Origin of the sequence: Microcystis sp. M144S2, assembly GCF_020246065.1 — a bacterium.
Classification (GTDB): Bacteria; Cyanobacteriota; Cyanobacteriia; order Cyanobacteriales; family Microcystaceae; genus Microcystis; species Microcystis ichthyoblabe_A.
In genome coordinates this window covers 1-44,069 of the sequence record NZ_JADBTR010000126.1, presented here as the reverse complement: position 1 = coordinate 44,069, position 44,069 = coordinate 1, and the positions used below count along the sequence as shown (strand labels likewise).

Sequence of the window (44,069 nt, the reverse complement as noted above, 5' to 3'; positions counted from 1 at the left end):
TAGGAAAGCATGGGGATGAAGGTATGATAGCGAGATATGTAAAAGAACAAGATAAAGAATACCTGCAGCTACACCAAAATCTACAATTGAGTCTATTTTGATTCTGATACCCCGTCCGCTTGCGGCGGGGTAGTTCATTTACCGCTTTTTTTTTCAAAAATTTGGATAGTATCTCAGCATATTTTAGTGAGTTAGCCATAGCAAAGTAACCTACTTTTCAGAATTTAAAAGTTAGTAGCTGATGATATCACCTGACATTAACTCCTGCCATTCAGAATCCTTGCTGATAGTGGTCAAGCATAGACTCAGCCTGCCCTTCAAGGATACGCCTGCACTCAATCAATGGTAACTTGAGAAAAGCCAGACGTTGCTCTAGGGATAAAGCTTGTTCTTCAGGGGTTAAATAAGACGGATTAACCTCTTTCACCAGTGGGAAAACCTTCAGTTTGTCAGAAAAATCCCATTCCTATCATATCTAGATTTTATAGGACATCCTCTCAAGCTAGGCGGACTGATTAAAGAAACAAAGGAAAATGGAAATTTTGCCGATCTAGGGCTGGCCTTTGCTATAAGTGAGCTATATAGCGCCTCCTTGGCTAGTGAGGAAATTCTCAAACGCTAAAGCTGAGAGCTTACCGCTATAACTAAGCACACGAATCACCCAGACTGAGAAAATATCATGCGTATCGCTCACGATGTCACCGAATTGGTTGGCCGCACTCCTTTAGTACAATTGAATCGGATTCCCCAAGCGGAGGGCTGTCTTGGCCGAATTGTGATGAAATTAGAAGGGATGAATCCCGCTGCTTCCGTCAAAGACCGCATTGGCACCCACATGATTAATAGCGCCGAAAAAGCGGGTTTAATCAATCCAGAAACCACGGTTTTAGTGGAACCCACCTCTGGCAATACGGGAATTGCCCTCGCGATGACTGCGGCAGCTAAGGGTTATCGCTTGATTTTAACTATGCCAGAAACGATGAGTTTAGAGCGCCGGGCGATGTTAAAAGCCTACGGTGCTACCCTAGAACTTACCCCCGGTTCCCAAGGCATGAAAGGGGCAATTTTACGCGCGCAGCAAATTGTCGATAGTATCCCCGGGGCTTATATGTTGCAACAATTTCGCAACCCTTCTAACCCAGAAATTCACCGTCTCACCACTGCTGAGGAAATTTGGCAAGATACGGAGGGACAGGTAGATTTTATTGTTGCGGGTGTGGGTACTGGAGGCACGATTACGGGAGTCGCTGAAGTGATTAAATCTCGTAAACCTAGTTTTCAAGTAGTCGCGGTGGAACCTTTCAATAGTCCGGTGATTTCTGGTGGTAATCCCGGTCCCCATAAAATTCAAGGTATCGGTGCGGGTTTTATTCCGGAAGTTTTACGCACAGATCTGATTGATGAGGTAATTACTGTCAGTGATGAGGAAGCTTTTCAATTTGGTCGTCGTCTGGCAAAAGAGGAAGGGTTGCTTTCGGGGATTTCTTCCGGTGCCAATCTTTGCGCTGCGATTCAACTGGCCCAACGACCGGAAAATGAGGGTAAATTAATTGTGGTGATTCAGCCTAGTTTCGGGGAACGTTATCTGAGTACGCTGATGTTCCAAAATATCGAGGAGCGCGAGTTAACTTTGGTGTAAAAAAATATCCTCCTCAGCCTCTAGCAGTCAGCTTTAGTTGAGGGCTGATTGCTAATAGCAGAGAGCTTTTTAATCATATTTCAAGAGGGATTTTTTCACCTGTAGGGGTATTTGTAAAGGTTGCGGTTTGATTGCTTCTTTGCTGGAAAAATTATCAAGTAAAGCCGATCGCACTTGCGTGTCGGTTTCTCGCGAGAGAAGATAGCGGAAGTATTCTTGGCATTGTTCTCGACGACTGGGGGAAAGTTCCATCTCACTTAAACGTCGGACGGCCATTAAGCGCATTAAGGGATCATTGACTGTTAATTTTTCTAACCAGCGATCGAAGTTTTTTGACTCATTTTGACCGCGATGGTCGAGAAAATGCCATCCTAGCAGGATTAAAGTCAAAACCGTGCCAAATCCTTGCAAAATTGAGGCCAGAGCCAACCAGCGATTTTCGGCATAGGTCCAAATTGCCACAGCGAGATAGGTGGCTAAACTGCCTAAACCGCCACAGACTACCGCTAAAGTTAACTTACCGCTATCGGCGCTGAAAAAAGCACGCCACCACAGCCACAGCGATGGCCAGTTTTGCCCCTGGAGATGGTAAACTCCGATCATCGCCCCCACCCCGGTTAAAGTGGCCAAAACTAGCTGCCAATTCCACGCCCAGAGGATCAAAAAACTAGCACAAGCTGCCGCCCATGTCAAGAATTGACGGGTTTTTTTTGACGCAAGAGTTCTCATGACTCGACGCTGCAGAGCGGGAGAAAAATAGGGAGGAAGGCGGAATACTGAAGACACGGGAAGTTTTTCACTGAGGGTTTGATGATCACTATAGCCTGTTCTTAGGCAGACAGATCATTTTTCTTGATAAAAATCCTCGTGGCAAAAGAGGGAAGTGTTAGGGTGAGCTAAAATTGCGATCGAGAATCGGCTAAAGTTCAGGTTGGCGGGCTTAGGTGTTAAGATGGTTTGCAATCAAACTCAACTTTTTTTATTAATAAATAGCTCAACAATATTCTGTAAACTTATATACATAAATCTAAAGAAATATGTTAATTTGCCGTCTTTGGGGCAGTAAATTCTGATAGACGATCTAGAGTAGTAAGTATAAGTACCGCACCTAATTTTACCTAGTCACGCCAGCTGTCTAACTCATCTATTTCACTTCCGAACAGAGTTAGAACTTCCTTTGTCTCGGTTGAGTCTTGCGGAAATTTTACCTTAAGGAAAATCTCGATAATTTTGAGTCATGATTCACTAGAATCCTCAAATATTTCATAAACTGGCGAGTTTTAAGAAACCTGGGAGGTTCATCGCTATGAAAAGCCGTCTTATTGTTTGTTGTGATGGAACTTGGCAAGATTTAGGACAAGGTTATCCTACCAATGTTGTCAAAATGGCACAAGCTATCACGCCACTTGATGATAGTAAGGGCAACCCCATCCGTCAAATCATCTACTATGACGAAGGGATTGGGACAAAACAATCTAATACCGAGGTGACTGATACTTTAATTAAAATTGCTGGAGGTGCTTTAGGCATTGGCATGGATCATAAGATTGAGGATGCCTATCGTTTTCTGTGCTTAAACTATCAACCTGAAGATGAAATTTATCTCTTTGGGTTTAGTCGGGGAGCTTACACTGTACGCTGTTTAGCTGGGTTAATTTATAATTGTGGTTTGTTGTATCGAGAATTTATCCGACAAATCCCCAAAGCCTACGAAATTTACCGAGACAAACAAGACCCAAATAACGCACCTAACGGTAAAAATGCCATTGATTTCCGTAATCAGTATGGACGACGAGTTCCTATTAAAGCCTTATGCTGTTGGGATACAGTTGCTTCTTTAGGTATCCCTGATATCGTTCATTCTCTGCACTTGGATCAAAAGTTCAACGAACGTTATCGCTTTTATGATTCGACCATCAATCCTACAATTGAAAAGGCGTTTCATGCAGTTGCCATTGATGAAATTCGTAAGGTCTTTGATGTAACGCTAATGCGTCCCCATTCTACCCACATCAGACAACAAAAAGAACAAGTGGTTCAAGTTTGGTTTCCGGGGGGTCATGGTTGTGTTGGTGGAGGTTCTCAGGAAGAATCTGGCCTATCCGATGGAGCTTTATTGTGGATGATGGAACAAGTCGAAGCCTTGGGTTTGGTCTTAGATCAAAGTTATATTCAACATGAAGTTCATCCCAATTCTAGTGCGCGTTTTGATAATACGTCAAAATGTCCATTTAATGTAGCGGGAACAGCACCTCGCCAATTTGAAGGGGATGTTAGCAATTTGCATGAAAGTGTTAAAAATCGCTGGACAGACCTGAATCTTAATCCTCCTTATAAACCCGCTATTCCCGAAATTCAAATGATCCTTGAGAAAGAGCTTGGTGCTTTGAGAAAGAAAGAAATAGTCTCTGTTTAGCACTTCTCTACCTCAAAAATGTTGCTTTCACTTTACTTACATAAACACTCATAATCTGACCTAATTAGGAGGATTTACCATGAAAGTATCACAGAACTGTATTGATCTGATCAAAAAGTGGGAAGGTTGCAAGCTTACCGCTTATAAATGTCCTGCTGGCGTTTGGACAATTGGGATTGGAACAACTTGTTATCCTGATGGACGACGTGTTCGGGAAGGGGATACTATTACCGATCAACAAGCAGAAGGTTTCCTTGTCCATGAATGTGAGGAAAAAGCAAAAGCTGTGGATAAATTGGTGAATGTTGATCTTCATCAAAATCAGTTTGATGCTTTAGTTTCCTTTGCTTATAACGTAGGCATCGGAGCTTTTAAAGAAAGTACCTTACTACGTCTGTTAAATCAGCCAAATTATAACGAAGCGGCTAATCAGTTTAAAGAATGGAATAAAGCAACCGTAAACGGACAAAGAGTGGTTCTTGAAGGGTTAGTTAATCGCCGTAAAGATGAAGAAGAACTATTTCGTAAAACAGATGGGTTTGGTGAACCTATTGATCTAGAACCCTCTCCCCAAAGTTCCGCTACTTGGCTTAAAGGATTCTTAGAAAATCAAAATACCGTTGTTGTGGCGTATAAGGCTGACCAAGTTGTCGAAATTATTACCCTAAAAAGTCCTCTTAAAGAAGATTTAATTGATGTATTGCGACAATATCCTAATGCTCAGAATTTCCATATCGCCGCACCAAATGAGCAAATTCCAGCAGGTAATCGAGTTGAATTTGAGGGGCGTACTCAAGCTATATCGAGGGTTGCCAATCCGCCTACTTTAGAGCGAGGATTACTGTTAAAAGGAATGACTGACAATGATGCAGGAATCTCTAGCAAAGATATTGCAGAAATGCAACAACGTTTGAAAGATTTAGGCTACTATAACGGAGAAATTGATGGGGATTTTGGCAGTGGTACTGATAATGCTGTCAGACGATTCCAAGCAGATGTTTTTGGTCAAAGTCAAGCGGATGGTAAAGTCGGAACGAAAACATGGGCTAAATTGTGGGGAGAAGATGGTGTAGTTTCTACAGGTCAAGGAGAAGCTCGAAAAACCTACCTGCGATTAACAAAAACTAACCGTAAAGATCGCTTTGGTTGTTATGTTTTGCTCCTAGAATATATCAAGAATGGTCAAGTCAAAGATAGTCTTGAGGTGTGTTCAGGACAACCTAATCGGCAATTTTTCCGCGCTGGTTCTCAGAGCGTTTCTGGCTCAATGGAACCGCTACCTGAAGGTCAATGGTATATCAATAATATTAATTGGGCAGATGGCAAAGATAAATATGGCCCTGTCGTTTTTAATAATGGCTTAGGACCTGTTAGCACACCGATTGGTTATAAAGGTCCTAATTCTACACGGCGCAGTGCGATCGAAATTCATATTGATTGGAATCGAGTAACATCTGCTGGAAATCCTAATTCTCCTGGTACGGCTGGTTGTATTGGAATATACAATATTGCAGATTACAAAAAATTTGTCAGTTGGTTACGGGAAAATGAGAATCCAGAACTGCGCGACTTGTATGTCAATTGGGGATTAGGAACTTGTCCTCAACCTCAATAATAGCTTACTCAAGGGTGATCATAATGATCTTTCATAGTGATCACCCCACTCTTTTCTGATTGGGTCATTAACTCATAAACCATGTACAAACTTTTACTGGCATCAGTCTTATTCTTGAGTGTAGTCATTAGCCCTCTTAAAGCCGAACAATGTGAACAGTTCGCTGTTACCGCTTCAGATGGTTATGTCAATGTGCGTTCTGTTCCTAGGGTTCAAAAAAATAATATTGTTGGTACATTACCAACTGGATTTTCTCTTTCTTTGACAATACAACGTCAAGGTTGGTGGCAAATTAATAGTCCTTTTCAGGGTTGGGTTGCGGGCAACCAAATCAGCAAAGTTTCTTGTGATACAGCCCATAATCTTTTATATAAAGTGGGATATCCTACCATGAATCATTTAAGTAAAAAGGCGATACAAGGTAATCGCATAGCCGCAGAAACCCTCATTAAAATGTCTGGCGCAATGGATGGGGCAAATGCAGAAATTTATGCCGAATCCATTACCAATTTTGCCAACCAAAACCCGAATTTTTTGCTCTCAATTTTAAAACAGCAATCTTCATTAAATCGTCAAATGTCATTACGATTAATTGATTTTGGACTCGGCATTAGTAACTCATCCGAGCGTCAAAAATTTGAAGCAATTATTATTCAATTGCCTTCTGACAACATGGTCAAACAGGATTGGCAGAATAGAAATAGATAATGATTTGCGTTTAATTGTATTTTCATGTTAAGTAGAGGTTGACACCATGAACAATAATCTTTCTTCTCAAGATAAAGAGATTTCTGAAATCAACAAAAATCGTTCAGAAACTACTTGGAATTGGGTTAATAGTCTTAACACAATAATACTTGTGATTATTGCAGTTTTTGGTGGGATTACAAATCATAAATTGGACATTCTGAAACAGGAACTTGAATTTGCAAAGTTCATGGAAAGTACGATTGACAATCTATCAAAAGATGAGAAACAAAGGGAAATTGCTTTGAGTGTTCTGTATTCATTATTTATTGTAGAAAAGCAAGACGAATTAAGCTCAAAAAAAGGATTTACAATACCATTTGTTTTAGAAAAAAAAGAAATTGAAATACCGCACAGAAAGTTTTGGATAGATATTTCTGACACAATTCTTCGGGTTAATTACAATAACTTATCATCCGCAAGTCCAGAATCTCTAGCCCCAAGTAAAGCCATTGATATTCTTTGTTTTCTCAAAGATGATCAATGCAAGGGTTGGCGAGATAAAACTTTTAAGTTGGCTGAACCGAATCCTGCTGAAATTCCTAAAAAAGGAGAAAAAATAGAATTGTCTCCAGAACAAGAAAATAAAAGGACATTTGTCAATGCTATCTTTAATGAATCAAAAGAAGGTCAAGGTAAAAAAGGGTTAGTTTTTATTCAATACAACAATCAAAGCAAGGAGAAAGATATTGATAAATTCAGAAAAACATTATCAAAAAAATGGAATGCTCCAGGGATAGAATTTATTGAGGAATATAAGTCTCCTTCTGGCAAATATGGAGATATTCGATATTTTCATACGGAAGAAAAAGCGTTAGCTAATGAGTTACAAGTAACTCTTAACCAAAAGTATTGTCCTGAAAAACCAGAGGGATGTTTTGTTAGCCATGATCTATCAGGAAATTATCCTAATCTCCCTAAAAAACAATTTGAAATTTGGATTGATGTCAACAAAATACCAGAGCCATTTCATTAAGCTAATTATTTAGTGTGATTTCAAATCTCACAGCCTTCATAAAAAAGGAGGAAAGGTAATGCAAAACACAAATCTCCCTGTAACCATAGACTCAAAACTAATCTGGAACGATACGGGAATTAATCTTGTCGCTGGACAAGAATATCATTTTCAAGCAACAGGTCAATGGACAGACTGGACAATTACCTCTAATGCTGATGGTTATGAAAGTCCTAATTTCTTGCTGAAACTATGTGAAGGACTACGACGAATGCCTAATTCACCTTGGTTTTCACTGATTGGTTCAATTGATAAAGATCAAGATAGTTTCTTCCTCATCGGCACAAATAAACAGTTTATAGCCCCAAAAACAGGACGGCTTTACTGCTTTGCTAACGATGTGATCATCGCCTATGGCAATAATCGAGATAGCATCCAACTCACTGTAACTTCCTTAACTTGACAAAGGGAAAATATCCTATTTGTTAACTGTCTGCTGTTGTTAAAGTAACCTGTCCAGAATCAGGCAAAAAAGGAGCAAAAATGATGACTACCCAAAAACTGAAAGCTCTAGTCAATACTGTTATCAAACAATCGCAGTGGCAATTGTGGCACCTGTATTGCCTGTCCTGTGGCTCAAGTGACTATGCTAAAATCGGTCAACTAGAAATGACGAGAAACGATTTTTTCAATAGTCGCCTGGGTATCCTGCAGCAGTTTCTCGCGACTATCTCTAGTATTAGTCAGACTAGGCACGAGATTACGAGCTTGTAAAGCCATGTGAAGTTGTAGTTGAGCCACATACTCACGGATATCTTCGCGGGTTTCCGATTGGTTAGGATGAAACATAGAGAAACTGGAAGGGTCTGTCTAGCTGATGGGGTCTTGTCGATAACTCCTATACAAGTTATCACAAGACCTTAGGTTCCCGTCAAGGATTTGCTCCAACTCTACACATTTCTCAACATAACTTATAACAGTCATCTCAAGGGCGAGGTATAAAGTTTTCGTTTTGGGGAGGCAGTCGCCAGTCGTCGATACCAAATTCTAGACAGTAATTCCCAATTCAAACGGTAGCACAGAATACAGAATCAGTCTTACTCTTGATGGCTGGTGATTCGGTAGTAGTGATGGAGGCTTAATCCTTTGCTTTGCTCTGCATTGTAGTCATGGATAAAATACCAAAGGACTCGCCAACGTGATTCTCCATTTTTTTAGAGGAAATGATCTGGTAGTAGTGCCGTAGCCCTCTTGCTTACCCGGTATCAAGTGTGTAAAATATTGATTAATAAAAATAATTGGAACCCGATCAGTCTTTAGACCTCTAGCTTGATCATCACTTTTCTGACAAATATCTTTTTCTGGCTCCTGTCCTGCTTACTCAAATAAGCTAAGACGCATTTAAACCGCTTATTATTACATTAGCCGAAGCTCCCCCAATCCCTTTACTGTTGCCTTTTGCCGTTCCACAGGCTCAACATTCGCTCGACTGAGTTCGCCGAACGTCCGAATTCTCACGGCCGAAGCCTGACTCGTCACCTAACGGAAGATTTTTGATTTTTGCAAGAGGTCTTATATACAGGCCTACTAAGCTGTTGACTATCTAAATTACTCGTTAAGATTGCAGGGAAGCGGCGAGCAGGGAGCAGGGAGAAGCAGTTCGAGCATTTGTACTAAAGTTTCCAATACGCAGTTTAAATTCAGTACAGCCGATTCCAGCAAATATGCTCCATTCATGTCTATTCAAAAATATTACAATAAACATGGATACATTAAGAAAAGTTAACGGGTGAATCCATTGATGGATAAGGGTTTTAGACTATTGTAGTATTTATGTATGGGTGAAGTCCAGTAATATAGCGTTTCTCATCAAGATGAAGTACGACGGGATTTGGCATCATCCCCAGACGACCAGCTAAGCCGCCACTTAACCTGACAGTATATATTAAGAAAAGCAACAAATACTTTATAGATAAACAAAAGTATGCAGCAAATTCTGGGATTAGAGACACAACCAAAAATTTGGCATTGGCGGGGATTCAAAATCACCTATCAAAGTGCGGGGGAGACAGGACCTGCGATCGTGCTTGTGCATGGATTTGGGGCATCTTGGGGACATTGGCGGAAAAATATCCCCGTTTTAGGCGAAAAATGTCGCTGTTTTGCCCTAGATTTAATTGGTTTTGGCGGTTCCGACAAACCCGAACCAAAAAACGAGATCGATTACACTTTCGAGACTTGGGGGGCGCAAATTGCCGATTTTTGTCGGGAAGTGGTGGGGGGTCCTGCTTTTTTGGCGGGTAATTCCATCGGTTGCGTCGCCATTATGCAGGCTGCCGTCGATTATCCCGATTTTGTCCTTGGGGTAGCGGCGATTAATTGTTCCCTCCGACTACTGCACGAAAGAAAACGGGGAAAATTACCCTGGTATCGTCGTTTAGGTGCGGATATTGCCCAAATAATTCTCAAAAATAAGGCAATTGGGGCTTTTTTCTTCCAACAGATCGCCAAACCCCAGACAGTGCGTAAAATTCTCCTCCAAGCTTATCGGCGCTCGGAAGCAGTAACGGAGGAATTAGTAGAAATAATCTTAAAACCCGCCCGAGATCCAGGAGCGATCGAGGTTTTCCTCGCTTTTACCGGTTATTCTGGCGGCCCACTCCCCGAAGACCTGCTGCCGATTCTCCCCTGTCGGGCGATTCTGCTTTGGGGTAGCGAAGATCCCTGGGAACCCTTGCCCTTGGGTCGGGAATTAGCAAGATTCCCGACCGTAAAACAGTTTATCCCCTTAGCTGGTTTAGGCCACTGTCCCCAGGATGAAGCCCCAGAAATAGTTAATCCGATTTTATTAGACTTCCTGCAAGCTCCTATCTAAGTCCCTCTAGTAACCAGGAGACCGAGCATCAATCGGTTGTTGGATGGTGAAGCCTCGGTTAGTAGTTTGAGGGGGAACTTGATTGGGGATGCCATTATTGTTGGGCGGCATTCCCTGATTGGGATAACCAGTGACGTTAGGTTGACTGCTGTAGACGGGGGCCTGATATACAGGAGGTTGATAATAGTTGGATTGGTTGCTAGAGCCAGGGATGGGGTTAGGGTTGGTATTATTCTGGGAGGGTAGGGGCTGAACATTTTGTTGATAAGGGGAATAATTCCCCTGGGGGGTGACTTGATTCGGGTTGCCCCCAGGGTTGAGATTAGGATAATTATTCAAGTTAGCAGTCCGCGAGCGATTTTCGATTTCCCTTTGTAAAGGATAATTGCTAGTGTTGCCAGTAATCGGTTGCACTTGAATCGGTTGCAGACCTTTACTAGCATTCGGTACTGGATTTGGCTTGACTGGCGGCATTAACGGGGCGAATAAGGGGGGTTTCTGGTTTTCATTGGGATTAGTATTTAAGGGATCAAAAGGCTGCGTCGAGGCCGCTCTCCTCGGGCGAGCGGTATTATTATTGGCAGGAATGGCCGGCAGTGGTACGGCAGTGGGGAGAGGAGCATCGGTAATCTGGTTGCTCCGGATTTCGCGTTCCTCCAAGGACATTCCAGGGGTATCGAATACCGAACCCAACCATGCAGGATTCTGTTGATATATCGAGAAAGCAATTAGAGCTAAGGAAAATATTCCTAGGGGCAGCCAAAATAAAGGTTGGGCAAAGGGTTTTAATCCTGCCAAGAAATAGCGCATGGAAGAAGAATCTTTATAGTCACTCATACCGCTTCACCCTCTATAGGTTTTCCTCCATGCTATCAAATCATTAAGCAGTGATCAGTGATCAGTGATCAGTTATCAGTTCACTGAGAAAACTCCCCACACCCTACACCCCACACCCCATCACCCCACACCCCACACCCCACACCAGACACTGTTCACCGAATAGGTACTAATGCTATTTGGGAACGATTGTCAAACAATTGTAAAACTTCGTTATATTTAAGGAACATTTGAGAGACTAAGGAGCAGCGGAGTTGTGGCTTTATACGCGGATTTGCATCGGCATTTAGGGGGATCGGTAGTACCGAGAATTCTCTGGCGCTACTTTCACAGACATGAGCGGGATTTAGCGGATAAATTTCCAGAATATCCCGCTTTTGAGGAATTTTACACCCGTGAACGCAATAGTTTAGATGAGTATTTGGAATTACACACCCTCGTCGAAAGTGTTCAAACCGCGCAAACTTTGCCCTATTTTATCTATCGTCTGATTCGCGGTGCTTACATCTTCGAGAATCTGGCCTATTTAGAATTGCGCTATACTCCCTACTATCGCACCGACGAATATTTGAACCAGACAGAGCGAATCGAGCAAATGCGATCAATTGTCGAGATCGTTGGTCAAGCCTCGAAAATGAGCGAATATCCGATTATTACCAGTCAAATTCTCTGTATGCACTCGCGACTTCCCTACGAAGTCAACAAAGCGATCGTCGATCTTGCCCTAGAGATGAGAGAATACGTCTGTGCGATCGATATTGCTGGGGGTGATTCCTACTACCAAACTCGACTAGAGGAATTTGCTGGTTTATACAGTTATGCCAGGGAAAACGGTTTAAATACCACCGGCCATCTTTACGAAACAAAGGACGGTTGTTATCCCCAATTACTGCCCTATCTGCAAAGAATTGGTCACGGTATTCAAATTCCCCTACAATATCCGGAACTGCTGCCAGAAGTTGCCCGTCGTCATCAATGTTTAGAAGTCTGTCCCACCACCTATTTAAAAACCGGCACCCTTGAAAGTTTATCGCAATTAAAGATAGTCTTCGATCGCTGTTTTGAAGCGGGGGTTGATATTGCTATCTGTACCGATAATGCCGGTTTACACAATGTCCGGCTGCCCTTCGAGTACGAAAATTTACTCACCCTAGACGTGATCGATTTTCGACAATTACAAGCTTGTCAAGATGCGGCTTTTCGTCATGCTTTTGCTTGGCCCTATAGTCAAAAACCCGCCTCACTTTTAACCGGTTTGTTATCAGTGGATAATCCCAAATTACCGGTTTATCAGTAACACAATTAACTATAGTTTGGGTTAAGCAACTTCTTTACCGCTCCCGAACTATAGCGTTTTTCCACTCTCCTGCATCGGGTTTCGGGAATTCTACTGAATCTTGATTAAACTTAACCCAAAGAGAGTATAAGTACAGAGAGAACCAAGACCGAACATCAGGGAACGAGCGATCGGGATATTAGTGATATAAAAAAGGGAAAATAAAAGCCGGAGGATCACAAAAGCGATCGCACAGTTAGCGGCCAGGGAGGAGGAGACTCCTGTAACGTAGGCCATGAGAGCGGCGGCACTATAGATCATAAAGGTTTCAAAACCATTTTGATGGGCCCAAGTTGCTCGTTTAGCGTAGTCTGGGAGTTGGTCGAACATGGCCCGGGGAGCGGAGGTATCGTAACCCACCTTAGCTCTAGCGTAGGCGACCAGCAGAAAAGGTAGATAGACAGAGATAGCGGCGGCCACTATCGAATAGAGAAGAATGGCACTGACGGAGAGATTCATCGCTGAATTTAGTCAAAATAAAATAGGGTAACTAGCTTGCGTTGATCTTCCGCTTCCGCGCAGGTTTGCAAAAGGGTCTGACTGTCGTGGAAAGCAAAACAGATTAACTGTTGACAACGATTGATAATCTCCCGATTACAGAGGCTGCTGGCTTCCCCTAGGGATAGATGGTCATTTTCGGGACATTCCACCAGATGGATAACCTGCTGGAGTTGCTCTTGGGATTCCAGGGGCTGGCGATCGAGACTTTGGGGTAAGATCACGGTTAACAGATTAGGATCTGCCCGCATTGCCCCCTTAATGACGGCGGAATTGGTTCCCGTCGCCCCGGAGGTCATAATCCGATTGCCCGCCAGCACGAGGGCATAGGCCATCATTTCGATCAATTGCTGGTGGGTGATGGGAACGTGACGGGAACCCAATAAAGCGACGCGCTTAGAACCGGTCTGCTGAATGGCGGCCAGTTCTTGAGCTAGAGTGTCTAGGGTGTTAGTGGTATCTACAGATTGACTCAAAGACTTTTACTGCAAATTCGGACTGATTAACCGTCCGTTATTGTAGCATCGAATTCTCATGATTGGAAATTTGGCCCAAAAAACCCCAGATGCTCATCGAGGTGTCCTTTCTGTGGCAGTCTCCTTGAGCCGTCAGAAATTGTTATTGGTGGGGAAGTGCCTCTAGATTCTGCGGTAAGATAGGTGCATAGACGATATTTACCCCAGAGCCATGACCACTTCTCCTGTTCCCCAAGGGGACGATTTTAGCGATCGCCCAATCCGTCCCGTACAGTATCGGGATTTGGAAGACATTGAAGCTTTAACCCTGGATGACTTCGATGAGGATATTGATCGTCGCGCCCAAAATTTCCGCACGCAGGTGCAACGGGTGCGGCCTTGGTTTGGGTTGTTTAAAATTCTCAGTTTTTTTCCCAATCCTCTGCAACACCGTTTTCATGTCTATGTGGCCGAGTCCATGGCGGATCGGGGAGAAGAAAGGAAAATTCGCGGGGCAATCCAAGTCACCCCTTTTAATAGTAGTCGCAGCACTTGGCGGGTGGAACAGGTGCGGGTGCATCCGGGGGAGTCTTTAGGCGAACCCAAGGGCATCGGGGCGCAATTACTGCGTTATTGTCTAGAAACGGTTTGGGAAGCCCGCACCTGGGTGTTAGAGGTTAATATCAATCAAAAGGACAGTTTGGCGCTTTTCCGGCAACACGGTTTTCAGCCTTTAGCAGAATTAACCTATTGGTCTTTACCGCCGCAATTATTACAGGAATTGAGCAAACAAGAGGCAGATTTACCGAATTTACTGCCTGTGAGCAATGCTGACGCTCAATTGCTCTATCAGTTAGATTGTGTGTCTATGCCGCCGCTACTGCGTCAGGTATTTGATCGCCATATCCAGGATTTTAAAATCAGTTTAGTTGATAGTTTGTTCGGTCGCTGTCAGAGTTGGTGCGGCGGTCCGCAAATTAGTCGCGGTTACGTTTTTGAACCGCAACGAAAAGCGGCGATCGGTTATTTTGAATTAATTCTATCTAATCGGGATGAGCGACCCCATCAAGCGAAATTAATTGTCCATCCCGCCTACACTTGGCTCTATCCTAAGTTATTAATCCAGATGGCCCAGATCACTCGCAAGTATCCCCCTCGCTCGCTAGAGTTGATATCTGCCGATTATCAGCACGAAAGACGGGAATATCTGGAACAATTGGGAGCGATCCGCAGTTCCCACACCCTGATGATGTCGCGCTCGGTATGGCACAAAATTCGCGAAACTAAGCCGGAAAATTCCGCCTTAGCAGAAATGCTCCAGGGTTTACAATCGGTGCCACGAACTCCCATCCCTAGTCGGATGTCTTGGTTAAAATGGCCCAATAATCCCCCCCTAGACTCCCTCGACAGTCCGGGAGAACTTCCCCCCGCTAAACCCCCCTCAGAACCCCCGGATCAGGGGCATCCAGTGTAATGGAAAGGGTCGCCGCCCTGGGCTTAGATATCGGCAAAAAACGGGTAGGAGTGGCAGGATGTGACGGTACAGGTTTAATCGCCACTGGTTTGACTACGATTATCCGTTCTTCCTTTGTTGCCGATGTAGCACAGTTTGAGGCAATTGTCAAGGAAAGAAATATTAAGATTTTGGTGGCGGGACTGCCCTATACCATGGCCGGAGAGTTAGGATTTCAGGCCAAACAGGTACAAAAATACGCCCAAAAACTAGAGATCGCCTTGGATTTACCCCTCGAATACATTGATGAGCGTTGCACGTCTCTAGAGGCGGAAGAATTCTTAAAAGCCAAAAAACAGTTTTCCTCTTGGGATAAGGGAGCGATCGATCGGGAAGCGGCGGCGATTATTTTGCAACAGTGGCTCGATCGCCGACGGCGAGTTAATAGTGTTGTTTTGGGGGATAGGGAAATCGTCGAACCAAAAAACGGCAAGGGAACTGGTAGCCAAAGCCTCGAATAACTTCCGATCCAAGGTCAACAAGGGTGCGTCTAGCCGCTTGGCAAGGGCGACATAAGAGCCATCGTAGGCGGTCAGATTATAGGCGATGCCGAGATTCACAGCTTCTCTCATGAGAGGGACAGTAGAAAAAACCCACAGGGGATAACCTTCTAGAAAGGTCAAGGCCTCTTGAACTTGGCTTGCAGTCAATTGTCCTGCCCGCAAATATTTCCAGAGAATGTTTGCCATTTCAATGTAAAACAGATCAGGAACCAAAAATTCCGTTTCTGGTTCGACGAGAAGGGCAAATAATTCGATCGTTTTTTCAGAAAGGGGATCGCGAATAAACTGTTTAATGGCAACGCTGGCATCGACAACGCATCTAAAAGCATTTGTCATCGCCCGTCTCGCTCTTGGCGAATCAATACCGTACTGTCTAGCCATTTCACATCATCGGGTAATTCCCGATAGCGTTGTTTGACTGCCTCGATCAAAGCGGGAATCGACTGGCAGCGGCGATCGGGAGTTTGAGAGTTTTCTGGCGATGCGGACAAGTTCGGACTAGCTTCTGATTCTGGCGACGACAAGAGACGTGTGGCTAGAAATTCGGTAAAATCTAAGACCTCTCTCTGTTTGTCTGGCGGCAAATCACGCCATCTCGATAGCAATAACTGTTCGCTGTTCATGAAAAGAATCCACTAAGAAACTCGGTCATCTGACCGTAGCAACGGAAGACTTTACTCAATTCTAGCAAGCAAAAAATCAACTCATTGATTGAACGAACAAAACTGATAAGCGATAACTGATAACTGAATTTAGATAGACACTTCGCTTAATTCACGAGTGAGATGATCAAAGGGTTCAGCGATCAAAGAGGTGTCGGCAATACCCGCATCACCAGCCATGGCTTGAATCATTTCGCTCATGATTTGGATACCGCGCACCGTCGGACCGATGGGAACACCGAGGGAATTATAGGTTTCCCGCAGTCCTTGCAGTACCCGCTCATCTAGAACATTAGTATCGGCAGCTACTAGGGCATAACTGGCATAGCGGAGATAGTAATCCATATCCCGCAGACAGGCAGAATAACGACGGGTGGTGTAGGCATTACCCCCGGCGCGGATCAATTCGGGAACTTCTTCAAATAGACGAATCGCCGCCCCACGCACGAGCGCCGCCGAATTAGCGTTAATGAGGGCGGCGGCAGCTAGACGGGCAGTTCCCGAGGCAAAATATTGTTTAAGATTATCGATCGCATCTCGATCGAGATAACGTCCGGTGACATCGTATTTTCTAATCAGGCTAGTTACCGCGTCTCGCATTATTAAGTTTCTCCCAACAGCAATAAAGACATTTTTGAGTTTCGCTTTATTTATAATCTCACAGGGTTGAACTTCGGGGGACATCCCTAGTCTAACTCTCTTGCTTGTCTAACAATTTGTTGTTTTTTTGAGACATTTCTTTACATTTAAGGCATTGGCTGGACCGCCTCTGGGTGGCGGAATTATCCCTGATTAGTCGAGGTGGTGGACGAGGCAATCAAAATGACGAGATTATCCCGATGAATGATGGTTTCTGCGGCCATATAACCTAATAAACTGGCAATACGCTCGGAATGTTGACCTTTAACTCGATCGATCTCCTCACTACTATAATTAACAATTCCCCGGGCCACTTCCCGGCCTTCTTGATCGCACAATTGCACCGATTCCGAGGCGCTAAATTCCCCCTCCACTTTGGTGATCCCGGCCGCGAGGAGAGATTTTCCCCCCTGACAAATGGCTTGAACCGCCCCAGTATCGAGATAGATTTTACCCATGGGCATTAGTCCGTAGGCGATCCAGCGTTTGCGGGCGTTATCACTGCGTTTTTGTGCCTCAAAACGGGTTCCGATCGCCTCTCCTGCCATAATTTTTAAGATATTGCCGGGCTGCCGTCCCCTAGTAATCGCCATTTCTACCCCGGCACTGGTGGCAATCCGGGCCGCTGCCAATTTAGTCGCCATACCCCCGGTCCCCCACTGACTGCCACTACTACCGGCATCGATCGATAGTTGCGCTAATTCCGCGGGACTAACTCGGGCAATGGCCGCCGCTTCGGGAAATAGCCGCGGATCGGCACTGTAGAGGCGATCCACATCGGTGAGGATAAATAACCAGTCAGCCTCGATTAAACTGGCGACAAGGGCTGATAAAGTGTCATTATCGCCGAATTTTAACTCATCGATCGCCACCGTATCATTTTCGTTGACAATGGCAATTACCCCTAATTCAAACAAAGCCTGAAAGGTATTATAGGCGTTGACATAACAGGTGCGTTCCATCAATTCGGGACGGGTCAGCAAAATTTGGGCGATCGGTTGACCAAGACTGGTAAAGAGGTCATCATAGATCCGCATCAGACGACCTTGACCGACGGCGGCGATCGCTTGTTTGAGGGCGATTTTTTTCGGTCTTTCCTGTATTCCCAGACGACGGCAGCCCACCCCCACGGCCCCGGAAGATACTAATACCACCCGATGACCGGCGGCACGCAACCGGGTGAGGACTTCCACTAAAGCGGCGATCGTGGATAGGGATAATTGGCCGGTTTCATTATCGGTCAAACTAGAAGTACCGATTTTGATCACTATGGTTTGGTTCATCGTCAAAAGGTGTGGGGTGTGGGGTGTGGGGAGAAACAATTCATAACTTGAGAGTTAATCACACTATTAAAAACGGATTTGGTATTAGATTTATTCAGCCAGCCCTAGATAGCCAAAGCTTTGATGGCAACTTTAATTAAAGTATAAAAACGGGGTTCAGTCACGTTGACTTCTCTCGCTTGTTGCCGATTTTTGCCTAATAAACCAATGCGCTGGCCTTTCTGCACGACTAAAATATCGCCCTGTTCATTTTTGATGCGAATCTCGTTTACATCACCCCAAAAACTACATTGATAGATTTTATCGGCGTGCATAAAAATTGCTTTTTTAACATTATCATTTTCTTGGGGTAATCGCACTCCCACTAATTCAATTTCTATGGTTGTATTACCATTCCAAGTATTTTCTTTGAGTTTATAGGCAATATCTAAACGCGTTGGTAAAGGACAATATTCGCCCCAACGCCATGCTAGGGCTTTAATTCTGGTATCATCCCTTTGAGCCAGCAATAATTTTAAATGATTTTTTCCGATAGTTTTCTGTTCCACTACTCGCACGTTAGGAGTCCAAAAAACGGGTAATTCATTCCCAATTCCCCAGGGTTGCAAACTATCAATTTGTTGAAAAAGTTGCAGGTTTATTTGTTTAAAGTCTAGGATAGTGTCAACTTTGATTAAAGGTTTTAATTGTTCTATTTGTAAAATTTTGTGAGAAAATTGACTTAATCTTTGTTTAAATGCTAGTAAATTAGCTGTGGGTAAACTAAAACCCCCCGCCATTTTATGACCGCCAAATTTTCCTAGTAAATCTTGGCAAAATTGCAGGGCTTCAAAAACGTGAAATTCTTCAATTCCTCTGGCAGATCCGCGAATTTTCCCTAGCTCTTCTTCCTCGTAAGTACCGATAAAAACTGGCACTCCGTAGCGTTCCACTAAACGGGAGGCCACAATACCAATTACCCCATGATGCCAATCTTTTTCGACTAAGACTAAAACCCGATCTTTTTGCCAAAGAATCGGCGTTTCCTCTACTAATTTAATCGCTTCTTCTTCAATTTTTTCGCATAATTCTTGACGGGTACGATTAATTTGTTCGCACTGCATCGCTCTTTCTAAGGCAATTCCTGCGTCATCGGTGGTTAATAATTCAATAACTATCTGGGGATCGCCAATTCTGCCAATGGCATTAATTCTCGGTCCCAATTTAAAGCCAATATCATCCGGTTGTAATTGCTTTTGTTCCTCGCTAATTCCCGCTATTTGCATCAGGGATTGAATCCCGACTAATTGGGATTTGGGTAATTTTCTTAAACCCCGTTTTAACCAGCGACGATTTACCCCAATTAATGGAGCTAAATCTGCTATAGTGCCTAGGGTAAATAATGCTAATAATGACTCGGTTAATCCCTGTAATTTACCCATTTTTTGGGCAGTTGTCACCGCTAAAATATAGGCGACTCCCACCCCCGCTAATCCCTGATAGGGAGAGTTCGGGGTTAATAATTTTGGGTTGAGAATAGCGGAGGCATTTGGTAAAATTGGCGGCAGATCGTGATGATCGGTGATAATAACTTTTAATCCTAATTCTATCGCTAGGGCGATCGGTTCGTGAGCGGAAATACCATTATCAACGGTGAGAATCAATCCGACTCCCGACTCGGCAAATTCTTCGACAATGCGCTGATTAATTCCGTATCCCTCTTTCATGCGACTGGGTATGGCATGATTTACCCTAGCACCGAGATGTCTCAAGGCTCTTAACAGTAAAGATGTACTGGTCATGCCATCGGCATCGTAGTCCCCACAGATGGCAATTTTATCGCCCCTAGCGATCGCTTTTACTAATAAATTGACACTTTTTTCTAAGTCGGGAAATTCTCCCAGGGGAGAGGGTAAGGTATCCACTTCAGGATCTATATAAGTTTTAGCTAATTCGGGGGTATCAATACCGCGATTAATTAAGATAGTTGCTAATAAGGATGATAATCCCGTTTCCCGCACTAACCCCTCGATTTTTTCGGAATTAGTTGCGGCAATATACCAGCGTTGGATGGGATATTTGTAGGGCATTTTTTGTTAAGTAAAAAGGTAAGGTGCGTTACGCTGTGCTAACGCACCAAAAACAGGGTTAAAAGCGGATTTGGATGGCCCCAGCAGGAGGTTGAAAGGGGAGATTATTATTATTAATTCTCAGGGGAGAAGTAGGTATTACCTGCACATTTGGGGTGGTGGGTTGACTTTCGTTTGTACTCAGTAAAGTCAATTGATTAATACTAGGATTAATCGCAAATTGTTGGGTGATAACTCCCGACGGACAACAGGAAGGATCCCGGGGTAGAAATCTTCTCATATTGACGGTGATCATACCATCTTTAGTGCTAAGATTATCGACAATTACTCGATCGGCTAACAGGACAGTATCGGTGTTAGTGGCAGTACCGTTATTATCAATCACTAGGGCTAAATAATGTAATTGCTGTTGATTTCTAGTAATCACTCTTAATACGACAATACCATCAGTCCTTTGATCATTATTATAGTCCCCCATCAAAGCTTCTCGACTGACTTGCACTCCTAAAATCTGTCCCTCATTGGATTGAAAAATACCATCGCTGACAACTACGGAACCCCGATTGGGAATGTTATAGACGGTGTTTCTTAAATTATCGATGCTCAGGGGTGCAGATTGGGCAAGTAAGGGCAGAGAATTGTTTAATAATAAACTGATACCCAGGAGGATAGATTGAGGCAAAACTGCTAATTTAATCATGGTTGTAATGGATTGGGTATATTTTCTTGAGTATCGAATAACTGCACGTTATTAATGGTACAAACCATCCCCTGTTGTGCTGCTAATTTATCTCGCCATTGGCTTAATTGTTGTTGACCATTACTACCATTTAACCAGTAAACTGTCAAGAGGCCGAGGGTTTGTTCTGGTTCACAGGAAAAGCCGAGAGTTTTATCGGGTATGTCGGTATTTCCCTCACGACATTGCCAACCTTGTTTTTCAATTAATTCTTTCCAACTTTTCTCTTCTTTGGCAGCCACGGCAATGCGTTGATCTCCTTGGTTACAAACCCAATTTTTCTGCTGGGTGGGATCATTGGGTAGATCACCAAGATTGGGGGAATTTTGCTTAATTGGGAGAAGCGAGGGGACTTGAGCATGAACGGAAAAAATCGGTAGTATTAAGAAAGTACCGATGAGCATTTTTAACAGTTTCATCCTTTAAAATTGCCATATTTAGGGATTTATGCCTTTAGAATATCACGTTTTTGAGGTATGGATAAAATACTCTCTTAAGATATGTTTAAATCTTTAATTATGGTTTCGATCGCATCAAAGGAAAATTCTCTGGCTAACTGTTGTAAACCTTGGGCAAGGGTAGCATAATCGGGGGGAATTTCTGCGGTTAGGGCGATAATTTTTTCATCATCACATTCTCGCGCCGCTTGTTGCAATTGTCTAATCCAGTCGGGACTGATTAATTTTAATAGGGATTGCAGGGAATCGAGGAAAACTGGCGAATAATTGGGCTGATTTGGCTCATTATCGGCATAAATATATTTTAATCCTAAATATTCGCCCATTTTTTGCCAGATAACTTCCTCTCGGAAAGGTTTACGCACGAAATCATCACAACCGGCGGCAATAACCAGAGCGCGATCCTCTTCAAAAGCGCTGGCAGTTAGGGCAATTATCACCGTTTTTCCGCGATTATCAGCCTCTAACTGCCGAATTTCTCTAGTTGCTTCGTAACCGTCCTTCACTGGCATTCTCATGTCCATCCAGATAAGATGAGGTTGCCATGCTTGCCAAATTGCGATCGCTTCTTGACCATTAGCGGCCTCTTGCACGGACAATCCTAGGCTAGTCAGGAGTTTCAGCAACAGTAAACGGCTTTCCGGTCGATCATCGACGACTAATATGCGATATTTAGGCTGATTTTCCGCTAAAGCGATGACTTTTGCCCTATTGGGTTCGGTTTTAATCTCATTTTCCCCCACTAAACCCACCTGAATATCAAAACTAAAAATACTTCCTTGACCCAGAATACTACTAACTCCGATCGCACCCCCCATCAACTCAACAAATTTTTTACTGATGGGTAAACCCAATCCCGTCCCCTGTTGGGATTTTCGTCCCGTTTCCGTTTGGTTAAAGGGTTGAAATAGCTTATAAATCTCCTCTGGGGCGATTCCTGCGCCTGTATCTTCAATTTCCCAGAGCAATCGCTGATAATCTCCTCTTTTCTCCCCTACTTTTCCCCGGAGAGTTACCCCTCCCGACTCGGTAAACTTCAATCCGTTACCCAAGAGATTGATTAACACCTGTCGCAATTTACTTTCATCAGTACATATATATTGAGGAAGAGCGGAGCTGCGCTCAAAAATTAAGCTCAAAGCTTTTGCCTGCGCTTGTGGACGTAGCATTTCGGCAATATTATCTAAAAGAGCGTATAAATCGAAATTACTGGGATTAAAAACCGTTCTTCCCGCTTCTATCTTCGACATTTCTAGAATATCGTTGATTAACTCTAGTAAATGTTCCCCGCTACGATTGACAATTTCCAAATATTGGCGATATTCACTGCTGATGCTGCTATCCCGGGATATTAAGCGAGTAAAACCCAAGATAGCATTAAGAGGAGTGCGTAATTCGTGGCTCATGTTAGCTAGAAACTCACTTTTAGCTTTATTTGCTTTAACTGCCGCTTCTTTAGCCTCTTTTAACTCTTTTTCCGCTTCATATCTACTTTGTGCGATCGCAATTAATTCTCCCAGCAACCGCACAAAGGTGACATCTTCCCCTGTCCATTGCTTTTCTGCACTTGCATCCAATCCCAGATAACCCACCGTTACCCCATAACTATCCCACATGGGAACGATTAAGAGACAGGGAGTAGGACTATGAGCGAGAATAGTTCTTTCAGGGATAGCAGTAGCGGGTAAATCGTCTAAAGAGTTCAGTTTAACTGGAATACCGTTTAATAATTGTTCAGAAAACCAGGGAAAGGTTTCCGTCGAGAGATTTTGTGATTCTTCCCGAATCGGGATAACCTGCGGATAGTCGGGGTGACAGTATTCATAAACCATACTCCACTGCTGACGACAGGTGGAATATTGAATAATGTAACAGCGCGCACTCTGGGTAAATTGACAGAGCAGTTCTAGGGTATGATCGATCGCCAAGTGGATATCTTGAGAAATTAGTAATCTTGTCACCCTCGAGAGCAAATTATCGCGATAGGCCTGCATTTCTAGGGCTTTTTCCCGTTTTTTAGACTCTAGTTCCTCAAAATCACTCATAATCAGTTATCAGTTATCAGTTATCAGTTAAAAGGGTTTGGGTGTTGGGGTTGTAGGTTTGTAGGGTTTTAGGGTATTAGTTGAATTTCCCCATCACCCCACTTCCCCATCACCCCGTCTCCCGTCTCCCGTCTCCCTAATCAAAAAACAGTAAACTTTTCCCCTATTATGTTCTATAGGAATTTTACCAAATCGATATGCTCAAATTATTAGCTTCTCTCCTTCTCTCCTGCTGTATAGCCTTGGGTGTTTCCCTGTCACCAGCTGCTGCCATGGGAGTCTATGACCTCCCCATTTTAAGCCCCGGAGCGCCCGCTTATGTGGTCGATCCTGTTTCGGCCATTAGTGCCGCTAACGAGGGAAAATTAAATAAAGACCTGAAAAATCTCGCCGAAAAAACCGGCCAAGAAGTGAGAATGGTGGTAGTCCGGCGCTTGGATTACGGTCAAAAAATTGACAATTTAGCCGATGATATCCTGAGAGAATGGTATCCTAATCCCGAAGATCGTGGCAATCAAACTATCGTCGTTCTTGATACTTTAACCAATAAAACTGCTATGCGGGTTGGGGAGGAAGCAAAACCCCTATTAACCGATGCTATTGCCGATAGTATCCTCTCGGAAACTATGGCAGTTCCCCTCAAAGATGGGGGAAAATATAATCAAGCTTTACTCGATGCTAGTCGTCGTCTAACGGCGGTACTTTCTGGAGAAGCGGATCCCGGACCGCCGGAAGTAGCGACAATTAATATCGAAAGTACCTTTACTACCGCAGAAGAAACTGACGATAAAAATGCCACGATTTGGGTGATAGTTTTACTGGTTTTAGCCACAGTAATCCCCATGGTCACCTATTTTTGGTACGCTGGTTTTGGTCGATAAATTAAATTAATGATCTGGGACTGATACAGCTAAAATATTCTCAGAGATAGCTCAATTCTCAGCCTGTATGAGCAAGATGAGGTAACTTCTTGAGTAGATTTTAGTTGTGTCAGTTTACCCCATTTGCTTAACCTTAATAACTAATGTCTAGACTGCTAAATAAATTACAATCCTATTATCGAGAGGAGGAAGGAACTTACTTAATTGAAATTAAACTTAATCAGTTACAGCAAGTCTTTAATTCTCTGGATCCTTCGCCATTCTTAGATAGAGATTTAGACGATAACGCCGAAAATTATATTATTAACTCTGTGGATGAATTTCCCCTAAATACTCCCCTTAAATTAGTCTTTTATCTCCCCAGTACAGAACAAAACACCGCCCGACATCTGTTACCCTCAGCGTTACATAATTATTTTGACTATCGCCAACAGGTAGAACAAAGAAAATTACGCATGATTTGGCGACAGGGACGCATATCTTTGCTAATTGGTCTCTCCTTTCTTTTTGTTTGTTTGAGTCTCAGCGAATTAATTAGTCGTTTTGGCACCGATACATTTATTCACTTCTTAGAAGAAGGATTATTAATTAGTGGTTGGGTGGCCCTCTGGCGACCTTTAGAAATTTTTCTTTACGAATGGTGGCCTGTCAGTTATCAACAAAAGATTTTTGCTAAACTAGCCTACATCCCCATTGAAATCCGTCTCTTAGAGGAACCATCCACCCCGGACTCTTTTCGATAGAGCTAATCCTCCCGATGGCTTGTCTTCAAAGTTACAAAGCTTTTAGTTGAGGGGGTTTATAATAAAAGTAACTCTGTACAAAGCTTATCGGTTTTCAGCTTGGCTATTACTTTCTCCTCAAACTTTTAAGTAAGTAGTCGGGCCTAACTTTTTTCAGTCTGGCGATTATTGGCGTTTCATCTCTACCAATCCTGACAAAATTTCATTTAGATAGGAGTCCTAATGTTAATCCGTGTTGGTTATGAATTTGGCTTTGATGCCCCCTTACCCGTGGTCATGTTGTTAAAACTTTATCTACACCCATCAATTTTAAATCAAGTTAGACAACCAGAAAACTTGCAGGTGGAACCGGCAACAAAAATAGAAGAATTTTTAGATAGCTTCGGTAATCGAACCAGTCGTATAATTTTACCCGACGGAGAGATCCGCATTCACAATGAAGCAGTTATCGAGAATGAATGGAAACCCGATATCGTTAATTGGAATGCCCAAGAAATTCCTTTAGCAGAGTTACCAACCCAAGTTTTTCCCTACCTAATGAGTAGCCGTTATTGTGAAGTAGATTTGCTTGCGGAAATTGCCTGGGAACTTTTCGGACAAACTCCCCCCGGTTGGGCAAGGGTACAAGCGGTTTGTGATTGGGTTCATAGTCACATTCGTTTTGGTTATGAATACGCGCGGGTGACGAAAACCGCCTATGATGTCTATCGGGAAAGAACGGGGGTTTGTCGCGATTTTAACCATCTAGCTTTGACTTTTTGCCGTTGCCTCAATATTCCCGCCCGTTATGCCTCCGGCTATCTCGGAGATATCGGCATTTCTCCCCAACCCCTACCGATGGATTTTAGTGCTTGGTTTGAAGTCTATTTAGACCATCAATGGTACACCTTTGATGCTCGTCATAACACCCCCAGAATCGGGCGGATTTTAATGACTCGCGGCTTAGATGCCGTCGATGCTTCCCTAACAACTTCTTTTGGTCAAGTAAATTTAACAAAATTTAAGGTATGGACGAGCGATGTTTCCCATCTCTATGCTTAATCAGAGTATTTATTAAACCTCTTGCATAATTAATTTTTGAGGGTTCAAAAACGGCAAAAATAAGGATTAAATTGCATGAAAGTGCCAGCCATTGGAGTGAACGGGGGGAATAAAACCCTACACCCCACACCCTACACCCTAAACCCCACACCCCACCAACAAGCTTTTTCAGCAAACCCTACTTAGATAAAAATTACTTTTCTACCTTAACCCGTTGAGTAACGACAACAATCCCATCTCCTTGGATTAAAATCGCCGATAACCAACGATTTTCCGGTGTTGCCGGCGCTTTTACCCGCTTAAATAAACCGCCGGACTGTAATAATTCCAATTCTAGAGGCTTTGTATTAATATAACGCTCAATATCTACTTTCTCATCGACCGCCGCTCCGGCCAATAAATCATCCCCCAAAGGTTCGCGAACAATCACATCAAAATCAAATTCTTGACCGACTTTCACCCTTTCCGGAATTCTCACTTGAACACTGGGGGGATTTTTGCCAGTGCTTAACTCGACTCTCTCGCTTAAAATCTCCTGATAAACCAGTTTATTACCCTGAAATTGTTGACGAGAACGAATCGTAGCATTCATTCCCACCACTCGTCCCTGCACCTTTCCCGTCCCGGTAATTTTAGTAATTGTATTGGCCGTTAACTTGTCCCCGGAACGACTCCAAGATTCGAGGGTTGTGGTGTATTGTAGATTGTTATAACGTTCCCAAAAATGAGTTAAAGCCTTTTTAGTTTTTTCGTAGGTCAAGCCATCGGAGTTAGTAAATTTCGGACTATAAAACTCCATTAATTGCTTGAGATCTCGCTCGTTAGCCGCCGTTTCGATTTTAGAGATAAGGGTTTTTAAATTAGCCGGGGCAGTTTCTGGCTTTTCGGCCCGCAAACTGGTGGCAAGGGTAAAAGTTAACCCCAAACCTAACAGCAACGACAGGGAAAAATTGAGGGATTGACGAAAAAATTTATCGGGAATCGTGTTCAAGTTACGCATTAGTGATAGTTTGTGTAAGGATCGATCAATAACTATGGTAGATTATTTCATTCTAGGGCTGAATTTCCCCTCTCTCGAATTATGGCACGCACTCCAACCCGTCTATTGATTGCCGCTAGTGGTACTGGTGGTCATTTATTTCCCGCCTTGGCCGTGGCCGAGCGCTTGCCGGATTATGAGATTGAATGGTTAGGAGTTCCAGACCGTCTGGAACAGTCCTTAGTTCCAAAAACCTATCCCCTGCACACTATTCCCATTGAGGGATTTCAAACCCGTTTGGGGTTAAAAACTTTCAAGATTCTGCTGCGTCAACTGTGGGCCATTTGGCAAGTGCGTAGTTTAATCAAAAAACGTCAGATAGCGGCAGTTTTTACCACCGGGGGTTATATCGCAGGACCCACCATTTTAGCGGCTCGTTTAGCCAATATTCCCGTCATCCTACACGAATCTAACTACATACCGGGCAAAGTCACGAAAGTTCTCGGTCGCTGGTGCGATACGGTCGCCCTCGGTTTTCAGGGAACCGCCAGCTATTTACCCGGCACTCGCACCACTTGGGTTAGTACACCAGTACGCGAGCAGTTTCTCATTCCCCAGTCCCTAGATTTACCGATTCCAGAGACTGCTTTTTTGATTGTCGTTGCCGGTGGTTCTCAAGGGGCCGTGGCTCTTAATCAACTTGTCCGACAAAGCGCTCCCCAATGGTTAGAAAAAGGCATTTATATCGTGCATCTCACGGGAGAAAACGACCCCGAAGCGGATAGTTTGCGCCATTCTAACTATTTTTCCCAGCCTTTTTACGACAATATGGCGGGATTATGGCAAAGAGCTAATCTGGCTATCAGTCGCTCCGGTGCCGGCACTTTAACGGAATTAGCGATCACTTGTACGCCTTCGATTTTAATTCCCTATCCTTTTGCTGCCGAAGACCATCAGTTTTATAATGCCAAAGTTTTCGCTGAAGCTCAAGCCGCTTATCTTTATCGTCAAAATGAGTTAACTGCTCAGTTTTTAAGCGAATTAGTCCTCGATTTATGGTCTAATCCCGAAAAATTGGCCGCCATGGCTCAAGAAGCTTCTCATCTAGCTATTAGTGACAGTGCCGATTTATTAGCCGATTTGTTGAGAAGAAAGAGTCAAAAAGATAGTTTTTGAAACAAATCAGCCACGGGAAAAGTGAACCCCGGAACCACCTCTTCCCCCTCCAAAAAATCTCCTGATGTTAATAATCCCTGCGGTTCGTACCCGGAACGATAAACTAAAACATAGTGTTGACCTGGATTGATAACCCAGAGCAAACGAGTACCATTGGCAAAATATTCGGCAATTTTGTCCTCAAAGATTCACAAGTAAAACCTTTAAAGAATTTCCTGTAACATCCGATTGGCCTGGGAAGCGTAACCACCACCAAATAAATTAAAGTGGTTGAGAATGTGGTAGAGATTGTAAAGAGTTTTGCGCTTTTGATAACCGGCATCGAGGGGGAAAACATCGTTATAACCCCGATAAAAAGCCGCCGGAAAACCGCCAAAAAGTTCCGTCATGGCTAAATCCACCTCCCGGTCTCCCCAATAGGTGGCAGGGTCTAAAATTACCGGTTCCCCATCGACGGTAATTGCCGCATTTCCCGACCACAAATCACCGTGGACGAGGGAGGGATGGGGTTGATGCTGACTCAAAATCTCGCTAATAGCGGGAATAACTTGATCCTCGTCGGGAAAATTGCCGCCGCGCTCCTTCGCAAGTCTTAATTGATAGCCAATACGCTGATGAGCGAAAAAATCCGCCCAATTGTTACTAATGGTATTAATCTGGGGAGTAGAACCAATGGTATTATTACACTGCCAACCAAAGCGATCGGATAAAGAAACTTGATGTAAATGAGCTAAATTTCGCCCCATTTTTTCCCAGCTTTGACTATCGCCACCGCCGAATTCTAGCCACTCTAGCACTAAATAACTAGATTTCTCGGCAATTCCCCAACAAATTGGCTCTGGAACTCTGATAGTCTTGGTGGCGTGAATTTGCTTTAATCCTAAAGCTTCGGCCGCAAACATGGCCTCTTGGTTCGCTTGGTTAATCTTAACGAAATAAATTAAACCATTGCCACTGACAGCATAACCCTGATTGATGCAGCCACCACTAACGGGATGACTTTTCTCGATTTCAAAGGGTTTTTCCGTGGTTTGGGTAATATGTCGAGCAATTTGAGTCCACATGGTTTATCAGTTATCAGTTATCAGTTATCAGTTATCAGTTATCAGATGTAAGTTTTAAGTTAATTAGTTATTTAGTTATCAGTTGTAAGTTTATCAGTTGTAAGTTTTAAGTTATTTAGTTATTTATTTATTTATCTTCATCTTTATCCCTGATTACTGATTACTGTTCACTGATTACTGATTACTGTTCACTGATTACTGAATTGGTCTCACCACCACCACACCGTAAGCGTGGGGATTTAAATACTCTTGACAGGCATTTTGAATATCCTCTAAAGTGAGGGCTTCAATGTGTTGGGGATAACAAAAAGCCGGTTGTAAATCACCGATCTGAGTATGATAATAACCGTAAAGGTTAGCTCGATCGCTCGGTCTTTCATTGCTAAAAATAAACCGATTGGCCACTTGGGTTTTAACTCGTTCCAGTTCAGAAACTGTCACAGCTTCCTGTTGAATTTGTCCAATCTGTGCTATCACCTCTCTCTCCACTTGCTCGATATTTTCCGAGGCTAATTGGGCCGAAATGGAAAACACCCCTTGCACTGCTTGGGACATATTACTGGCAGTTATTTGGGAAACTAAGGCCTTTTCTTGACGCAGAGACTGAAATAATCGCGATACCTTGCCCTGACCCAGAATAGCCGCTAAAACATCGAGAGGATAGGTTTTTTCTAAGTCTCTTAACCCCGGCACTTTCCAAAATAGGATTAAGCGGGCCTGCTGCAAATTTTCATCCTCGTATTCTTGACGGATAATCTCGTTAAAGGCAGCTTCGGGCTGTAGATGGGCGATAGGATGGGAAATAAGCCCAGAATCGCCCTTACTGCCTAAAGTATCTAGAGAATCCCTCACAATAGCCATTAAATCATCTACAGGCAAATTACCCACCACTGCCACCGTCATCCATTCGGGACGATACCAAGTCTGATGAAAATCGCGCATTTGTTGAGGAGTAAGATTTTCAATCACTGCCGTCGGACCCAACACCGGACGACGATAGGGTAAAACTTGAAAACAAGTCTCCATGGTGCGATAAAAAGTGCGACGACGGGGATTATCCTGAGAACGACGAATTTCTTCTAAAATAACCTGTCTTTCCCGCTCAAAAGCTTCATCGGGGATTAAAGCTTCTAAAACCACTTCTAGCTGCAGCGGGGCCAGATGGGCGAAGTCCTGCGGGGCAGTGGTAATGTAATAATGGGTGTATTCTTGGCTAGTAGCGGCATTAGTCACCGCTCCCCTTGATTCGATCGCCCGTTCAAATTCACCACTGTCTAAGTTACGGGTTCCCTTAAAAACCATGTGTTCGAGAAAATGAGCCATCCCATTGATCTGATCCGATTCTAAGGCCGAGCCGACCTGCAGCCAGACATTGAGATTAACCGCTTCTACCGGTTGACTTTCGGCAATAATCGTTAAACCATTGGCAAGACGGTGCAGAATCGGAGTGTTAAGCGTGGCAGGTTTCCCTAGGATAGCCGTCATTCTTTATTAGTCCTCGGTGATCACTCTGGCAAAAATTGTCACTTTTCTCTATTGTAGTCCCAGACTTTCACGGAGCCAACAAGATCAGGTGTTAGGTGTTAGGAGATAGGAGACAGGAGACAGGAGACAGGAGACAGGGTTTTGGGATGATAGGGTGATAAGACAGTTTCCCCACACCCCACACCCCACACCCCACACCCCACTTCCCCACTTCCCCACTTGCCTCTGAGAAAAAAAAATGCTACGATAAAACTAAATCGGGCTTCTACGTTGGTGACTGCCTTTCAAGTTTTTTGATCTATGCTTGATTGTGATAAGGGAGCAAGTAACCAATCCGTGTGGTAGTAAACCGAGCTTGTACTCGGAAACAGAAACGCGGAATATAAGTTCCCACCTGGTTAACCCAGGTCATAAACTTAGGTAAAACGGCGTAGCGGTCTTTTCAAGTTTTTCGAGCATATATAGGCCAAATTCTGGGGAGATTCCCTGTACTTCCTTAGTTTTGCCCTCTTGGTTGGTCAAAAAAGCCAGTATCTATATTTTTTTCTAGGTTAAAGACTACTGTTTTCGGTAACGTTTGTCACCGCTAAATTGTGACAATCCGGACTACACTAGGGAGAAATTTATGAATTATTGTTAAGCAATGACTGAAAAACAGCCAAGAGTTGTTATCATAGGCGGCGGATTTGCGGGTTTATACACGGCCAAAGCCCTAAAAAACGCCCCCGTTCATGTTACCCTCATCGATAAGCGAAATTTCCATCTTTTTCAGCCCCTCCTCTATCAAGTTGCTACCGGGGCGCTGTCTCCGGCCGATATCTCCTCACCTTTGCGCTTAATCCTACGGGGTCATGATAATACAGATATTCTCCTCGATCATGCCATAGATATAGATCCAGTCAAAGGAGAAGTAATCTTGGAAGATCACCCGCCGATCGCCTACGATCAATTAGTTATTGCCACGGGAGTCAGTCATCACTATTTTGGCAATGAACAATGGCAGCCCTACGCTCCCGGGTTAAAAACCATTGAAGATGCGGTGGAAATGCGTCGTCGCATCTATCTCGCTTTCGAGAAGGCCGAGAAAGAAATCGATGCCGAAAAGCGGCAAGCTTTATTAACTTTTGTTATTGTCGGTGGCGGACCGACGGGGGTAGAATTAGCAGGAGCGATCGCTGAAATTGCCCACGGTGCGCTTAGGTCTGATTTTCACCAGATTAACCCCACAGAAGCGAAAATTTTGCTCTTAGAAGGGATGGATCGGGTATTACCTCCCTATGCGCCCGATTTATCCGCTAAAGCTGCCGCTTCTCTCATAAAATTAGGGGTGACAGTGCAAACTAACAGCATCGTTACCAATATTGTTGAAGGTTGTGTCACGGTCCGTCAGGGAGAAAAGACGACAGAAATCGCTGCCGAGACAATTTTATGGGCAGCGGGGGTCAAAGCATCGAGAATGGGGCGAATTTTGGCCGAAAGAACTGGGGTAAATCTCGATCGCGTCGGCCGGGTAATCGTTGAACCTGATTTAAGTATCGCCGGTTATGCCAATATTTTTGTGATCGGGGATCTGGCTAATTTTGCCCATCAGGGAGATAAACCTTTACCCGGAATTGCCCCCGTGGCCATGCAGGAGGGCGAATATCTGGCGAATTTATTAATTTCTCGCCTAAAAGGGCAAAGTATTAAACCTTTTCATTATATCGATCGAGGTAGTCTGGCAGTTATCGGCCAAAATGCGGCCGTGGTTGATTTGGGATTTGTCAAGTTTTCCGGGTTTATCGCTTGGTTAGTCTGGGTTTGGGCCCATATTTACTATCTGATCGAATTTGATAATAAATTAGTGGTGATGGTGCAATGGGGTTGGAATTATTTTACCCGCGGTCGTGGCGCTCGTTTGATTACGGGAGAGGGACAGAATTTAGCCTCGGGACAATTGCCGCAAAATAACGGCCAAAATAATAACAATCTGGTCGTTTCTAACCAGACGGAAACTCTCTCTGCGCGATCATAAAAGTGTGAAAAAATAACCGTGATTATCCAGTTATCAGTTAGCCGGTAAAAACAATCGATCATGAAAATAGAACATCCTAACAGTCTAGAAATTACTCCAGAGGAAAGCCAAGAATTAGAATATTTACGAGTTACAATTGAACGAGCGATCAAAGATGGTGTGATCACAAGAATAGAATTTGAATCGATTAAAACAATCATGTTTTCTAATAAGAAAAACAATCCCGACCAAATCCTCCGACAGGTGACACTCTATCGCCATTTAGTCGTTGAAAAAATGAATAATGGCGAACTAATTTTTGAATCTCCTCAATAGGGTGAAATGCTGTTGTAAGCTGCCCGCGCATTTAAATTACTTGTTGAGATAGGGTGCATCTCACATTTGCAGGAATACCGACAATCAGCAATTGTCAGTGACTCTTAGATGATGACAAATGTATCAGCAGCTGCGTGTAAGCATCCCACCGAAAAGCTAATGCGCGGGGGGTTTGGGGGCGGCACTTCGACACGCTCAGTGACAGCGCCACGCCCCCAACGGGGGGTTTGGGGGGTAGAACCCCCCAAAAGCTTGGATTGAGTAATAAAATCGGAAGTAATGCCCAATTTTAGCCGAGAGTTTCCAAGTAAAAATCCCAATTGGTAGATTGACAAAAATGAGATGCACCCTTACCTCCTGCCTTTTGCCTTTGTTAGCCTATTCTTTTTTGTCGCTACCCGGAAAAGCTCGACCTTGAATATTTTCTAAAGCTGAAACTGCCGCCCTGGAACCAGCGATAATATCTCGTTCTTCTCCCCCTAAATATAAGCGTCCAAAACTGCCCACGGAAGTAACGTGTAGGATATTAATTAAAGCGGCTTTTTCCGCCTGATTAGCGGCTAGGGAAGCGTAGGCGGCTGGTTGCACTTCTAAAACATATAAAGTCTGTCCTGCCATTAACATCATACCCCGAGAACTACGGTTAATTAATTGGGCTTGGTAAGCGTCAATGTTGCGAATAATTTGGCTGGAGACAATTTGCGGTTTCAGACAATCGCGCTGACTAACGCCTAAATACTGCAAAATTGCCTGACCGGCCGCCCTGACCTCTCCCTGACTGCTAGAATGGAGTTCTAAGAGTCCATAGAGTCTTTCTACGAATAGAACCCCCGGACGAACCACGGCGGATTTGAGGGCAATATCGGTGATGCGATTAATCTCGATGCCGGGGGAAATTTCAATCCAGAGGGAAGCATCCCCGGGTAAGGGTAAAAATCCTTGGGCGACTGTACCGATGTAAGCGGCGTGTTGAAGCTGTAAATTGTCAAGATAAACGTAACTGCGAAGTTCTACACCCAAGCTGATTTCTCCCTCTTTCTGTCCTCTAGCCAATCCCCATTCCAACCCGGGAGCGATGATTAATCAATCCTTAATTAGGGCTTAGGCATTACCATCTTTCACTATAGTATAGAATTGGTGGCCTTTAAATTTGCCTGATAGAAAGGGTAAAAAACTATAATTATGGGGACAAACTCAGGGAAAAACCAGCATGACGATTCTTTTAGGGGGAGATATCGGGGGAACTAAAACAATCCTGCGTTTAGTGGATTGCCAAAACTCACCGGATAGTCCCCAACCCCTGCTAACTACTCTCGATCAAGAAACTTATCCTAGTGAACAATACCCCGATCTGGTGCCGATCGTCCGGCAGTTTTTGGCCCGACAAACTACTATTCCCGCGGTGGCAAAAGCTTGTTTCGGTATTGCAGGTCCGGTGGTTAACAATAGTTCCGAATTGACTAATTTAAGTTGGTCTCTAACTGGCGATCGCCTAAGCCGAGATTTGCAGATTGAGGAAGTAAAATTAATTAATGATTTTGCGGCGATCGGTTATGGGGTGTTAGGATTAGCCCCAGAGGAGCTGCACAATCTACAGTCGGCCCCGACAGTACCGGATGCCCCGATTGCGGTTATCGGTGCGGGGACGGGGTTAGGAGAGGGTTTTTTGATTCCCGTCTCGAAGGGTAAATATCGGGTGTTTGGTAGTGAGGGTTCCCACGCTGATTTTGCCCCTCGATCGAGTTTAGAATATCAACTATTAAATTATCTCTTGGAACTCTATAATATCGAGCGAATTTCGGTGGAGCGAGTGGTTTCTGGCCCCGGAATCACTTCTATCTATCGATTTCTCCACGATAGTAACTATAGTCAGTCATCACCGGCCATGGCGGAAATTTACCGCACTTGGTTAGCAGAAATGGGTAAAACGCAAAAAACCGTCGATTTAGCGGCCAAAATTGCCAGTTTTGCCCAAGATAACTCGGATGATCTCTGTTATCAAACCATGAAAATTTTTGTCGAGGCCTACGGTGCGGAAGCGGGCAATTTAGCCCTCAAGTTGCTTCCCTACGGAGGATTATACATCGCGGGGGGGATTGCGGCCAAAAATCTTCCCCTAATGACCGAGGGTAGCTTTATGAAGGCTTTTCGGGCTAAAGGTCGGATGAGGGAGCTATTAAGCAATATTCCCGTCCATATCGTTCTTAATGCTCAAGTGGGACTGATGGGGGCGGTTTACTGTGCTAGTCAGCTATGAGGGAGGGTTTAGTGGAGATGGCTAGGGATTATTTTCAGGTGGTGATTCGGTAGTAGTGATGGAGGCTTAATCCTTTCCTTTGCTGTGCATTAGAACTCTTGCAAATTAATTATATGTTATGATGGTAGGCTAACTAATTTTTTGGGAAAATTAGCCAATTAGTGCATTTTTTCTGAATGAAAACCTGAAGTTTTACTTTTAACTCAAAACTCTTTATATATGCTTTAATTTGGTTATCAAAACCTCTTTATTTAAGCTGCAGAAACCATCTCAATTTTTATTATTGAGAATAAATTATCCTTGACTGGATTAATGTTTGGCAACTTTTAAGAAGTTGCTATAACTATTCTTAACTCATAGTTATAAATAGTCGTCAAAAAGTTAACTTTTAAACTATATATTCGACGACAATTCCGATATTTACGCGATAATATTTTCAAGATTTTGAGTTTCCTATTTATAGGTTAAATGATAATCCTTTCTTTGGCTAAAGCATTGTTATACTCCTTTTATAACTCTGTTAATTTTCTATTTTTCGCTTTCTTTTTCGGTGTATAACTATTACTATGGTATGCAGCTATTCCCTGATAATCATTGTCTTCTCTGCTGGGAGTTAAAGGATGAAACCGAACTCGACTTTTTTAAAATAAACTAAAATCGTGACCTCTACCTTTCCCACAACAGACACAGATAATTTCCTCGGTATTTTTATCAGCTACTAATTGGGATTTTAAAGTATGATAACTTCTTTTACCACAAAAAAATTTTTCTGTTTCTTTTTGAGGCGTTCCCTGGGAGTTTCCGTTACATCCATTACCGTTATGACCGGTATCTCTGCTTGATTTAGTAGAGCTTTTTTTCCTTTTAAACGGAAGTTTCCCGATTGTAAAAGCATTTTTTCCGTCTTATTTACAATCCTAACTTTATACCAAATAGAAACTGGAGATACTGCCTAGGTCGGGGATGTAAGACCAAAAACTGGGTGTAAGTCGGTTTTGAGGCAATCCCCCGTGACATAGGAAGTAGTTCACCTTGACTGGAATGTATAACACCCATTTCCTCCTACAGATACCTAGAGAGCGTTTCTGCTCAAATCGACGATCGACTCCTCCCTGACCATTAAGATAGCTGTTATCAGTAATTATGGGAAAATAAATCTCCATACCTTATTTCCTCGTGGCACAATAGAGACAAAGTATAAAAAACTTAACAATAAGGAGGAGTTCGATGGTTGCTACACCAGTCAAAACAAAACGTCTCACTGTGCAGGTGGCCGATCTCACCGCAGACATCACCGCTATTCGTTCCCTCGATTGGGATCGCGATCGCTTCGATATTGAATTCGGATTACAAAACGGTACGACTTATAACTCCTATCTGATTCGTGGGGAAAAAATCGCCCTTGTGGATACCTCTCACGAAAAATTCCGTCAACTATATTTTGATAGTCTCAACGGATTAATTAACCCCCAAGAAATCGATTATTTAATTATCAGTCATACTGAACCTGATCACAGTGGTTTAGTCAGAGATCTGCTGCAACTCGCTCCCAATATTACCGTCGTTGGGTCGAAGGTAGCAATTCAGTTTTTAGAGAATTTAGTTCATCATCCCTTTCAACGTCAACTGGTCAAAAATGGCGATCAGTTAGACCTAGGCAATGGTCACATTCTCGAATTTGTTAACGCTCCTAATTTACACTGGCCTGATACTATTTTTACCTACGATCACGGTTCGGGAATTTTATTTACCTGTGATGCCTTCGGAATGCACTATTGTTCCGATGATCTTTACGATGAGCAATTAAGTGCTATTGAACCGGATTATCGCTTCTATTATGAATGTTTAATGGCTCCTAATGCTCGCTCGGTACTAGCGGCGATGAAACGGATGGAACCTCTAGGTAATATTAATCTCGTGGCTAATGGTCACGGACCAGTATTAAAACATAATGTTACTGAATTATTGACCCGTTATCGTGATTGGAGTCAAGCACAAACTAAGGCAGAAAAAACCGTCGCTGTTTTCTATATTTCCGATTATGGTTATAGTGATCGCCTCTGTCAATCCATTGCTAAAGGTATTACTAAAACTGGTTTAGCTGTAGAAACTCTAGACCTGAAATCCGCCGATCCCCAAGAGGTAAAAGAATTAGCTTCTTCTGCGGTGGGAATCGTCATCGGTACTCCCCCCGTTTCTGGTATTAATGCCCAAGAAATTACGGGTAATCTAGGCACAATTCTCGCCTCGGTTAACCCCAAACAATATATCGGAATGTTTGAATCTCAAGGGGGTGATGATGAATCAATTTTACCTCTATTTAATAAGTTCCGTGAAGTTGGTTTAACCAAAGCTTTTGATCCCATTCGTAGCGCAGAAACTCCTAACGAGAGTCTCTATCAACGCTGTGAAGAAGCGGGTACAGACATGGGACAACTATTAACCCAAGAGGTAAAAGTTAAACAAAGAAAATCCCTCGATACTGACCTTGATAAAGCCATCGGACGGATTAGCGGTGGTTTATATATTATTACCACCAAGAAAGGAGACAGAAGCGGTGCAATGGTCGCTTCTTGGGTGACGCAAGCAAGTTTTGATCCTCCCGGTTTTACCGTTGCTGTGGCCAAAGATCGGGCGATCGAGTCTTTACTGCAAGTGGGGGATCAATTCATTTTAAATATTCTGGAAGAAGGCAATTATCAAACCCTGATGAAACACTTTTTAAAACGTTTCGGACCTGGGGAAGATCGTTTTGCAGGAGTCAATACTCACACCGCTAATAATGGTTCGCCGATTTTAGCCGATGCCCTCGCTTATTTAGAATGTGAGGTCGTTAGTCGCATGGAATGTGCTGACCACTGGATTGTTTACAATAAAGTCACCGATGGTCGCGTTTCTAAACCTGATAGTTTAACGGCTGTTCACCATCGCAAAGTTGGTAATTATTATTAGGATTTTTGCTTGATTTGACTGGTTGAGAAAATACAGATCAAGATGCTTGATCTCAGCTTTTGAGATTGTTTAACCTCTCAACCAGTTAGTCATACTAAATCCGTTAAGTATAGGCTACATATCAGGATAGGCAATAGGCAAAAGAAGTAGAAGGGCATCCGAGGGGGTCAACGAGAGAATAAGGATTTTAGCAGCAATTCTCATTTTGAAACGATTTTGCCTTGTTTCAGCGATCTAGAGATTCGTTAAGAATTATTAACCCCTCTAGATGCAAGGGTTTTGATGTCATGAAACCTTAAAATGAGAATTGCTGGGATTTTAGCGATTGTCTTACCCCCTCAGATGCTTATAGATTGTCACAACAATATAAATTTATCTTATAGTAATACTCAAAGAAAAGGTTTTTCTCCGCGCCACTACCTTATACTAAATCTGGTTATTAAAAACTGATTATTTATTCCCCCTTTTGCCTCTTGCCTCTCCTCATAACTAGCCTGTACTCAACGGATTTAGTATTAGTCCTAATTTTTCGGTGAACGGTCAATTCTTTAATGGCATTGGCAGGATGAGTTTAATTACACTGTAAACAGTGTAATTAAAAGTTAAAAAAATTGATGTCCCAAGTTGTTAGCGCCAGACTGCCCGACCACACAGCAGAAAGACTGAAAAGGTTAGCCCGCCGATTAGGAAAAACCCCCAGCGAAACCAGCGCGATTTTAATCGAGGAATCCCTCCGAGAAAGCGAGTTCCCCTATATTGAATTTCGCCATTCTCCTTTGGGGCGGCAGCCCTACCTAAAAAACTCCAGTTTGGCTCTGTGGGAAGTAATTCAAAAACGGTTGCCGAACAAATTATTTATAAACGTCCAGAAATCTCGATTTTTCCCCTAATAACTTGGCTAAAAGGTAGATATTTGGGCGATTCGGATGAAATTGTCTTAAAAGCGGCGGCTGAAGCCCGATTAACTCTAGTAACCTACGACCAGAACAGTATTACCCCGGTTTTGTGGGAATGGGGAGAAGCTTGGAAAAGTCATAGCGGCGTTATTTTTATCGATTTGCGATCTGATGTGTTATATTAGTCAAAGGTGTGGCAGAAATGACTACAATTATCCATCGCGAAAAGACCTGATTTTTGTCTACGCATGGAGACGTAGTATGAAAATCACCAAAATCGCCGCCATTAAGGTTTCCGCCTTAGTTGTCTGTAATGTAGTCTCGGTAGTTGCACCGCACGATGCGATCGCACCTGCGGTAAATGTTCTGGTCTGGGGATCGATCGAAATCTGCATCAACAACAGAAAGCCAAAAGATGAAAAATAAGTAGGGTCTGCTGAAAAAGTACGGGCGAAGCATTCGGATAGAAAATCTACGGTTTCACCGATAGGTTATTGTCCGAATGCTTCGCCCCTACAGGACGCGGGCCGATGAAGACGCAAGGTTTTGAACGACGATTCTCTCAAAATCTTGCACCTGTGAGAGCAAAACAGAACCCTAAAACCCTTACCTCGTCTATATTTTACATTTATTCAGCAAGCCCTAAGTAATCAATATCCCCTAGTTTAACTAAAAACTAGGGGAACGTATTTTTTATAGGGATTTGGCTAATTTTTCGAGATGATGCTCTAAAGGGATATAATCATTTTCCGTCCATTCACATAGGGTTTTCAATGCAGAAATAAATTTACCTTTAATCTCGTTTCTATAAACCTCATCTACGCTTTGATCTAGATTAATCCTTTGAGAATTGCTGCAATAGCTAACCTTGTCTTCAAGATACTTTCTTAATTCCTCGGGATCGGTGAGATAAAGAATCATTTCTTCTTTTTTTACTCCCCGTAAATTGTGCATTAGTTGGTTACGGCGATCGAATTCATGCTCTCTTTTTTCTGTGGATGACCAAATTAATAATTGCCAATAATCATTATCTACAGTTTTCGTAAATTCTTTGAGTAAAGGAAAAAGTTTATGAGAATTCTGAAATTTATGATTGTCACCTTTATCTAATTTAAGTTGCTTAATCACTTCCTGGATTTTTGTTTCTTTTAAGTTAAGTAATAATCCTTTCTCGTTCCATTCTTTAAAACCTCCTGGTATATGTTTTTGTAAATAGAGTGAAATAGAAGCTTTTAAAAACGTTTCTTGAGCGGCAGATAATAGAATAATTGCTTGAAGATAGTTTTCTTGTTTCAAGAAATATTCGATTAAATCTAAGGTTTTACGAACTCTCTTGATCGCTTGTGTCGGATCAAATTCATCGCCAGTATCTATGGTTTTAATATTAAAAAGATCGATGTAGCTTTCTAGCTCCTTAATTTTTTCTGAGTTATTGTATCCTACCTCTTTTAATAATGCTAATGCCGACCCCGGAAAACCATCTGTGATTAATTTTTTAGCCTTCTGTATTTGTAATTGTTTCCAATAGCTAGAAATCGGAATAATTTCGGGGCTTGTTTTAATATTATTTTCTTCATAATATCGATTAACTATCAAGAACTTGACGTTAGAGAAGTAACCAATACTGACAAATTGAACGGCCGAGGAAATAGCGGGGGTACTAGCTTGATGACTGATGTAAAAAACATCGTCTTGCTGTATTTTTGTTAACTCTTCGGTGACAAGAGTTAACACTTGATCCCAGTGATCTAGTCCTCTATTATTAACAGAAGGCTGTAAAGTGATAAAATCTGGTTTTAGCTTAAGTTTGGTCTGGAAGTACCATTCAAAAAGCGGTTTTAAGGTACAGGTATCTTGCCAGAAAGGACAGGGAGAATTTTTGATGTCCGATGTTTCAAAAAGCTCTTCTTGATCGGTTAGGATGATATAAACTCGATCGGGAGATTTTTTATCTTGAAATTCTTTAATTAAAACATCAAGCAAAGGGAATACTAAATCTGAATAACAATGTTCATGATCTTGATAAACTAATCCCAAAACTCTAGCGGCAACGGGAAAAAAGTTAGTATTTTTTTCTTTTTTTGGCTCGATAAAATCTTGACCCGTTCCTTGGCAATGACAGAGAGGTTCTTTCTCTCTAGCCGTGGTAAAGAATTTCTGCCCTCTCGTCCAATTGGCATCGGTATTTAATTGAATATCGCTGTTTCCCGTTGTGATAATCCAAGTAGTCATGGTTTTACCCGATAAATAGGGTTTGCTGAATAAATGAGCAATATGGACGAGGTAAGGGTTTTAGGGTTCTGTTTTGCTCTCACAGGTGCAAGATTTTGATCATCGTTCAAAACCTTGCGTCTTTATCGGCCCGCGTCCTGTAGGGGCGAAGCATTCGGGCAATAACCTATCGGTGAAACTGTAGATTTTCTATCCGAATGCTTCGCCCGTACTTTTTCAGCATACCCGATAAATATGACAAATATTACCAAATTTTTACAAAGTCCGATCGCTCGTTGAGAAAAGCGATAAAATGAGCGCTATCCTCGGTTGTTTCGGGAAAGAAAGTCAATAGTTCGATCGGTGGTTTCTGTCGTTGCAGTTTACCTTCAGAATTCAAGTGATAATAAGGGTAAATTCGATGCCAAAGTCTTCCAGTTTGCGAGTCCCGTCCGATGCTTCCTTGTAAGTTCCGCAGGGTGTGGGTTCCCTCGTAAGGTTGATGAAACCACGTGATCGCTTTAATCCGATCCTCGACAATTCTTCCCCAGACTTGCACCCCACCTTGATTATCATAAGGATACCAAGCTTCTCGCCAATCACAGTGTACAGGATTATCAGGATGAATCGTATAGCCTTGTTTAGCGGCGTAATTCTGGAATAGTGTCCGAAGGCGATCGATAAATTGCGATAGATCTTGTTGTAAATCGGTGATAGGAAGATAAAGAGATTTTGAAGAGTCTATAAATTCCCAATGACACCCGATCATCGGTTTATTGCCTTTTTTAAAATAGGGACAGAAAAAGAGACGGTGATCCGCTCTTCGCCATGATTTGCCGAATCCACCGAGTAAGAGAGAGAATTGCACTATTGCCTTGGCTAATTGCGCGAGTTCTTGCCGATCTTCCGAGGAAGTGCGACGATTCATACAGGAAATTTGTAAAGTTCCCCGTTTGAGATTGTATAGAGGCATAATTTGCTCGCTTTTACCCGGGGGAGTGTAGGGATGCTCGCCAAATTTTAAATCATCATCATGGTAGGTGAAGCTGATGCCGAGTTGTCCCAGAATCGCCGCTCCGTCGATACCCCCCCAGAGGATTTGGGTCAGATGTTTAGCGGTCTTTTCATCGGTCATTCCTCCTAGTAAACGTAGGGTATGACCTCGAAGGGCTGCTTTAAACATATTGGGACGGAATTCGGAGGTTTTGTCGAGTAATGTAGCGGTGATTCCCTGTCCTTTGAGATGAACTTGTAAGAGGGTTTCTGGTGAGGGTACATCTTTAAAGCGACCGTATCCGGCGCTAACTCTGGAACCGAGTCCATTGCCGATCGCTTTCTCCCAAATTTGCCAGATCGTTCGCCATTCTTGTTCGTCGAGGGGAATGGTACTGGAAATCCCGAAGTTGAGAGTTACCTCGTGAAAAGATAATAGTACATTAGCGTTAGTTTTTCCGTCTTGAATAACTTGTTTTTCCTGCTGGGGATGAGCGATATCGACTAAGTTTCGAGTCCAGTTATTATCCGTAGGATAGCCTCCTAGAAAGCGCAGAATACCTGGTTCGGAACCCTGATCGCCTTGGGAGGGTTTGCCGCAATACTTTAGGGCTTGTTCGGTAGTACAGGCACGACGGAAAGCCCCTTTCATCGATGATCCGGGGTAGTAGGGATAGCCTCGCGCACCGATAGCCGGTCGGATAATGCCATCATCTTGACCTCCATTGGTGACGAGTCGCCAAGTCATAGTATAGGGTCGCGTCTTGGCTTCTTCGCTAAATTGCGGTGGTTCGGGGGAGTTATTTCTGTTGACGGGAGATAAATTTCGTCTCCATTGGTTACTGTTATCGGGTTGTGGGGATTTACCCCCACTATCGTCAGCAGAATGATAAAATTTTGTCCACTGATCGACCCAATCGTAGGCTCGCGATTTTTGTTTATTTTCTTGTCTTTGTAATTGACATCTTCCCTCGATCTGTGCTTGATAGAGGAGGGGTACATCTGACCAGTCCGGCATTTTATTCTTCCTCCTCGATGTTCGGATTTTGGGGGTTGGTGCTAGGTTGTTTGTATCGTTGCGTCCACCAGACCAAGCTATCACAAAGTTGGGTGAGGACGTAGAGAGCGATTCTCTGATCTTCTAGGGGAAAAGTTTCTTGATTCCAGAACTCTCTGGCGATCGCTTGGATAGCTTTGGTTTGAGCTTCCGGTTTATCTTGAGGATTAATCTTGCCACGGGGAACCCGTAATCCCGCATCTTCTAAGATATCGACGAATTTCTGCCAGACATCTCGCCAGTATTGTCCTTTTTGTCGATCAGTAGCGTCATTTTTGTCGATCAATCTCAGGTGTTCACCCCAAAAACGTTCTAAACCGTAGGCGACGGTGGTTCTCATTTTGTGGGATTCATTTAACACCTTGTCGCTGTCTCGGTATTTTAAGACCAATTCCTGGGCAGCCCGATCGAGGTTATAAGGATTCCATGTCATTTCGCGTCTCCTAAGTAGCTGGTTATAATTAAATTAAAAATGGATTTTAGGTTCGATCCCCCCTGCCCCCCTTGATAAGGGGGGTGCCGATCCCCCCTGCCCCCCTTGATAAGGGGGGTGCCGATCCCCCCTGCCCCCCTTGATAAGGCTATCCATTAGTCACATCTTTCTTAACATAAAATTTGACAAAAAGAGAAAAGTGTGCAAGATGGCTCAAGGAGGTTCTATGGGGGAACTAATTTGATGAGATAGTTTCCAAGTCTGGCTGATATCATGTAACCTTCGCAG

At 43.2% G+C, this 44,069-nt stretch carries 40 protein-coding genes, 1 other RNA gene and 4 pseudogenes; 22 read left to right on the top strand and 23 right to left on the bottom strand.

Features of this window, described 5'->3' with window-relative positions:
- Both IM462_RS21280 and cysK read left to right on the top strand, forming a co-directional pair.
- Positions 1–101: pseudogene (locus IM462_RS21280) on the top strand (IS200/IS605 family transposase); the annotation flags it as partial.
- Positions 102–679: 578 nt separating this feature from the next.
- Entirely contained in the window at positions 680–1,639 is a 960-nt protein-coding gene (gene cysK / locus IM462_RS15040; protein ID WP_002741039.1) for a cysteine synthase A, read from the top strand.
- A 69-nt stretch (positions 1,640–1,708) separates the two neighbouring features.
- Here cysK and IM462_RS15035 read toward each other — a convergent pair whose 3' ends face one another.
- Positions 1,709–2,425 (bottom strand): hypothetical protein, encoded by a 717-nt coding sequence (locus IM462_RS15035; protein ID WP_287699971.1) that lies wholly within the window; start codon positions 2,423–2,425, stop codon positions 1,709–1,711.
- Between the two features lie 520 nt (positions 2,426–2,945).
- Here IM462_RS15035 and IM462_RS15030 point away from each other — a divergent pair.
- From IM462_RS15030 to IM462_RS15010, 5 genes are all read left to right on the top strand, one after another.
- Positions 2,946–4,055, top strand: a complete 1,110-nt coding sequence (locus tag IM462_RS15030) for a T6SS phospholipase effector Tle1-like catalytic domain-containing protein (protein WP_287699970.1) — start codon at positions 2,946–2,948, stop codon at positions 4,053–4,055.
- Positions 4,056–4,134: 79 nt separating this feature from the next.
- Positions 4,135–5,670, top strand: a complete 1,536-nt coding sequence (locus IM462_RS15025) for a glycoside hydrolase family protein (RefSeq protein WP_287699969.1) — start codon at positions 4,135–4,137, stop codon at positions 5,668–5,670.
- Positions 5,671–5,751: 81 nt separating this feature from the next.
- Positions 5,752–6,378: an SH3 domain-containing protein gene (locus IM462_RS15020; protein WP_287699968.1), complete on the top strand. Its 627-nt coding sequence runs from the start codon at positions 5,752–5,754 to the stop codon at positions 6,376–6,378.
- 46 nt (positions 6,379–6,424) lie between these two features.
- Positions 6,425–7,393 carry a hypothetical protein gene (locus IM462_RS15015; protein ID WP_287699967.1) on the top strand — a complete coding sequence of 323 codons (969 nt, stop codon included), beginning with the start codon at positions 6,425–6,427 and terminating at the stop codon, positions 7,391–7,393.
- 58 nt (positions 7,394–7,451) lie between these two features.
- On the top strand, positions 7,452–7,835 hold the full coding sequence (locus IM462_RS15010) for a hypothetical protein (protein ID WP_002774964.1): 384 nt from the start codon (positions 7,452–7,454) through the stop codon (positions 7,833–7,835).
- Positions 7,836–8,035: 200 nt separating this feature from the next.
- On the opposite strand, the gene IM462_RS15005 is transcribed toward IM462_RS15010, so the two are convergent.
- Positions 8,036–8,221, bottom strand: coding sequence for a hypothetical protein (locus IM462_RS15005; RefSeq protein WP_002731861.1), 186 nt, complete (start codon positions 8,219–8,221; stop codon positions 8,036–8,038).
- Positions 8,222–9,356: 1,135 nt separating this feature from the next.
- Between IM462_RS15005 and IM462_RS15000 the strand changes: the two genes are divergently transcribed.
- A complete protein-coding gene (locus tag IM462_RS15000; protein ID WP_287699966.1) occupies positions 9,357–10,247 on the top strand; it encodes an alpha/beta fold hydrolase in 891 nt (296 codons plus the stop codon).
- 6 nt (positions 10,248–10,253) lie between these two features.
- Here the strand turns inward: IM462_RS15000 and IM462_RS14995 are convergent, their stop codons facing one another.
- Positions 10,254–11,084 (bottom strand): hypothetical protein, encoded by an 831-nt coding sequence (locus IM462_RS14995; RefSeq protein WP_287699965.1) that lies wholly within the window; start codon positions 11,082–11,084, stop codon positions 10,254–10,256.
- Positions 11,085–11,340: 256 nt separating this feature from the next.
- Here IM462_RS14995 and IM462_RS14990 point away from each other — a divergent pair, with 256 nt between their 5' ends.
- Positions 11,341–12,381 (top strand): adenosine deaminase, encoded by a 1,041-nt coding sequence (locus IM462_RS14990; protein WP_287699964.1) that lies wholly within the window; start codon positions 11,341–11,343, stop codon positions 12,379–12,381.
- Between the two features lie 90 nt (positions 12,382–12,471).
- On the opposite strand, the gene IM462_RS14985 is transcribed toward IM462_RS14990, so the two are convergent.
- Together IM462_RS14985 and IM462_RS14980 are read right to left on the bottom strand one after the other, a co-directional pair.
- A complete protein-coding gene (locus IM462_RS14985; protein ID WP_287699963.1) occupies positions 12,472–12,879 on the bottom strand; it encodes an MAPEG family protein in 408 nt (135 codons plus the stop codon).
- A gap of 8 nt (positions 12,880–12,887) precedes the next feature.
- Positions 12,888–13,394: a hypothetical protein gene (locus IM462_RS14980; protein ID WP_002741066.1), complete on the bottom strand. Its 507-nt coding sequence runs from the start codon at positions 13,392–13,394 to the stop codon at positions 12,888–12,890.
- 211 nt (positions 13,395–13,605) lie between these two features.
- On the opposite strand from IM462_RS14980, the gene IM462_RS14975 reads away from it, so the two are divergent.
- Together IM462_RS14975 and ruvX are read left to right on the top strand one after the other, a co-directional pair.
- On the top strand, positions 13,606–14,847 hold the full coding sequence (locus IM462_RS14975) for a GNAT family N-acetyltransferase (protein WP_287699962.1): 1,242 nt from the start codon (positions 13,606–13,608) through the stop codon (positions 14,845–14,847).
- Entirely contained in the window at positions 14,847–15,347 is a 501-nt protein-coding gene (gene ruvX / locus IM462_RS14970; protein ID WP_287699961.1) for a Holliday junction resolvase RuvX, read from the top strand. Before IM462_RS14975 ends, ruvX begins: the two co-directional genes overlap by 1 nt.
- 39 nt (positions 15,348–15,386) lie before the next feature.
- On the opposite strand, the pseudogene IM462_RS21070 reads toward ruvX, so the two are convergent.
- From IM462_RS21070 to IM462_RS14935, 8 genes and pseudogenes are all read right to left on the bottom strand, one after another.
- A pseudogene (locus IM462_RS21070) lies at positions 15,387–15,725 on the bottom strand (type II toxin-antitoxin system VapC family toxin); the annotation flags it as partial.
- Positions 15,722–16,012 carry a hypothetical protein gene (locus tag IM462_RS14965; RefSeq protein WP_024968627.1) on the bottom strand — a complete coding sequence of 97 codons (291 nt, stop codon included), beginning with the start codon at positions 16,010–16,012 and terminating at the stop codon, positions 15,722–15,724. The gene IM462_RS14965 and the pseudogene IM462_RS21070, both read right to left, overlap by 4 nt.
- A gap of 129 nt (positions 16,013–16,141) precedes the next feature.
- On the bottom strand, positions 16,142–16,651 hold the full coding sequence (apcB, locus tag IM462_RS14960) for an allophycocyanin subunit beta (protein ID WP_502845512.1): 510 nt from the start codon (positions 16,649–16,651) through the stop codon (positions 16,142–16,144).
- A gap of 182 nt (positions 16,652–16,833) precedes the next feature.
- Positions 16,834–17,973: a glutamate 5-kinase gene (proB, locus tag IM462_RS14955; protein WP_287699959.1), complete on the bottom strand. Its 1,140-nt coding sequence runs from the start codon at positions 17,971–17,973 to the stop codon at positions 16,834–16,836.
- A gap of 104 nt (positions 17,974–18,077) precedes the next feature.
- Entirely contained in the window at positions 18,078–20,042 is a 1,965-nt protein-coding gene (gene recJ / locus IM462_RS14950) for a single-stranded-DNA-specific exonuclease RecJ (RefSeq protein WP_287699958.1), read from the bottom strand.
- Between the two features lie 58 nt (positions 20,043–20,100).
- Complete coding sequence (locus tag IM462_RS14945) at positions 20,101–20,742, bottom strand: LppP/LprE family lipoprotein (protein ID WP_287699957.1); 642 nt, start codon at positions 20,740–20,742, stop codon at positions 20,101–20,103.
- Complete coding sequence (locus tag IM462_RS14940; RefSeq protein ID WP_287699956.1) at positions 20,739–21,200, bottom strand: hypothetical protein; 462 nt, start codon at positions 21,198–21,200, stop codon at positions 20,739–20,741. Before IM462_RS14940 ends, IM462_RS14945 begins: the two co-directional genes overlap by 4 nt.
- 74 nt (positions 21,201–21,274) lie before the next feature.
- Positions 21,275–23,284, bottom strand: a complete 2,010-nt coding sequence (locus tag IM462_RS14935; RefSeq protein WP_287699955.1) for a response regulator — start codon at positions 23,282–23,284, stop codon at positions 21,275–21,277.
- Positions 23,285–23,481: 197 nt separating this feature from the next.
- Here IM462_RS14935 and psb32 point away from each other — a divergent pair, with 197 nt between their 5' ends.
- From psb32 to IM462_RS14920, 3 genes are all read left to right on the top strand, one after another.
- On the top strand, positions 23,482–24,165 hold the full coding sequence (gene psb32 / locus IM462_RS14930; protein WP_287699954.1) for a photosystem II repair protein Psb32: 684 nt from the start codon (positions 23,482–23,484) through the stop codon (positions 24,163–24,165).
- A gap of 143 nt (positions 24,166–24,308) precedes the next feature.
- On the top strand, positions 24,309–24,908 hold the full coding sequence (locus IM462_RS14925; protein ID WP_287699953.1) for a hypothetical protein: 600 nt from the start codon (positions 24,309–24,311) through the stop codon (positions 24,906–24,908).
- Positions 24,909–25,130: 222 nt separating this feature from the next.
- Positions 25,131–25,949 (top strand): transglutaminase-like domain-containing protein, encoded by an 819-nt coding sequence (locus IM462_RS14920; protein ID WP_287699952.1) that lies wholly within the window; start codon positions 25,131–25,133, stop codon positions 25,947–25,949.
- A 193-nt stretch (positions 25,950–26,142) separates the two neighbouring features.
- Here the strand turns inward: IM462_RS14920 and IM462_RS14915 are convergent, their stop codons facing one another.
- Complete coding sequence (locus tag IM462_RS14915; RefSeq protein ID WP_287699951.1) at positions 26,143–26,949, bottom strand: DUF8623 domain-containing protein; 807 nt, start codon at positions 26,947–26,949, stop codon at positions 26,143–26,145.
- Positions 26,950–27,030: 81 nt separating this feature from the next.
- Here IM462_RS14915 and murG point away from each other — a divergent pair, with 81 nt between their 5' ends.
- The gene (murG, locus tag IM462_RS14910) at positions 27,031–28,104 is read left to right on the top strand and encodes an undecaprenyldiphospho-muramoylpentapeptide beta-N-acetylglucosaminyltransferase (RefSeq protein ID WP_287699950.1); all 1,074 of its coding nucleotides are present in this window, start codon (positions 27,031–27,033) and stop codon (positions 28,102–28,104) included.
- On the opposite strand, the pseudogene IM462_RS14905 reads toward murG, so the two are convergent.
- The 3 genes and pseudogenes from IM462_RS14905 to IM462_RS14895 all read right to left on the bottom strand — a co-directional run.
- A pseudogene (locus IM462_RS14905) lies at positions 28,086–28,286 on the bottom strand (Uma2 family endonuclease); the annotation flags it as partial. The gene murG and the pseudogene IM462_RS14905 overlap by 19 nt on opposite strands.
- 21 nt (positions 28,287–28,307) lie before the next feature.
- Positions 28,308–29,168: a fructosamine kinase family protein gene (locus IM462_RS14900; protein WP_287699949.1), complete on the bottom strand. Its 861-nt coding sequence runs from the start codon at positions 29,166–29,168 to the stop codon at positions 28,308–28,310.
- Between the two features lie 195 nt (positions 29,169–29,363).
- Positions 29,364–30,653: a M16 family metallopeptidase gene (locus IM462_RS14895; RefSeq protein WP_287699948.1), complete on the bottom strand. Its 1,290-nt coding sequence runs from the start codon at positions 30,651–30,653 to the stop codon at positions 29,364–29,366.
- A 256-nt stretch (positions 30,654–30,909) separates the two neighbouring features.
- Here IM462_RS14895 and ssrS point away from each other — a divergent pair.
- The 3 genes from ssrS (at position 30,910) to IM462_RS14880 (ending at position 32,982) form a co-directional block, all read left to right on the top strand.
- Positions 30,910–31,097: non-coding RNA, 6S RNA (gene ssrS, locus IM462_RS14890), on the top strand.
- 199 nt (positions 31,098–31,296) lie between these two features.
- Positions 31,297–32,667, top strand: a complete 1,371-nt coding sequence (locus IM462_RS14885; RefSeq protein WP_287699947.1) for an NAD(P)/FAD-dependent oxidoreductase — start codon at positions 31,297–31,299, stop codon at positions 32,665–32,667.
- Positions 32,668–32,727: 60 nt separating this feature from the next.
- A complete protein-coding gene (locus IM462_RS14880; protein ID WP_002731866.1) occupies positions 32,728–32,982 on the top strand; it encodes a hypothetical protein in 255 nt (84 codons plus the stop codon).
- Positions 32,983–33,086: 104 nt separating this feature from the next.
- Here the strand turns inward: IM462_RS14880 and IM462_RS21065 are convergent, their stop codons facing one another.
- The gene (locus IM462_RS21065) at positions 33,087–33,302 is read right to left on the bottom strand and encodes a hypothetical protein (protein WP_353737338.1); all 216 of its coding nucleotides are present in this window, start codon (positions 33,300–33,302) and stop codon (positions 33,087–33,089) included.
- Between the two features lie 58 nt (positions 33,303–33,360).
- Entirely contained in the window at positions 33,361–34,002 is a 642-nt protein-coding gene (gene ccmP, locus IM462_RS14875) for a beta-carboxysome protein CcmP (RefSeq protein ID WP_002766539.1), read from the bottom strand.
- 190 nt (positions 34,003–34,192) lie between these two features.
- Between ccmP and IM462_RS14870 the strand changes: the two genes are divergently transcribed.
- Complete coding sequence (locus tag IM462_RS14870; protein ID WP_287699946.1) at positions 34,193–35,239, top strand: glucokinase; 1,047 nt, start codon at positions 34,193–34,195, stop codon at positions 35,237–35,239.
- 326 nt (positions 35,240–35,565) lie between these two features.
- Here the strand turns inward: IM462_RS14870 and IM462_RS14865 are convergent.
- Positions 35,566–36,158: pseudogene (locus IM462_RS14865) on the bottom strand (transposase family protein); the annotation flags it as partial.
- 308 nt (positions 36,159–36,466) lie between these two features.
- Between IM462_RS14865 and IM462_RS14860 the strand changes: the two are divergent.
- The 3 genes from IM462_RS14860 to IM462_RS14850 all read left to right on the top strand — a co-directional run bounded on the left by IM462_RS14860 (position 36,467) and on the right by IM462_RS14850 (position 39,513).
- Positions 36,467–38,191, top strand: a complete 1,725-nt coding sequence (locus IM462_RS14860) for a diflavin flavoprotein (protein WP_287699945.1) — start codon at positions 36,467–36,469, stop codon at positions 38,189–38,191.
- A gap of 817 nt (positions 38,192–39,008) precedes the next feature.
- The gene (locus IM462_RS14855) at positions 39,009–39,272 is read left to right on the top strand and encodes a hypothetical protein (RefSeq protein ID WP_287699944.1); all 264 of its coding nucleotides are present in this window, start codon (positions 39,009–39,011) and stop codon (positions 39,270–39,272) included.
- Positions 39,273–39,348: 76 nt separating this feature from the next.
- On the top strand, positions 39,349–39,513 hold the full coding sequence (locus IM462_RS14850; RefSeq protein WP_154663933.1) for a hypothetical protein: 165 nt from the start codon (positions 39,349–39,351) through the stop codon (positions 39,511–39,513).
- Positions 39,514–39,780: 267 nt separating this feature from the next.
- On the opposite strand, the gene IM462_RS14845 is transcribed toward IM462_RS14850, so the two are convergent.
- From IM462_RS14845 to IM462_RS14835, 3 genes are all read right to left on the bottom strand, one after another.
- The gene (locus IM462_RS14845) at positions 39,781–41,319 is read right to left on the bottom strand and encodes a hypothetical protein (RefSeq protein WP_287699943.1); all 1,539 of its coding nucleotides are present in this window, start codon (positions 41,317–41,319) and stop codon (positions 39,781–39,783) included.
- 244 nt (positions 41,320–41,563) lie between these two features.
- Complete coding sequence (locus IM462_RS14840; protein WP_287699942.1) at positions 41,564–43,309, bottom strand: RAMP superfamily protein; 1,746 nt, start codon at positions 43,307–43,309, stop codon at positions 41,564–41,566.
- Position 43,310: 1 nt separating this feature from the next.
- On the bottom strand, positions 43,311–43,781 hold the full coding sequence (locus IM462_RS14835; protein WP_016515554.1) for a hypothetical protein: 471 nt from the start codon (positions 43,779–43,781) through the stop codon (positions 43,311–43,313).
- Between the last annotated feature and the right edge of the window lie 288 nt (positions 43,782–44,069).

Bases quoted from the DNA above. Each gene is read 5' to 3' on its own strand.
- cysK (WP_002741039.1), top strand. From the start codon at position 680: ATGCGTATCGCTCACGATGTCACCGAATTGGTTGGCCGCACTCCTTTA.
- IM462_RS15030 (WP_287699970.1), top strand. From the start codon at position 2,946: ATGAAAAGCCGTCTTATTGTTTGTTGTGATGGAACTTGGCAAGATTTA.
- IM462_RS15025 (WP_287699969.1), top strand. From the start codon at position 4,135: ATGAAAGTATCACAGAACTGTATTGATCTGATCAAAAAGTGGGAAGGT.
- IM462_RS15020 (WP_287699968.1), top strand. From the start codon at position 5,752: ATGTACAAACTTTTACTGGCATCAGTCTTATTCTTGAGTGTAGTCATT.
- IM462_RS15015 (WP_287699967.1), top strand. From the start codon at position 6,425: ATGAACAATAATCTTTCTTCTCAAGATAAAGAGATTTCTGAAATCAAC.
- IM462_RS15010 (WP_002774964.1), top strand. From the start codon at position 7,452: ATGCAAAACACAAATCTCCCTGTAACCATAGACTCAAAACTAATCTGG.
- IM462_RS15005 (WP_002731861.1), bottom strand. From the start codon at position 8,221: ATGTTTCATCCTAACCAATCGGAAACCCGCGAAGATATCCGTGAGTAT.
- IM462_RS15000 (WP_287699966.1), top strand. From the start codon at position 9,357: ATGCAGCAAATTCTGGGATTAGAGACACAACCAAAAATTTGGCATTGG.
- IM462_RS14995 (WP_287699965.1), bottom strand. From the start codon at position 11,084: ATGAGTGACTATAAAGATTCTTCTTCCATGCGCTATTTCTTGGCAGGA.
- IM462_RS14985 (WP_287699963.1), bottom strand. From the start codon at position 12,879: ATGAATCTCTCCGTCAGTGCCATTCTTCTCTATTCGATAGTGGCCGCC.
- IM462_RS14975 (WP_287699962.1), top strand. From the start codon at position 13,606: ATGACCACTTCTCCTGTTCCCCAAGGGGACGATTTTAGCGATCGCCCA.
- ruvX (WP_287699961.1), top strand. From the start codon at position 14,847: ATGGAAAGGGTCGCCGCCCTGGGCTTAGATATCGGCAAAAAACGGGTA.
- IM462_RS14965 (WP_024968627.1), bottom strand. From the start codon at position 16,012: ATGAACAGCGAACAGTTATTGCTATCGAGATGGCGTGATTTGCCGCCA.
- apcB (WP_502845512.1), bottom strand. From the start codon at position 16,651: ATGCGAGACGCGGTAACTAGCCTGATTAGAAAATACGATGTCACCGGA.
- proB (WP_287699959.1), bottom strand. From the start codon at position 17,973: ATGAACCAAACCATAGTGATCAAAATCGGTACTTCTAGTTTGACCGAT.
- recJ (WP_287699958.1), bottom strand. From the start codon at position 20,042: ATGCCCTACAAATATCCCATCCAACGCTGGTATATTGCCGCAACTAAT.
- IM462_RS14945 (WP_287699957.1), bottom strand. From the start codon at position 20,742: ATGATTAAATTAGCAGTTTTGCCTCAATCTATCCTCCTGGGTATCAGT.
- IM462_RS14940 (WP_287699956.1), bottom strand. From the start codon at position 21,200: ATGAAACTGTTAAAAATGCTCATCGGTACTTTCTTAATACTACCGATT.
- IM462_RS14935 (WP_287699955.1), bottom strand. From the start codon at position 23,284: ATGAGTGATTTTGAGGAACTAGAGTCTAAAAAACGGGAAAAAGCCCTA.
- psb32 (WP_287699954.1), top strand. From the start codon at position 23,482: ATGCTCAAATTATTAGCTTCTCTCCTTCTCTCCTGCTGTATAGCCTTG.
- IM462_RS14925 (WP_287699953.1), top strand. From the start codon at position 24,309: ATGTCTAGACTGCTAAATAAATTACAATCCTATTATCGAGAGGAGGAA.
- IM462_RS14920 (WP_287699952.1), top strand. From the start codon at position 25,131: ATGTTAATCCGTGTTGGTTATGAATTTGGCTTTGATGCCCCCTTACCC.
- IM462_RS14915 (WP_287699951.1), bottom strand. From the start codon at position 26,949: ATGCGTAACTTGAACACGATTCCCGATAAATTTTTTCGTCAATCCCTC.
- murG (WP_287699950.1), top strand. From the start codon at position 27,031: ATGGCACGCACTCCAACCCGTCTATTGATTGCCGCTAGTGGTACTGGT.
- IM462_RS14900 (WP_287699949.1), bottom strand. From the start codon at position 29,168: ATGTGGACTCAAATTGCTCGACATATTACCCAAACCACGGAAAAACCC.
- IM462_RS14895 (WP_287699948.1), bottom strand. From the start codon at position 30,653: ATGACGGCTATCCTAGGGAAACCTGCCACGCTTAACACTCCGATTCTG.
- IM462_RS14885 (WP_287699947.1), top strand. From the start codon at position 31,297: ATGACTGAAAAACAGCCAAGAGTTGTTATCATAGGCGGCGGATTTGCG.
- IM462_RS14880 (WP_002731866.1), top strand. From the start codon at position 32,728: ATGAAAATAGAACATCCTAACAGTCTAGAAATTACTCCAGAGGAAAGC.
- IM462_RS14870 (WP_287699946.1), top strand. From the start codon at position 34,193: ATGACGATTCTTTTAGGGGGAGATATCGGGGGAACTAAAACAATCCTG.
- IM462_RS14860 (WP_287699945.1), top strand. From the start codon at position 36,467: ATGGTTGCTACACCAGTCAAAACAAAACGTCTCACTGTGCAGGTGGCC.
- IM462_RS14850 (WP_154663933.1), top strand. From the start codon at position 39,349: ATGAAAATCACCAAAATCGCCGCCATTAAGGTTTCCGCCTTAGTTGTC.
- IM462_RS14845 (WP_287699943.1), bottom strand. From the start codon at position 41,319: ATGACTACTTGGATTATCACAACGGGAAACAGCGATATTCAATTAAAT.
- IM462_RS14840 (WP_287699942.1), bottom strand. From the start codon at position 43,309: ATGCCGGACTGGTCAGATGTACCCCTCCTCTATCAAGCACAGATCGAG.
- IM462_RS14835 (WP_016515554.1), bottom strand. From the start codon at position 43,781: ATGACATGGAATCCTTATAACCTCGATCGGGCTGCCCAGGAATTGGTC.